The sequence below is a fragment of the Gordonia sp. NPDC062954 genome (assembly GCF_044543825.1).
GTDB lineage: Bacteria > Actinomycetota > Actinomycetes > Mycobacteriales > Mycobacteriaceae > Gordonia > Gordonia tangerina.
In genome coordinates this window covers 115,344-173,014 of record NZ_JBITWL010000008.1, presented here as the reverse complement: position 1 = coordinate 173,014, position 57,671 = coordinate 115,344, and the positions used below count along the sequence as shown (strand labels likewise).

Genomic DNA, 57,671 nt, shown 5'->3' with positions numbered 1-57,671 from the left:
GGCTGGTCTGGTCCCATCCGTCGGCGCTGATGCGTTCGTCGATCGCCCCGGCGAGCGCGAGGGCCTGTTCGGCATGGTCCCAGCCTGCCCATCCGAGCAGCTCCGTCGGGTCCGAGTCGCGCCCGGCCCCCGGGTAGGCGATGAACCGTTCCTTGGGCACGTCGAGCTTGCCGCGTCGCGACCAATACGACGTCTTGCGGAAGTCGGATGTCCTGTAATTGGGTGGCACCGGTATCGGTGTGTTCAGCTTCTCGCCGGCGTCTTCGCGGCGCTGCAGCTCCCAGGCTTGTTCCCACGCTTCGCGTTTTGTGAGTCCGCTCGGCTTGTACCGCCATGCCGCCAGATACGGCACGCCTTCGTCGGCGAGGAGCTTTTCCAGCGCGGCACCGGTCGACAGGTCCGGGCTGCCCGCCCACATCCGCAGGACCTGGCGGAAGTCCTCGTCGCGGTCGAGGCGGTCGGCCAACTGTGCGACACTGCGCGGCGTCGGATGGCCGTCCTCAAACCACAGGTCTCTGTTCTCGATTCGGTCGAGAAGCCAGTGGCGCAGGGCTTCATTGACGCGCTTGTCCCACGGATCACTCGCCCACCGACGCTTGTGTTCCGGCCTCTCCAACAGGCGGATAACCGGATTCGACGCAATGGCGACGAGGCGGCGGTGAATCAGGTCACGATAGACGGAGGGCAGGTGTTCGGGAATCTCGGTAACCGGAATGGACTGGTGCCGCTCGAACCACACGGTGGATTCGCCATCAGCGAGAGCCCGCGCAAGCGCGATCTCGAAAGCCCTTTCTCCTAGGGCGATCCCAGGCAACTCACCGCCATGAGTGAGATCTTCGTCAATCAACCCATAGAGGCGGTAGCACTCCCAGTCGAGTTCCTCCTGCTGCGCGATCATCAAGGCACGAACACGCTGCGTCCCGGAACGCGCCGTTTCGAGCGCCTCGCTGGTCGGCACGGCGGCCACGGCGATGGCAGCCGGAGCATGCGCATCCAGTTTCTGCACGAGGTTGTCGAGGATGCGGGTACGTTCCAGTGGGTAGGACGACGGAAGCGGAAAGTTCTTCAGATTTGTGCCTGTGAACTCGTAGAAGACCTCCCACTCGTCGTGCATGAAACCACCTGAACCCGACTGGCTTCCCTTGTCGTGGCAGACCTGCTTGAGCCAGAAACACGCGACCGAGCTGTTGAGCACCCCGAGCAGCCGCAGATGGTCGTCCTCGCTCGCCCCCTCCGGCAACTTGATCACCGGCGCGGAACGATTGAACACCTTGCCGCCGCGGTCCAGGACGAAGTGGTTGTGCGTGGCGACGAAGGCGAAGGTGATGGAGAGTTCCGACGTGTGCTCATCTCTTGGTAGTTGATGCCAGGCGTACCAGTCCCGTCCACTCGTGAAGTACGTCCCACCTCCGAATGTTGATCGGGAGCCCAGTGTCGTCCGGAAGCGCCAGAGGTATCGATCCACGGCACCACCCATCGCGGGCAAGCTGAGGATCGAACCGCCGTCTGAGTACGGGAGGAGTGCTACTTCCGATGATGCCGCATCCCAATCACGCACTTCGTCCCCGCGTGATGCCAAATGCAACGCCGGGGAACCCGGTAGTCGCCGCGCATACCCGTCCGGAAGAAAGAAGATTTCGTCTGCATGGCTGTCACCGAAGAAGCCAATTCGCTTCTGAAGGTGTCGCAGCGATGTGTTAGTTGCTTCCTCGATCGCTTTGAGTGTCTCGGGCGCTCCGCCCCCGGAAAGGCTCCACGGATGAGCACCAAGGCTGGCACGCGGTAGATCGGCGACGCTGATCCAGCCACTCTCGAATCCCGGCTCGTCGACGTGATCCACGATCGCTGACCACACAAGCCCCTTCGCTGGCTCATCGGGCCTGCCAGGTTCACCACGCACACCGAGAACGGCACGCACTGTTTCTCCGACAGGGGATCGGTTGCGTCCCACAATGATCACAGTGGGAGTTCCGTGTCCCGGAATGTAGGCGCCAGACGTATCGATGACACGTTTGAGATCACGCGTCACTAAGAACTCTTCGATCAGCTTCGACCCGAACTCGCGTTTCATGAACGAGTTCGAGGTGATCTGACCGACCCAACCAGGCTTCTCCACGCCACCCTTGGCGAGGTCATGAAACAGCTCCATGAACGGGACTGTCAGGGCGTACTGACGGTGACAGGTCGAATACAGTTGCCGGTAGGTCTGATTCAGAGCCGAATCCTTGACCACGATGTAGGGCGGGTTCCCCACTACGGCGTCGTGTTCTCGCTGCAGGATCGCCTTCAGCGCTTCCGCGTCTTCGGTTGAGAGCGCCAGGCGTTCTCGCCCCGTGCCCCACATGTCGTCGTCGAGAGCTTGCTGCCGAGCACCCCACAACAACGAATCACCCGCAGCGAGATTCAGTTGGATGTCGATCAGCTTCTCGATCGACTTGTCGCCGCTGGCGTGGAGTGCTTCGACGAGGAGCCGGAAGCGTGCGATTGCGATGGCGAACGGGTTGATGTCGACGCCGTACACCGATTCGAGAGCGCGCTGTACCAACACCCGCTGTCCCAGGGCAGGGGCTTCGCGCTGCCAGCGGTCGAGGAGTCGGTGGAAGGCGCCGAGCAGGAAGTGTCCGGAGCCGCAGGTGGGGTCGATGACGGTGAAGCCGTCAAGCGGCCGTTCGTCGAGTGCGGGTTCGAGGGTCTGGTCGAGGATGAACTCTTCCACGAACTCCGGTGTCTGCAGGAGCGCGTAGGTGTCCTTCGCAAACTCGGACAGATCCTGATAGACGTCGCCGAGGAATCGGGTGTCAACACCGGTGAAACTCCAGCGCGGCTCGCCTTCAGCGTCTTTGTCCCACCAGAACTCGAGCAGTTCGCGGGCGGCGTCACCCGAGGGCGCGACTTGGTGCATCGGCGAGTACAAGTCGACCAGACCGCGAGTCGCATCCAGCGTCGAAAAGTGGTCGGCGATAGTGGTCAGCCAGTCCCGGTCGGTGTGTTCGGGATTGGCGGCGAAGTAGGTGCGTCGTGCGTCCAGAGCCTCCTGGCGGGAGTCTGCGTCCGGCCCACCGATCCACGCCTTCGACACCAGCGTGTTGTCTTCGCAGTAGCGAGCGAACACGGTGAGCAGCAGCCAGGCCACCGCCGACTGGGTCACCCGCTCATCGCGCCACGCCTGCCACGATGCGGCGGTGCGCTGCGCGGACAACGCCTCAGCGTGCTCGGCGTGCCACAGCGCCGCAACCGCCTCCTGGCGAGCCGAGACGTCGTCACCGTCGACCCGGGCCCGCAGGTCATCTTCGAGCCGACCCAACTGTGTGCGCAGGGCCTTCACCAACTCGGCCGCAACAAACGCCACGGTCACACCACCTCACTCGTTTCCGTGTCGTCGTCGTGCGTCTGTGCCGTGTCGTCCGCCGGTGACCACACGACGAATTGCCCTCCTGGAGAACCTAATTGGATGGGTTTTCCGTCCACCATGGCGCCGCGCTGCCCCCGCAACTGCGGAACCACGACCCACACCGGGCGGCGGCGGGGCGCTGAGAGATCACTCAGGTGAGCCAGCACGTCGAGGTAGCCGTAGCGGGCCAGCGGCGAGAGCTCTCGCAGGATCAGCGGGCCGCTGCCGGGCGGCACGTCGTCGGAGAACACCTGCTGCTCCAGCTCGGTGCGGAACTGCGGCATCACCTGATCGAGAACCGCCCGAAGCCCGCGGGCGTCGCGGGTGCCGGATTCTGCGGCGTCGGCGCTGCGAACCAGATCCCACGGCAACCCCTTGGCCGAGGAGAACTCTCGCATCTTCGTGACGATGGCACCGGTCACGTCCAGGAGCTCGCCGTGATGGTCGCCGGCGAGGGAGTGCGCGACGGCATCGTGCTCGCCGGGTCGGTGCACCGGTACGCCGATGACGACGAACCCGTTCTCCCGCAGGGAGGTGGCCAGCATGTCACGTTGGGCTCGGACGTCGCCGCCGGTCCACTGCGGTTCGGTGGCTTCGGGGCTGGAGCCCTGGTGGGTGGCCGGTCGGGTGTGTAGGGACGTCTGGCTTGGTGGCGCCTGCGTCTCGTAGCGGTAGCGCGAACGCGTCTCGTCCCAGGAGAGTCCGAGTTCAGCGCGCGCGACGATCGGATCGAGATGGGGGCGTTGCGGTAGTCGATCCAGATCGGGGAAGCGCGCCGCCACCCGAGCTCGCACCTCCCCCGCGGTGAGTTGTTCGGTCTGCGCGAGGCCGCCGAGCGCAAGTCGCAGCGCGGCGGTCGGTTCCATGGTGCGCGAGTGCAATTCGCCGCGACCGGAGACCGCGGTGTTGCGCGAGATCGCGGCGGCCAGCCGTACCAGGCGGGCGTCACTCGGTACCGGAACCGGAGTGCCCGGGTCGGTGGCGCTGCGATACGCGCGGCTGAAGCTGCGGCCGAGTTCGCGGACGGCGGTGCCGGCGGCGACAACCCCGTCGGAGGTGCCGGTCGAGTGCGCGGCGGTGACCAGTTCGTCGGCGCGTTTGGCGGCGGCTTCGGCGGCGGCCAGCAGTTTCTCGTCGTCGGCGACTAGGGTGAGCCGGCCGCCGTGGCGGCGCCGCACCAGTTGCCGGTCACCTTCGGCGGATTCGTGCTCGGTCAGCCGGTCATAGGCGACCCGCAGCAGGCCGGCGGCCGCGCGTTCGCGGCGGGCCCGTTCGGCAACGTCCGCGGTCCCGGAGTCCGCTTGCGGCAATCGGCCGCGGATTTCGGCGGTCAGTGTGGAGATCGCCACCACGCCACCGGAGTCGCGGAGCACGGTGTCGGCGACGTCGAGCACACCGTCAAGCAGAGTGCGGGTGTCGGAGTTGCTGCCCCAATCGGCTTGCAGCTCCTTGAGGAGCTGGTGGCCGCGCGGCAGGGTTTTGTCCAGCGCCGTGGCGAGTTCGTGGCCGCTGGCAAAGGCATCGAGTCCGGAACGAGTGCCGAGCAGCATTTCCGCGGCGTGGCGTCGGGTACTGGCGCGTTGGGTGCCGACCGCGTCGAGGAGCAGGGTCACGGCGTCGTCGAGCCCAAGGAGGTTTTGCGTGCTGGTCGAGGTAAGGCGCTTCTTCTTGGGGTCGAGCTTTTTGACCCACGCCTGGTAGCGGTCCAGGATCTCGCGGCGGGTCGGTTTGGCCTCCTTGGCGACCAGCCGGTTGAGCCGGGTGGAATCCAGTGCCAGGAGTTCGCCGACGGTGGTGACCTGTGCTGCCGCGAGGGCGGATATGGCGCGGGCGGTGAGGCCTGCGGCCTGCAGGGTGGTCGACGTGGTGACGTCCGTGCTGACATCGGGTTCGGTTGTCGCCAAGTCCAGTTCGGTGAACACCTGCCGCCAGATGCGCAGCATGTCCTCGGCGGTGTCGGGGCGGTTTGCCGCGTTGCGGGAGAGGGCGGCGGTGAAGAAGGTGGTGAGCGCACTGGCCACGGCCGGTTCGAACATGTCCGGGGTGACGGTCGCATCGTCGTCGGTGGCGGCCGGGTTGACCTCAGGGTCGGTGCCGTAGCGGGGTGCCTGCCCGGTGGCCATCTCGAAGAGAACCACGGCGGCGCCGTAGCGTTCGGCGGCGGTGTCGTATTGGCGGCGGCCAGCGAGGCCGAGAAAAGGGTCCAGGTAGGGCGGGGTGCCCGCTTCGATGTTGCGCGGGTCGACGCCGGCCATGGAGAAGTCGAACAACATCAGGTGAGTGTCGGCGCGGTTGCTGGAGGCGAACACCCCCAGGTTGGACGGTTTGAGGTCGCGGTGCATCACGCCGGCGCGTTCGAGCGCGACCAGCGCCTGCAGTAGGTCGGTGCCCCACCGTTCGAGCAGGTCGATCGACAGTCGTCCGGCCTTGGCGGTGAGTTCTTCGGCAAGGGTGGTGCGGCCGGCGTATTGCACCACCAGGGCGTCGCGGCCGCCGACGGTGACCTCCGAGGACAGTTGCACGATCCGCGGGTCGTTGAGTTTGCCGAGGAGGTGGGCTTCGTCGTGCAGGCGGCCGGCGGCCTCGTCGTCGCGGGCGACTTTCAGCACGCGTTCGGCGTTGCCGGCCCGTCGGTCGATCACCAGGATGCCGACTGCGGTCGATCCGGCGCCGAGCCGGCGCTTGTACTCGAATCGTCCGTCGCCGAGGTCGTCGCCCGGGCCGGCTTCCAGGGGGTCGGAGCCGGTGTCGGGTTGGGTGAGATCGCGGCGCACCTGCTCGAGTCCGTCGAGCAGATCAGCCATCGTCGAGAACCGTTCGGCCGGAACGGGGTGGGTGGCGGTGAGCACCCAGTTGCGTAGCGCCGACGGGGCCTGCGGCATGTCGGCGGCGAGGTCGAGCCCGTGGTCGCGGCGCAGCCGATCCATCAGTTCGCCGCGTTCGGTGGCCGGTGCCCGGCCGCCGGTCAGCAGGTAGAACGCGAGTGCACCCACCCCGAACACGTCGAGGCGTGCCGGGTCGGTGGACTTCATGTCCTCGGGGGCGGCGAACAGCCGGGCCTGATCGCTGAGCGCGCCGGCCATCAGGCTCAGTGCGCCGGCGGTGAGTCGGGTGACCCCGGATTCGGCGTTGGCCGGGAGCACCCCGGCGGTGTCCCAGTCGGTGACCTGCGGTTGCACGTTGTTGCTGCGGGTGCGGATGGTGATGGCGCGCGGGTTGAGCGTGCGGTGCACCACGCGGTGGCGGTGTGCGTACTGGATGATCTCAGCAATTTCGGCGATCAGTTCGAGTTGGTCGTCGAGGGTGAGTCGGCTGCGGTTGTCGGCGAGCCACAGGTCGAGGCGGGCGTCGTCCTTTGACTGGGTGAACACCAGGCCGATGCCGAGTTCGGGTTCTTTCACCACGTCGACCGGGACTTGGAGGCCGTCGCGCCGCAGCCGAGCCAGCAGTCGGTATTCGTGTTCGACGGCGCGTGCCTGGGCGTGCTGGTCGGCGGAGGTGGCGCCGGGTCGGGGCAGGTAGAAGCGGATGCGGGCGTGGCGTTCGGTGTCGACGTGATGGAACGCCGGCCAGTCCTGCCAGCCCTCACCGTCGCCGAGGGGCTCCTCGTCGATCACCCATGACCCGACTTCACGCTGCCGGCGCGGCGCCAGCCCGATCGCCTCCATCAGATCCCGGATGAGAAGCGACTTCTCTTCGCTGACCGGTTCATGCCGCGGCGTTTGCAAGAGCCGCTGCCCGATACCGGTCAGTCCGCTGGTGCGTTCGTTCTCGTCGAACCCGTAGATGTTGATCGTCGAGCTTGCGGGCATCTCGCAGACGAGGTCGGGGTGGTGCAGGAACACCAACTCCTGCACGTACGGGATGACCTTGCCGGCGCCACGCTGCCCTGTTCTCTCCTCGATCCGATCCTTGAGCAGCGACTTGAAGTACTGCGCTTTGCGACGCGCCAGCAGTAGTGGTGAATCCTCGGACCGGTATCCGGCGCGTTGCCACACGTGGTCGTTGCCGCGTAGCACACCCTTGTAGTACTTCAGTTCGATCAGATACAGCGTGTCGGCGGCGAGGACCAGCAGGTCCACCTCGTGCCAGCGCCCGCGGTTGTCGCGGAACTCGAAGTTCGACCATGCCCGGAAGGGAGGGCTGTCGGGCAGCAGTTGCTTGATGTAGGCGAGGCCCTTCGCCTCATGCTCGAACTGCGACGGTGAGATCTCCACCCACCGTTCGTCCTGCACCGATCACACCTCCGGAACGCATCGTGATGTCTGACTCAATCTAGCGCGAGACGCCGGAGCAGACAGGGTGGGGTGAGGGTATTCGTACGGACTGACATATGGCGGGGATTGGTCGTTTCAGCTGGGTGGCGACGCGACATGACGGCCGAGCACCGCTGACAGTCGGACCGGAACCGCGCTAGGAGGCATCGCCTTGATACGCAAGGCGGCTCGGGCCGCATCACACCGCTCACCGGCCTGCACCGCGGCCGCCTCATGCAATTGCCACGGTCCGGTCCGCGGCGCCTCGGTGACCGTCGTCGCCCGTACCGGCGACGACGGTGAAATCTCGCAGGGCGATCAGGCCGGCATCGTCAGCGTTGGATGTCGACGCGATCGTCACCGCTGCGACGGGACTGGATCCAGGCACGCAATTCCTCTAAAGCGTCGTCACCAAGGTCAGGGCCGGTGGTCAGGTCCCACAGCGCCATCACCGGGTCGACGACATCGCCGATGTCAGTAAGTCCGCCGTGATGTGTGCTCCACCAGCGAGCGGTCGCCGCGACGGTGTGGTCTGCGCTCACTCGCAGCGTCACCGTCGCGTCATCGGAGCCGGCCGGCACGAGCCCGAGCGGCGTGAGATCGATGAGTTCGTCGGCGTATACGACGCCTCGTGTCGGGACTCGCCACGGCCGCATCAGATCGGCGGCGATCTCACCGCCGATCTGGGCGCGCACGTCGAGTTCCCGCGTGAAGGACATGACCTCGCGGACCTGTACCGCGGTGTCATCGAGTCCGTACCAGTAGGTTTCCTCCAGGGTCGGTCGGTATCGGGCCAACCAGCCCTCCAGCATCTGTTCCCGTTCCGTCTCAGACAGCGGCGTCGGCCCGGCCCCGGTACGTGCCAGGTGTTTCGACACGGCCTGTTGGGTGATCCCGGCGGCGTCCGCGATGTCGGTTTGCCGCATCGGCTGCGTCGCGAGCATGATGACGCGTTCGACCGCGGCGGACCCGAATGCGCGTGATCGGGGCTGCGGGTGCGTGCGGTCGACTCGCTGATAGGTGTGGCCGCTGAGGATGACCTCGCGAGGTTCGTTGATCACGAGGTCGATACACGGCTCGGCAAGCGCCGCGGCGCGCGCCCTGTCCGATGCCGAGTCGCACACCACCAGTTGTCGCCGGTGCCGGTCCCCAAATTTGAGTGTCGGCGGGAGTCGGTCGTAGCGGTCGATGTCGGCGCGGACTGCCTGGCCCTGGTGCAGGTATTCGATGTGCTTGGTGGTGCCGCTGAGAACTCTCACGCCAGCATCGAGCAGCATTGATGCGACCGAGTTCATTCCTTTAGCATATCTGCAGTCGACAATCCAACAACCGAATTCGAAATTGTCTCTATTCAGTTGTTAGAGAATTCGGCACCTCACAACGTTTCCGTGCGTCAGGGGCTCTGCCCGGGCTCCCATGACGCGCGAACACCACCAGTGATGCTCGGGCCTTCGCTGCTCGCTTGTCGGTAGCGTGTGCCAAAATCTCGCTCACTACGCGGTGCTGAGCACGGCCGCGTCAACCGCCAGCGATCAGCTCCTACCCTCGCCGGACCACCAAGATGCCGAAGGGCCACGAAATGGCTGCTGCCGAACCGAACACTCCGATCATTGCCGACGGGATCTCTTCCGAGCTCCAACTCGCCGTCCTGATCGGGGTTCCTTCCAATATGTGGATCGAGACCACGGAGGCTGGGCTCGCGGTGATGTTCTCCGACGCCGACGAGACCGGGGTTCTCTATCAGCACGACGGGACCGCTTGGCGCCTCGAGGCCGACGACGAACCACTGAGCCCAGGCACCAGCCCGGACGGTACGAGTGAGCTCAGCGCGTTTCCCGCATTCCTGAGTCCTCGACGATTTCGACAGCCCGACGCTGTGCCAACCGAGCCGTTGCCGCTCGATAAGGTCCGTGCGGACGATTACTACGACGAGACCGTGAGCGTCCACCGCCCGGTGATGCAACTCGTGCAGACCCTTACTGCCACCGGGTGGCGCGTGCGGCTCGGCTACGTCGTGCCGTCGCCGTTGGGAGATCCCGCCGGCATCCAGGTACGAGCGACCGCGCCACCCAGCGAACGCTTGCACGACAAGGTTGTTCAACGAGCGCTTGGCAAAGTTCCGGGGATCGTAAAGGTTGTCGCCGACTGGAGCGAGCACCGCGACGGTACGTGGGCGTTCGATCGCATCGGGTTCGTCGCCGGCGACGACATCTGGCCCCGCAGCGACGTCATACTCGCCGACTATGCCGTGGCAATTGCGCCGCCGTGGACATTGGCGGACGGCGTGGATGCGCCCCTCAACAACTTCCGTTCCGCTCCAACCCGACCCGCGATCTCACTGACACCACCCACTCTGCCGAGCGAGCCTGAGCTGGTCGAACGTCGGCAACGCATCGACCAGTGGGCGATCAAGAACGGCTACACCGATGAAGTCCGGCCCGCTAACCCGTCCGCGGTGAAGGCTCTCCTCGCCGAGCAGGGCAAGGGATTTGCCGGCTACTATCTGCTCGAGTTCCGGAACGGAGAATGCTATGTCGGTCAATCGGTCTCGATCGACAAACGACTCGGCCAGCACCTTCTCGTGCATCCTGACACCGTGAGCGTTCGGGTCAAGACAGACCCTGATGCGTCGCTGGCGACCAACACACTGCGCCATCTGCTGCGAGAAGAACGGGCGTTGATCCACTCGGCCCAGACGGCGGGCCTCCACGCGCGCAACAAATCCGAAATGACCGTTGTCACGGGCTCGTCGTCGCTCGACGAAATCATCCCCGCTGACGAACAGGCCGAATGGCTCTCAGCACCAGAACGTGGCAACCGGACCGACGCCCTGGAAGGAAGGCGCTTCGACCTGGCGAACCCAGCCGTGGCCGGGTCCGATAGAAACTTCCGAAACCTGACTGAATTGTGCGGTGAGAGCGCTGGATTGGTTCCTCGCGTCCTCGGTCAGTACCTCAATCGGTGCGTCGTGCACCCGCATGCGACAGAGGGCCATTACTGGAATTTAAGCGCGCCGATGAAAGCTTATCGGGGCGGATCACCAGCTCGCTGCCGCACGATATGTTGCCTCACTGTGGGAATGGTCGAAACTCTCGTGATCCTCCGGGACTTGCAGACAGGCGACATCGATGGCTTCATGCAAGTGAACGGAACTGCGCTGTTCGGTGACACCGATCCCGATACCGCGTACGTCCAATTCAAGCGGCAACATCCCGGTGTCGAGATCCGCGCCGCCGACTACCACGACTCGGGTCCCGACAACCTGAACATCGACTTTCCCAACCTCAGGGTGCTAACCCGCCTCCTCGAGGACCAGAACGTGACTCGGGCGGCCGCGACGGCGACACTTCTTCTGATGCGCGTACGGAGAGCGCCGCGCACGCGCCAGTCAACGCATTGTCCCGAACTCGTGACAGCCGCATGGAATGCCGATTGACCGGCGAACTGTCCTCTACCTGGGTATCCCACGCGGACCCACACAGCGAGATGCGTGTGGATACATCCATCGATACGCGTCGATAACGTCTTGGAGCTGGTGCTCCGGGCGATCGATTTGTCGGTCGCGGGTGTCGTTCGCAGATGCACGATAGGCTTCGGCCAATTTGCGCACCGACGCACGGTCTTCGGGATGGAGCGGTACAACGACGTCGCGCGCTTCACCCTCGGCCACCCGCGTGAGCCCGCGCCCCTCGGCGATCAAGTCATCCCAATACTTCTGATTCAAGGACTCCAACTCCTCCGTGACTGGCGAAACCCGCAGCAGACTGAAGGTAGCCGACTGCGTCAGATCGCCTGACGTGTGAGACACGACAACACGGACGGTCGGACTACCCGCGCGCCATGTCCACGAACTTGCTCAAATGCAGTTGGTGCGCAACGGTAATCGTCGCAGTGGGACCGTTGCGGTGCTTACCCAAGATGATGTCGGCCTCACCGGCGCGCGGGTCGTCGCGCTCGAAGGCGTCGGGACGGTGGAGCAGGATCACCATGTCGGCGTCCTGCTCGAGGCTGTTGTGCAATGCGATGCCGTTGGCGATAAAGTTGTGTGTTCCGGGGACGGTGCCATCGAAAACATCTTGTTCACCGATGGATTCGATCGATGCGATCTCGTCCCAGTAGACGTCGTTGCTGACCATCAGGTCGACATCGACCGAGTCGAGGATGTCGGCGACTTGAGCAAGGACCGATCTGGCGTCGCGCCTGGACCTCGACTCGGCGCCCGCTGCTAGCGACGTTGGGACCAACTCGCGTGCATCCAGCAACGTGTGCAGCTCGTCTGAGACGTGGCGATGGTTGGACACGTCCGCAGTGGCCAGGCGGGCGGGTGATCCCACGCCGAGCTGGGCGGTCAGGTGGGTGAGCTGGTCGTGGCCGGAGACGGTGACGGCGTGGGGTGCGTGGTCTCGATACGCTCGCTCGCCTAGCGGCTCGCGGGCTACTCGACCAGCAGGACGGCCTAGCGGCTCGCGGGCTACTCGACCAGCAGTAGGGCCTAGCGGCTCGCGGGCTACTCCCTGGATCGACTCGTGGCGAACGGAGTGAGTCACGTATCGAGATCGACCAGCGGCAGCGAGATCTACCGCAGCGAACACACCCAAGCGCGACAGCAAGTGGACGAATTCCCATGCCACATCCCCATCCGGCATGGCGAATGTCCACTCATCGGGCGACTTCATCGCGAAGCGCTCAGCGACCTGACCGACAACACTGAGGACGTCCGCTGTCGGCAGCTGACGGACGCTCACGCGATCTCCGGCACCGCAGAACCAGTCGACCGCCGCATCAACCGCCGCGTTGTCCGTCTCAGCGACATGGGCGGGCTCCGGGACCGATCGCGGCGCGGCCACCTTTTCGCCGACCATCAGCTCCGCCAACGGAATCCAGCCGTCCACCGTCAGAAACGGATGGTTCCCGGTCGCCTCGACGACCCGCCCGGACGCCATACGTACCCGGAAGACCTCTTTGCGGCCGCTCGGAAAGACTCTGACCATCCGACGTTTGACCAGACGCATACGCTCGTTGAGCGACCACACCAACGGCTGCTCACCCGTCGCCATCAGCTCACCGAGCGTGACCTCGGACCCATTGTCAGCGCGCAGGATTCGCGCCGAGGCGGGCAAGCATCCCGACTCGCGCAGGTCGGACACCTGCGGCTTCTTGTCTGTCCGCTGTTCCGGCCCGCGGTTGAGCTGACTGATCGCGACCACGGGAACCTCGAGTTCCTTTGCCAGCAGCTTCAATTGGCGGGAGAACTCAGAGACCTCCTGCTGGCGGGACTCGACCTTCTTACCCGAGGTCATCAGCTGCATGTAGTCGACGACGACGAGGCGAAGGTCTTGGCGCTGTTTCAAGCGTCGCGCCTTGGCGCGGATCTCCATCATCGTCAGGTTGGGCGAGTCGTCGATGAACAGTGGAGCCTCGGAGATCTCGCCCATACGGCGGGCGAGACGGGTCCAGTCGTCGTCGGTCATCGATCCGCCACGCATGTCGCCGAGTTTGACCTTCGCCTCCGCCGACAACAGACGCATCACGATCTCGGTCTTGCTCATCTCCAGCGAGAACATGGCGCTGGTCAGCCCGTGATGGATTGAGCACGACCGCAGGAAGTCCATCGCCAGGGTTGAGTTGTGGGTGGGCACCATCGCCTCGCCGGCGAGGTACATGTGGTCGTCGTTGTCCACCTCGACGCAGCGCACCGGCACCGAGTCGATGGGCCGCACGTCGACCAGCCTGCGCACCCCGGCGCGTCGGCGGAGCTCCTTGTGCCGAATTGCCTTGTGGTGCACGGTGAACACATCGTCGTCGGCGTCCACACGCAGCCAGCCGGTGGCCGAGCGCTTGTAGCTGTACCCCAAACCCGCCACCAGGTCGGCGACGACGGCAGTCATGTGCCGCGTGGCGGCCGGCACCGTGATCCAACCGTCGTCGTCGACCGTGGCACGCGCGTCGAGCAACCCCGCGAGCAGTGCCCGACGCTGCGCGATCGACCCCCGCAGATACTCGAACGGGATGCGCCCGCCGAGATCGGCCATCAATGTCATCACGTCGACGGGGCCCTCGGCGTCGATCCGCATGCTGATCTCGGGATCGTCGAAGGCCATCCCCGCCAGCGCGGCGACGGTATAGGGCCCGTAGGCGAAGCGCTTACGCGGCAGATCCAGCGGCTCGGTGTTGCGGACCACCGCGCACCCGACGTGGGCCCGTAGGGTGCCGGTGGTGACGGTCTGGCGTTTGCCGTCGATGTCGGCCACCCACTGGTGCTCTTCGTCGGCGACGAGCATGGTGCCGTCGTTGAATTCGACCTCGTAACAGGGTCGTTCGGTCATCACGTCGGTCGCGGCGACCACCCGCGTCGGGCGGCCCCGGGCGTCGAGCAGCTGATCGCCGACGCCGACGGTACCCATGGTGGTCCAGCCCGTCGGGGTGGGTAGCGGGGTGTCGAGTGCGAGCGCCTTGCCCACGCCGGGACGTGCGGCGACGATGATCATCTGCCCGGGATGCAAGCCGTTGGTGATCTTGTCCAGATCCACGAAGCCGGTCGGCACGCCGAGTGAGATCCCGCCGCGCGAGGCGATGGAGTCGATCTCGTCCATCGTCGGTTGCAGCAGTTCCTCGAGCGGCACATAGTCCTCGGCGGTGCGACGCTCGGTCACCTCGTACACCTCGGCCTGAGCGCGGTCGACGACCTCCGCGACGTCCTGTCCGTCGGCACCGGCATAGCCGAACTGCACGATGCGGGTTCCGGCCGTCACCAGACGACGCAGAATGGCCTTTTCCGCGACGATCTCGGCGTAATAGCCGGCGTTGGCTGCGGTCGGCACGGTGGAGATCAACGTGTGCAGATAGGGCGCTCCGCCGACCCGGCGCAGTTCACCGGCGCGCTCCAATTCGGCCGACACCGTGACCGCGTCGGCCGGCTCCCCCTTGCCGTACAGCTCGAGGATCGCGTCGTAGACCGCCTGATGCGCGGGTCGGTAGAAGTCCGCGGACCGAAGTTTCTCGACCACGTCGGCGATGGCGTCCTTGGATAGCAGCATGCCGCCGAGCACCGACTGCTCGGCCGCCATGTCCTGGGGCGGTTGCCGCCCGAAGTCCTCCGCGGGAACGTCGTCGTTCCGACGGCCAGCTCGTCCACCGGACACCGGCTCCAAATGGCCCGGTTCATGCCCGCGGTCATCGACTACTGCCACCCGTGTCAAACCTCTCGCAGTACTTGCACCACTCGACCTCGAGTGGGTCCGACTCTGTGGCGTCTGCGGCGTGTGCCGCCGACGTCGGTCGTGCTTGCCTCCGTGATATCCGGTGGCACCGACAGGTTTCCCCGACGGACCCCGAGCGCTCACGCAGAAGCACTGACGGAGCACATTAGATCCCCGATCCGCGCCCGCTCAAACGCACTTGTGCACAACACTGTCAGCAAACTGTGGACGGACTGTGGACGCGATCGGGAGTGTTGTTAACCCCCTGTGCACAACATGGGGAAACACTTCCTGTGGACAAATATCGTCGCAGGTCACGGGCACAATGCTTCATCCACAGTGAGCGTGGAAAATTCCCTCGGCGTGTCACGCGGAGCGAGGGAATCGGCGTGTTGCGTTCAAGGATCAACCACGCGTTGCCAACAACTCGGTAAACATCGGGTGTGACCCGGGTAACACCTGGTCAATGCGTACGCCAGGTATCAGGCCGGAGTGGGTCGACTGTCCACAGAATCGCTACGACCGGGCCCGCGCACCTCGCACGTGTGCTGGAATGGTCGGCGTGGGGAGGCAACAATTTCTGCGCCAATTGCGCACACACCGACCGCGGCGCACCGTGGCCACGATCATCGCCGCGTTCGGCGTCGCCGTGGTGACCGCGCTGACGGCTCCCGCGCCGAGTTCGTCGGCCGTCCCTCCCGGCCCGACACTGCCGGTCGAGTTCGATCTGGCCCGATATCAGCCGGTCAATCCCGAGCAGTACCGCTCCCTGGCCTACGTCGACAACGGTCGCGGATTCTTGCGGGTCGGACGCTGGATGTGTCAGATCGGTCCTGGCTACCGCTACGTGGGTTGTCAGGGGCATCCGGCGACGGCGCCGGCGGGGATCCGAGGCGCGGCGATCTCCGGTGATCAGCAGGGTCCGTGGTGGGTGCCGCCGGCCACCACGTATCGCTTCGATGCACCGTCGGGTTTCGTGCCGCCGACGTTGTCGGTGGGCAGCAGAGTCACCCTCTACGGCGTCACCTGCACCGCGCCTCGAGCCGATGTCGTGGCCTGCCGAACCGGCTCGCGGGCGCTGATCTTCACCCCGGGCTGGCACAAATTCTTCTTCCCCAGTGGCGATACCGCGCACAGCCCGAATCCGGCGCCGCGCTATCTGCCGCCGCGACTGCAGTACTGGAATCAGTTGCCGGCGTCCCCGGTCCCGCCGCGCTGACGGTTCCCGGGGTCCACGGTCAGATGAAGGACCGGAGTTGTGTGGCGAAATCGAACACCCAAGCATGCGAGCGTCGATGCGCCTGACTGCGTGACGGAGGTGCGCTCGCGCGAGCGGCAGCGGCAGCAACCCTCCGCTCGCGGCGTTCGACCCTGCGTTGGGTCCGTTCTCGGGCCGCGATGACCTGGCGTTGCTCGTGGCGTGCGAAATCGATCGACGGCTGAAAGAAGTAGACGAGCACGGCGACGATGGCGCCGACAATGATGATGGTGATGAGCATGGCGAACGTCTCCTGCATGGCTGTGATGTGTTGTCGCACGAGCCCTGTGGACGTTCGCCTCGTTGCGCCCATCCGGTCCCCCCGGATATGGCGAACTCGTGGGAATGACGCTACGGCGGGTTTGCGGGTGTGCCACGCGTACTGCGCTACGCGAGTTTGACGGGTGGGGGCGTCATCGGTCTGCCGACTACGCAGGTGGGATCTTCGTCGTGGTGGGTGGCGCTGGTCTCGATACGTCCTCGCCTAGCGGCTCGGACTACTCGACCAGCAGTTGGGACTCGACGCTCGGCCTACTCCTTGGATCGAGTAGCCGCGAACGGAGTGAGTGGCGTATCGAGATCCTTGGATCGAGTAGCCGCGAACGGAGTGAGTGGCGTATCGAGATCCTTGGATCGAGTAGCTGCGAACGGAGTGAGTGGCGTATCGAGATCGACCAGGTCCGATAACCGGGCACGGAAGAATATGGGCGACACCGAGAGCGGCAATTTTTCGGGGTGGGTAAAGTTCTTCTCACGTTGAACAAGCAGCGACCCGGCACCGCCGTGTGATCGTTGCTGGCCGGGTCTTGAGCCGGTGAGAGGTCCTCCGACTTGAAATTCGACAGAGTCGACAGCGCTCGACTCCAGCGTCAGATCGCCGATCTGATGGAACGGGTGCAACGCCATGCCGAGACCGACGTATCGCTGGCCCTCGACGACCTTGCCGTCGGTGCGGCCGGGTTGATCCCGGGCGCACAGTACGCGGCGGTCACCGTGACCACCGAGAAGAACATCGTGGACACGCCTGCATCCACCCACTGCAATCCGGCGATCCTCGACGACATCCAGCACAGCGTGCACGAAGGCCCCTACCTACAGCTCGTCGCGGACAAGGAGCCGATCCGGATAGACGATCTGGCGCAGGAGACGCGCTGGCCCACCTACTGCCGGCTGGCCCTCGAGCGCACCCCGATCCGATCGCTGCTGAAGTTCCCGCTCGCCGGTTCGACGCACACGCTTGGCGCGCTGACGGTGTGCGCCGACAACCCACACGCCTTCGACGAGGACGCCTTCGACGTCGGCCACGCCTACGCCACGCATGCGTCGCTGGCGTGGGATGCGCTGCGCCGCAAAGAACAATTCGCCATTGCCCTGGCGACCCGCGACATCATCGGCCAGGCGAAGGGCATCATCATGGAGCGTTATCGCTGCAGCGCCGACCACGCCTTCGGGCTGCTCAAAAAGCTGTCACAGGAGTCGAATCGGCCACTGCGCGATGTGGCGCGCCAACTCGTGGATGTCGATGCCCCGGTGGCCGAAGCGGGCGACGCCGGCGTGTGACGCCGCGCCCGTGCAGCGCCCCGACGCAACGATGCCGGCCGGCCCCCAGAGGGACCGGCCGGCATCGTTGAACGACCAGAGGTCGGGTCAGCCTGCGACGACCGCGAGCTCGACGGTCGCCCGCACGTCCGGGTGCAGGTTCACCACGACCGGGTAGTTGCCGGTGGCCTTGATATGGCCCTTCGGCAGCTCCACGTTGCGCTTGTCGACGGCCGGCCCACCGGCCGAGCGGATCGCACTGGCGACGTCAGCGGCGGTCACCGAACCGAACAGCTTGCCCGAGTCGTGGGTCTTGACACCCAGCGAGACCTCGGCGAGGCCCTCGATGGCCTGCTTCAGCTCGTTGGCGTGCTCGAGTCCACGGACCTCGCGGGCAGCCTGCACGCGACGGATGTCCTCGACCTGCTTCTCCGCACCACGGGTGGCCTTGATGGCCAGCCCGCGGGGCAGCAGGTAGTTGCGGCCGTAGCCGTCCTTGACCTCGACGGAGTCGCCGGCCTCGCCGAGGTTCTCCACGGCGGCGGTCAGGATGAGTTTCATATCAGTCCCCTTCCCGCTCAGCGTCCGGTCGAGGTGAACGGCAGCAGCGCCACCTCACGCGAGTTCTTCACGGCCACAGCGACATCGCGCTGGTGCTGCACGCAGTTGCCGGTCACACGACGCGACCGGATCTTGCCGCGATCGGACAGGAAACGGCGCAGCAGCGCAGTGTCCTTGTAGTCGATGACGGCCTTCTTGTCTTTGCAGAAGCTGCACGCCTTGGTCTTGGTGACCTTCTCGACGCGAGGCTTCCGGCTGCTCTTTGCCTTTGCCATTGGTACTCCAGTGTGTTTCTAGAAAGGTGGTTCGTCGTCCCCGCCACCGAACGATCCGCTGCTCGCGGGCGCGCTGCCCCAAGGATCGTCGGCAACCTGCTGACCTCCTCCGCCGCCGCGGCTACCGCCGCCGCCGGAGGAGAATCCGCCGCCTCCGCCGCCACGCGAGGCCTTGTTGACCTTCGCGGTGGCGTATTTCAGCGAGGGACCGATCTCGTCGACCTCGAGTTCCACCACAGTGCGCTTCTCACCCTCACGGGTTTCGAACGACCGCTGCTTGAGGCGGCCCTGCACAACGACCCGGGTTCCCTTGGACAGGCTTTCCGTCACGTTCTCCGCGGCGTCACGCCAGATGTTGCAGCGGAGGAACAGCGCTTCGCCGTCCTTCCACTCATTGGTCTGACGATCGAAGGTCCGCGGCGTGGAGGCCACCGTGAAATTGGCCACCGCGGCGCCCGACGGCGTGAACCGCAGTTCCGGATCGGCGGTCAGGTTACCTACGACGGTGATGACGGTGTCGCCTGCCATGTGTCTCCCCTTGGGTCGTGGTTGGGCACTCGTTGATCGACGCGTACCGGGATGTTGGGTTCAACCCTAGAGCCCGGCACCGACTGCATTGGTGTCGATCGAGGAACTGTGGATTACTTCCGCAGGACCTTGGTGCGCAGCACCGACTCGTTCAGCTTGAGCTGGCGGTCGAGCTCGGTGACCGTCTTGGGCTCCGCGTTGAGGTCGATGACCGCGTAGATGCCCTCGTTGTGCTTGGCGATCTCGTAGGCGAGACGGCGCTTGCCCCAGATGTCGACACCATCCACCTTGCCGCCATCCGTGCGGACAACGTTGAGGAAAGTATCCAGTGAGGGTGCGACGGTGCGCTCGTCCAGATTCGGATCGAGAATGACCATCAATTCGTAGTGACGCATAAGACCACATCACCTCCTATGGGCTAGGTCGGCCACGGACTGTCCGTGGCAGGAGGGTCGCCTGCGTCGGCAACCGCTCCAAGATACACGACACACCCCTGACCAGCGAAATCGATGCGCGATGGACGACAACGCGCGGCAGCGGTCGTTTTGTGCGTTTGTGACAACCGTTGTCGCAGACTTCGTCCCGCCGGGACGTGGTGTGGATCACAATCGGGCCATTAGCGTCAAGCAGCACACAGTCCACGACGCGTGAAGGTGCGTGATGACAGTTTTCGACTATCTGCCATGGCGGCTCGCCGCCCGATCGACTACGGCGCCGGCGGTGTCCGATGACCGGATCACCCTGACGCACAGCGAGTTCGATGAGCGCACGACTGCGGTCGCGGAGCAACTGCGCGATGCAGGGGTAGGTGTCGGCGACGTCGTGGCGGTCATGCTGCCCAACCGTGCCGAGCTGGTGATCGTGGTCGGCGCCGCCTGGCGGGTCGGCGCCGCGGCCACCCCGATCAATCCGGCGTTCACCGCCGAGGAGGCGTCGCGGCAGATAGGCGATTCGGGTGCCCGCGTCGTCGTCACCGTCGACGGGCACTCTCCGCACCCCGATGCGACCGCGATAGGCGTCGACGACCTCGCCACCGAGATCACCGTCGACGTCCCGCCGCGCGAACCCGGACCCGACGACCTGGCGCTGGTGATCTACACCAGCGGGTCGACCGGCCGGCCGAAGGGTGCGATGCTCACCCACGCCAACGTAGACGCGATGACGTCGATGATGGTCGACCATTTCGGCCTCACCCCGGCCGACCACTGCATGCTGATCCTGCCGCTGTTCCACGTGAACGCGCTGATGGTCTCCACGTTCGCGCCACTGCGCGCCGGCGGGCACGTCACCATCGTCGGCTCGTTCTCGGCAAGCCGGTTCTTCGACGACCTGGCACGGTTGCGGCCCACCTACTTTTCCGCGGTACCAACCATCTTCGCGTTGCTCGCCGCAACACCGGCCGACGTCGAGCCGGACACGTCGTCGGTACGTTTCGCGGTCTGCGGTGCCGCGCCGGTGTCCGAGGAGCTGCTGGCTGCGGTGTCGGATCGGTTCGGCTTCACCATGGTCGAGGGGTACGGCCTCACCGAGGGCACCTGCGCGTCGGCGTGCAACCCGGTCGACGGGATCCGCAAACTCGGCACCGTCGGCCCGGCCATCGCCGGTCAGCAGATCCGCATCGTCGACCCCGACGGCAACGACGTACCAGCGGGTGAACGCGGTGAGGTGCTGATCGGCGGGCCTACGGTGATGGCCGGCTACCTCAATAACCCGGAGGCCACCGCCGCCACGATCGTCGACGGATGGCTGCACACCGGCGACGTCGGCATCCTCGACGCCGACGGCTACCTACAGGTCGTGGACCGCATCAAGGACATGATCATCCGGGGCGGGGAGAACCTCTATCCCAAAGAGATCGAGTCGGCCCTCGCCAGCGCACCAGGCGTACTCGAGGTGGCCGTCGTCGGCCGACCCGACACCCTGCTCGGCGAGGTTCCGGTCGCCTACGTGGTGGGCTATCCGGACGCCGACGTCTCGGCCGACGAGCTGCGCGCGCACTGCGCCGATCATCTGACGCGCGTGAAAGTGCCCGCCGAGATCACCGTGCTGCCGGCCTTGCCCAAGAACCCGGTGGGCAAGATCGACAAACCCACGCTGCGAGCACGACTCATGGCCGTCTGAGCCCGGTCGACGGTCGTCACCCACGGCCGCCGGCCTCAACCACCGAAGACCGCACACACGAACACCTCGTCGTGCGGCGATACCCCCTACCCGAAAACACCTGACAGGAAAGGACTCCCCATGGGATTCAAGACAGCCGAGATGCCGCCGGTGGACCCGGCCGAGTTCGGCTCGATGCCGTTCATGGCGCGGATGAAGCTGTTAGCCGTGCACTGGGCCGAACACGGCTTCGGCGGCCCGAAACAGCTCAACATGCTCTACATCTACAAGATGGCCTTCTACGCCATCGTCGGCGTCGCGCTGGTGGGCCTGACGACACCCGGGTTGGGCGGGTTCGCCGAGTTCACGTCCTGGTGGACCGAGCCGATCGTCTACATCAAGCTGATGGCCTGGACGGTGCTGTTCGAGGTACTCGGTCTGGCCTCTTCGTCGGGTCCGCTGGCGTTCAAGTTCTCCCCGTTCATCGGCGGTTGCCTGTACTGGCTCAAACCGGGCACGATCCGGGTGCCGGCCTGGCCGGGCAAGGTGCCCTTCACACGCGGCGACACCCGGCAGTACTGGGATATCGCGATCTACGCGCTGATCCTGGCGAACCTGGTGTTCCTGGTGGTCTTCCCCGGCACCCAAACCGCGCGGGTCCCGGGCAGTGAGGCCGGCCTGCCACCGCAGTGGGCGATGTTCAGCTACATCGGCCTCATCGTCGCGATGGGCTTGCGCGACAAGACCGTCTTCCTCGCCGCCCGTTCCGAGCAGTATCTGGCGGCACTGTTCGTCTTCGCCGCGGCCGGCTCGGTGGTCGACATGATCGTCGCAGCCAAGATCTTCATGTTCGCCAGCTGGTTCGGCGCCGGCATCTCGAAACTGGGCCGCCACTTCAGCCCCGTCATCGCCGCGATGGTGTCCAACACGCCGTGGATCACCTCGACCCGCCTCAAGCGCAAGCTCTACCGCGACTTCCCGCGCGATCTACGACCCTCACACCTGAGCAGCTCGATCGGGCACGGCTTGGGCACCGTCGTCGAACTGGCGCTGCCGTTGATCCTGCTGTTCTCGACCAACAAGTGGCTGACCCTGGCCGCGCTGATCGGCATGCTCGGTTTCCACTTCTTCATCATCTCGACGTTCCCGCTCGCGGTGCCGCTGGAATGGAATGTGTTCTTCATGTTCTCGGCCTGGTTCCTGTTCTGGCTGCACCCGGCCGGTGAGGGCTGGGCGGTGACCGACATGAGCACCGGCTGGTTGATCTTCGCCATCGTCGCGGCGGCGACGTTCCCGGTCCTGGGCAACCTCCGACCCGACCTGGTGTCGTTCCTGCCGTCGATGCGGCAGTACGCCGGCAACTGGGCCTCGGCGGTCTGGGCGTTCCGCGGCCGCCACGCAGAGGAGAAGCTGAACACCTATCTGACCAAGTCCAACGCCAACCAGATCGATCAACTCACCGCGGCCTACGGCTCGGAGGTCGGCGAGATCTTCATGCAGAAGGCCGTCGCGTGGCGGACGATGCACTCGATGGGTCGTGCATTGATCTCGCTGCTGATGCGCCACACCGACGACCTCGACAATTACGTCGTCCGCGAGGGTGAGTTCGTGTGCACCACGCTGATCGGCTGGCAGTTCGGCGACGCCCATCTGCACAATGAGCGCACCATCGCCGCGGTCCAGCGCCGCTGCAACTTCGCTCCCGGCGAGCTGATCGTCACCTGGACCGAATCGCAGCCGATCCACAAGAACTACGTGGCATACAAGGTCATCGACGCAGCGCTCGGCGTGGTGGAACGCGGCACGTATGTGGTCAAGGACGCCACCGAGGAACTGCCGTGGCTGCCGAACGGTCCGATCAAGCACACGATCACCTGGACCCGGCCCGGCTATGTGGCACCGTCGGACGGCTCCGCATATGTGACCGCCGGGGCTGCCACGACCGCCGACATCGAGGTCACCGCCGAGCCTAAGGTGGGTGCATGACACAGGGCGTCGTGGTCGGTAGCGGGCCGAACGGGCTCGCTGCCGCCATCACGCTGGCCGCCGCCGGCGTCTCGGTCACCGTCCTCGAGGCGGCGCAGACGCCCGGCGGTGGCACCCGATCCGGTCAGGTCACGGTGCCTGGACTGCTGCACGACGAGTGTTCGGGCTTTCATCCGCTGGCCACCGACAACCCGTTCACCCGGCGATTCGATCTCGCTGCTCACGGATTACGTTGGGCACTACCGCCGGTGCAGTACGCGCATCCGCTCGATGGCGGGCGCGGGGCTGCCGTCCACCGATCGGTGACGACGACGGCGCAGGGCCTCGGCGTCGACGGCGACCGATACGCGCGCGTGTTCGGCCCGCTCACCGATCGGTTCGACGCGATCGCCACCGAATTCCTGCAGCCGATGCTGCATCTGCCGCGCCATCCCATCGCGCTGGGTCGGTTCGGTGTCCTCGCCGCTCCCCCAGCGACCTGGGTGGGCCGCCTGTTCTCCACCGATGAAGCGGCCGCATTGTGGGCGGGGGTGGCAGCGCACGCATTTCATCCCTTGTCGACGCCGCTGTCGTCGGCGATCGGGGCCGCGTTGGGCACCGCCGCGCATCGCTTCGGCTGGCCCGTCGCGGTGGGTGGGTCACAGGCCATCGGGGCTTCGATGATGTCGCTGTTGACATCGCTGGGCGGGCGGGTCGAGACCGGGGTGACGGTCTCGAGCCTCGACGACCTCGGCGATCCCGACATCGTCCTGCTCGACACCGCTCCCCGTGCCGCCGCGGCGATCCTCGGGGCGCGGCAACCGCCGCGCATCGCCCGGGCCTACCGCCGGTATCGGCATGGCCCGGCGGCCTTCCAGGTGGCATTCGCGGTGCGCGACGGCGTGCCGTGGTCGTTCGCGCCGGCGCGGCAGGCCGGCACCGTACATGCGGTCGGCGACGCCGCCGCCGTGGTGACCGCCGAACGCGAGGTGTGGCATGGGCGCATGCCGGACGAGCCGTTCCTCCTCGTCGGCCAGCAGTATCTCGCCGATCGCGACCGGTCGGTGGGCGACATCCATCCGGTCGACGTATACGCCCATGTACCCGCCGGGTTCCGCGGTGATGCGCGGCATCAGATCATGGACCAGATCGAACGGTTCGCACCTGGCTTTCGCGAGCGGATCGTGGCCACCCATATCCGCGCGACCGCCGACATCACCGCCGACAACGCGAACTACGTCGCCGGCGACATCATCACCGGCGCGAACACCCCCACACAGCTGATCTTCCGGCCGCGGGTCGCGGCGAACCCGTACGCGACGGGCGTGGAAGGCGTATATCTGTGCTCGGCCGCCACCCCGCCCGGTGCGGGCGCCCATGGGATGTGCGGATGGCATGCGGCCCGATCCGCGCTGCGACATCGAGGTTTGCTCGACGCACTGGACCGGCCGAGCGAGCCGATGGCCGCCGACCTGAAGCGGCCGCGATGAGCAGCGGGTCGCTTCAGCGTCGTCTTGTCTCGCCGAATGCACCGGAGGCGGCCGAAGTGCATCGTCTGGTCGCCGTGGTGGGCGACCGTTTGCAGGCGCGCTTCGCCGAGATCAACGCGTCGATGAATGCGGCCATCGAGGCCGGCATGGACGAACTCACCGAACCGGATCTGCTCGACATGCTGCACGCCAGCGTAGAAGGCAACATCACCACGATCCTGCAGATGATCCGCAACGACATCCCGCTCGACCACGTGCAGCCTATCACCGCGGCCACCGAGTACGCCGACCGGCTGGGGCAGCGCGGCATCCCGGCGTCGTCGTTGCGGCGCGCCTACCACTTCGGGTCCGACGATCTGCTCGCGTTCATGTTCGAGGAGATCCGCGGACTCGACTGTCCGCCGGAGATGCAACTGCATGTGTTGCATCACCTGTCGGGGTGGATGCACAAGTACGTGGACTGGATCACCGGGGTGGTGCTGGAGATCCACGAAGAGGGCCGACGGTTCTCGGTCGAGCAGAACGCCACCGTGGTGTCGGCGATGGTGGGCAAGGTGCTGCGCGGCGAGGACCTGACGGCCGGCGAGTTCGCACTGCGAACGGGTTACTCGCTGCAACCACTTCATCTTGCGGCGACATTGTGGATCGATCGCGCCAACCCGGGTAGCGACGACACCGGATTGCTGGAGACGACGGCACGAGAGATGGCCGGCCGTCTGGGGTGTGTGCGACCGCCGTTGTTCACCGTCGTGGACCGCAGCACGGCGTGGGTCTGGTTCGGTTCCCCCGCAGATGTGGACCCGACGAATGACGCGGTGCTGCGCTCCGTCACCGCCGCAGTGCCCGGTCTGCGGGTGGCTTTCGGCGCCCCCGCGTCGGGCACCGACGGGTTCCGTAGCAGCCACGATCAGGCCGAGGCCATCAAACATGTGGCCATCGTGTCCACCAACCCGGCGATGAGCGTCGTCGGGCACAACGTGGAAGGGATGGCGGTGGTGGCGGTTCTGGCCCGAGACCTCGACGCCACCCGACGGTGGGTGCACGACGTCCTCGGCCCGCTGTCGCTCGATACCGACGCGGCCGCGCGTCTGCGGGAGACCGTGCGCACGTTCCTGAGTTCCGGCAACAGCTATGTGACCACCGCCGAGAAACTGAACATGCACCGCAACACGGTGAAGTACCGCCTCGGGCGTGCCACCGACGAATTGGGCCGGCCGCTGTCCGAACGCCGCCTGGACACCGAGCTGGCGCTGCACGTCGCCGAAATCCTGGGTTCCGTGGTGCTCACCGGGTCGTCATGAGCACGGGGTCGTCATGAGCACGGGAAACCCCAACGGACGCCAAGGCCTCCTGAAATCAGCTCCGTGAGCGTCGTCCGAGGGGATATCCCCTCGGACGAGGCTCAGGGAGCTGATTTCAGTCACCGTCATGCGGCACCGCCGGCCGCCGGATGCCGACGAGCGCCACGTGTGTCCAGGCCCGACCGGTGTCGGGCGCCGGGCGCCACTTAGCCTGTAGGCCATGTCCGCATCCCCCGCCGCGCCGGCGCGCTTCGGTCACGCGTTGCTGGCCGGGCGCGGCCGGATGGCGCTCATCCTCGTCGTCTCCCTGTTGGCCACCTGCCTGACGATGTGGTGGAGCTATCAGGTCAAGATCAAATGCGGCGGCGCCCCGTTCCTCGACGAGGGCCGCAGCTCGCACTGGCCGGTCGGTGACCCGGATGCGGTGATCCCCTGCTACTCCGACCTGATGTACCTGTGGATCGGCCGAGACATCAACAATCATGTGTTCCCGTTCATCCACGGTGGCATCACCCCGGACGGCAAGCTGTTCGGCGGCGTCGTCGAATACCCGGTGCTGTCGGGGATGCTGATGTGGCTGGGCGCGATCGGCGCGCACACCGACACCGAGTTCTTCCAGCATTCGGTGTGGCTACTGGTGCCGTTCGGGCTGGCGATCACCGTGATGTTGGCGTTGATGACCCGCTGGTGGGTGCTGCTGTGGGCGGCCACCCCACCCCTGGTGCTCTACGCCTTCCACAACTGGGAGCTGCCGGTGGTCGCGACCGCGGTCGGCGCGGTGGCGGTGATGGCGTGGGGCTCGACGATCAGTCCGCGAACCGGGGAACGTCGCCTGTCGGTGCGGACCGCGGCGATCCTGGCGGCGATCCTGCTGGGCATCGGCTTCTGTCTGAAGCTCTATCCCGGCTTCTTCGTACTGCCGCTGGCCATCTACGTCCTCACCTACGGCGCGGGGGCCGGCCCCGGCGGCGCGGCCCCGCTGCGCCGGAAGCTCGATTGGGTGGGAGCGGCCTGGGTGGCGGTGGCCGCGACCCTGACCGTGATCGCGATCCAGTTGCCGTTCATGGTCCTCGGTTTCGAGGGCTGGCGGGCGGCCCTGTCGTTCCAGGGCCAACGCAAGGCCGACGTCGACACCAACTCCATCTGGTACTGGGGTCTGCGTCACTTCACCGGCGGCCAGAACGACACCTACAACACACTGGTCGGACTCTTGTCGCCGATGCTGATCGTCGCCGCCTTCGCGCTGGCGGTGTTCCTGGGCTGGCGGGTGTATCAGCGCGACGGCGTCTACCCCTGGATCGGGGTGTCGGCATCGATGCTGGCCGGATTCATGCTGTTCCACAAGGTGCACTCGCCCCAGTACACGTTGTGGATTCTGCCGTTCTTCGTGTTGCTTCAGGTGCGGTGGCCGGTGATCGCCGCGTATCTGATCGCCGACTTCATCCTCGACACCACCATCTTCCGGCTGTTCGGGATCTACACGTCCGGTTCGCCGATGAAGTGGTGGGTGATCACCGGCGTCAACGTGGGAGTGTGGGTGCACGCGGTGGTGCTGGCCTACCTGATCGTCGCGTTCGTCCGGGCGCCGCTACGTGAACCGCTGGCGTCCTTCGGTCGCCGGGTCCGGCCGACCGAACCCGACCTGGTCACGACATCGTGAGCACCTGGCTGGGCACGGAACCGCTGTCCATGGGCCGGGTGACGCTGCGGCCGTTGGTGTCCGACGATGCCGAAGCGCTGGCACAGATCGTCGACGACCCCGATCGGTTCCGCTGGGTACCGGGCGTGCCGACGGACCCGGAGTCGAGTCGGCGGTGGCTGGAGAGCGCGCGCGCCGACCCGTCGTATCGGGTGGCCTACGCAGTCATCGACAACACCGACGGGCGTCTGGTCGGTTCGACGAGCTACTACGAGATCGACCCGTACAACCTGGCGGCCACGATCGGCTACACCTTCTATTCCGAAGATGTACAGGGCACGACGATCAACCCGACGGCCAAGTTCCTGCTGATGCGGCACGCTTTCGAGGACTGCGGCGCGGTGCGGCTGGTGTGGCACACACATGAGCACAACGCCCAGTCGCGGGCCGCGATCGCCAAGCTGGGTGCGACGTTCGAAGGGCTGCTCCGCAAACACCGACGCTTCGGGGACGGGTGGCGCACGACCGCGCAGTACGCGATGACCGACGACGATTGGCCGGCGGCGAGGGCTCGGCTGGTGGAGCGGATGTCGGTGTAGCGAACCTCTACGGATTCTCGGTGTGATCGGGGTGGCCGTGAGTGCGGCGTTGTTCTTTCATCCGCGCTTCGTGCAGGTGCCGCACACCGTCCATCAACTCATCGCGCACGCGCTGGTCGGCCGCTCGGAACGGCAACCAGTAGGTGTCGTCGAACTCTTCGACGACCTGAAAGGTCCACCGTCCGTTGAGCACGTTGCGCCCGACCATCTCGGTCTCGAGCGCGTCCGCGAGGTCGGTGTGGCCGTCGGCACGCAGGGCATCCACCGCCTCGCCCAGCACCAGATCGGCGTGTCCGATCAGCTGATGGAAGCTGTACAGGTGACCACGGGCCCGTTCGACGTACTCCAGGGCTTCGGAGACCTTCCCGGCCGCTTCGGCGGTGGTATCGGAGACTTGTTCGGCACGATCTGGCATGCCTTCAGTGATACCCGAGCGGGTTCATCGCCAACCCGTGATCAGAATTCGCCGGCGACGAGGACCCGGGTACGGCCCGTGACACCACCGGCGAGGATGGTCTTGATCGACTTGGGTAGGTCGGTGACCGCGACGTCGGTGGTCACGTCGTCGAGGTGACGCGGCCGCAGTTCGCCCTCGAGTTTGGCCCACAACGCGCGGCGGTTGACGATCGGCAGCTGTACCGAGTCGATGCCGGCGAGGGTGACGCCACGCAGGATGAACGGGTGGACCGTCGTCGGGAGGTCGGCGCTGCCCGCCAGACCGGAGGCGGCCACCACACCGCCGTACTTCAGCGTGCTCAGGGCGTAGGCGAGGGTGGCGCCGCCAACACAGTCGACGACGGCCGCCCACCGCGTCTTGCCCAGCGCACGGACCTTCTCGCCCTCCTCGGGAAGTCGGCCGATGATCTCGGTGGCACCGAGGGTGTGCAGCAGGTCGGCGGCATCGGCCTTGCCGGTGGAGGCGATCACCTCGAACCCGGCCGCGGCCAACAGGTCGACACTGACACTGCCGACCCCGCCGGTCGCCCCGGTGACCAGGACCGGACCGTCGGACGGGGTGATGCCGTGCGCGGTCAACACCTCCACGCTCATCGCGGCGGTGAAGCCCGCGGTGCCGATGGCCGCAGCATCCTTCGCCGACAACCCGGACAGTTTGACCACCATGTCAGCGGGCAGTCGTGCGGTGTCGGCGTAGCCGCCGTGGCGGCCGGTACCGATGTCGTAGCCGTGGGCCACCACCACATCACCCTGGGAGAACTGCGGCGAGCTGCTCGAGCGGACGGTGCCGGCGAGGTCGATGCCGGGAATCAACGGGTATGACCGGGCCACACCGCCTTTCGGGGACACCGCGAGCGCATCCTTGAAGTTCACGCCCGAGTACTCGACGGCGATCTCGACGTCGCCGTCGGGCAGGAAGCGCTCCTCGACGGTTTCATGAACGAGGTCGATGTTGCCGTCGTCGTCCTGATGTGCCACCAGCGCTTGTACGTCACCCATGTATCGCACCCTACTGAAGCGCATCGGCCGGTGGGTCCGGCACGACGACCCGGGAGGCGCGGATGCTCACCAGCCGCCGCAGGAAGAGCTCTTCGTCGAGCCCTTTGCGACGCATCCAGGACGTCACCTCGGTGTTGCACTTGCTGGCATTGCAGGAGCGGCAGGCAGGCACCACATTGAGTTCGGTGTAACGGCCGCCCACCGACAGCGGCTGGATGCAGTCACGCTGGAGGACGGTGTCGGTGCGGCCACAGTAGGCGCATCCGCCCCAGGCCGTCTTGATCTCCTGCCACTGCAACGGGCTCAGGTCGTTGTCGGCGAGGCGCATTCGGCGCTGCCGTTTACGTCCCGCTCGCGCTCGCCGGGAGCCGCCACGTGCCATACCGCCGAGCCTAATGTCGGCCGGACCGACGACGACGCAGGCACGCGGGGATGCTGTCGACGCGACACCGGGTTCTGTCGGCGGGATTGCGGGTTCTGTCGGCGGGATTGCGGGTTCCGTCGGCGGGATTGCGGGTTCCGTCGGCAGAGATCAGGGCGCCGTCGGCGTGAGGTCGGGCGCCGGGCCCGGCGGGGCCGGGGGGCCGGGGCTGGGCGTTGACTCGACGGCGGCGCGGCGACGTCCGCCGCGCACAGTGAATCGATCCGGGGCACCGTCGAGGACACCGCCGGCGGGGTCATCCAGCAGATGCTCGGGCCCGGGGTCGCGGTCGTCGCGACGCGGATTGCGCACAAGATCGTCGGCCGGGTGCCAGATCTGCCACAAGACCACCGCGCACAGCCCGATCACCATCAGCGCGCGCAACACGATCACCGCGGTGAACCACTCGTCGGGTAGCCAGCGGCGGTCGGCGTCGAGATACAACGACATCCGCGGCACCCACACCAGTGCGTCCACGAACATCCAGGCGAACAACAAGCGAGTGTGCGGAATCGCGAGCACCGCCAACGGCACCAACCACAGCGAGTACTGCGGACTCCACACCTTGTTCACGAGCAGGAATCCGGCCACCAACAGGAACGCCAACTGCGCCAACCGAGGTCGTTGTGGCGCACCGAGCGCCACGGCCCCGACGCCGAGCGCGACGAGCACGAGCAGGCCCAGCGAGACCACGTTGAGCACCGTGACGTTCCACTGGAATCCGACTGCGGAGCTGATCACGCGATAGAGACTGTCGCTCTCGGCAGCGCGATCGGAGTTGTAGCGGAAGAACTCCCACCAGCCCTGCGGGTAGAGGATCAGGATCGGCAGATTGACGCCCACCCACACCAGCACGGCGGTGGCCGCAGCTTGCGCGAACTCCCGTAACCGCCCCGAGCGCAGACACAATACGAGCAGCACACCCAGCAACAGCACTGGATACAGTTTCGCGGCCGTGCCCAACCCTATGAAAAGACCGGCCAGCCAAGGCTTTCGTCGAGCCCAACACAGAACCGCGAGCGCAACCATGGCGGTGGCGATGGCGTCGAAGTTGGTGAATGCGTGCACCACCACCAGGGGTGAGAGTGCCGCGATCCAGGCCGCCCAGATACGGCGGCGCGCGGTGAGCGCGGTGGCCCAGATGGTGACCAGCCAGAACAGGGCGAGTCCGAGTGCCGCGAGGTCGAAGAACAGCACGACGTCGAGAGCGGCAGGCACACCCCATTTCTCGTGCGCCGACAGCCAGGCGCGCGCGACCGTCGCCATGCCGTACATGTACATGCCGGTGATGACCGGGTACTCCATGTACCGCTTGATCTGCTGGCCGTCGGGGCCTTGCTCGTACCAGAAGGTGCGGTACGGGAAGGCGCCCTCATTGAGGCGTTCGGCCCCGAACAGCCCGATCACATCCGAGTAGCAGAGGTTGGTGTATTGGCGCTGATCGTCCCAGTCGAGCCGCAGTTCGGTGCCGGCCGGAGAGTTCTCGTCGGCCGGTGCCTGCTGGAGGCAACTGGCCTTGCCGAACCAGCTCACCGCCAACGCGCACAGCGCCAGCAGGAACAGCACACGGATCGGTGTCCACGCCCGACTGCGACCGACCGCCGCGTGTCGACCGACCGGACCGCCCACCACGTTCGACGCCTCATGCACGACGACGTCGGTGCGACTCGGCAGCACCCGCGTGCGATCGACGCGTGTGTCGGCGGCAAGTGCCGCCGCGGACTCCCAGTCCGAGCCCGGCCCGCGATCGTCGGTCATCGCCGACAGATCACCGGGGGAGCCCGGTTCGGTCGAGTTCTCCTCTGCCACGGTCAGTGTCGACTCAGTTCAGCGGCGGGGGTTCCGGGATGTCACCGCCGAAGCCGTCCTCGTAGCCTCCTCCGGTGGTACCCCCACCACCGTTTCCACCACCGGTGTAGTCGTCACCGCCGCCCGAGTTGCCGCCTGAGTTGCCACCCGAGTCACCGCCGGAGTTGCCACCCGAATTGCCGCCACCCGAGTTGCCCCCTCCGCGTTCCGCGTTGCCCGGCAACGGGATCGTGACACCGGGCGCCAGCGTCAGGTTGCCGTCGCCGTTGCCGGGGAACCGGCGGGACGGACCCTGGTCGCCGGGCGACTGGGTTTGCGGCGCATCCTGGTCGTAGGTCACCGGCGGCGGCTCGTAGGGCACACCTGCCTGACCGCCGACCGCCTCGGGCTCCGGGAAATCCTGGATGGGTTTGCCCTCCAGGGCGCCGTTCATCGCGGCCTGCCAGATGTCCGAGGGCAGCATGCTGCCGTAGATCGACGAGCCGGCGTAGTTGGTGATCGCGGTGCCCTCGTCGGTACCGACCCACACCGCGGTGGACAGCTGCGGCGTGTAGCCGACCATCCAGGCGTCCTTGTTCTGTCCGGTGTCGCCGAGCTGCGCAGTACCGGTCTTGGCTGCCGACGGCCGCGACCCCAGGCTCGGGTCCGACAACGCGTGGCCGTTGGAGTAGGAGGCGATCGGCTCGAGTGCCGCGCTCACATTGTCGGCCACCTTCGCATCGAAGACGCGCTCACCCTTGTTGGGCTGGCGATCGAAGAGCACCTCCCCATCGGAGGTCTCCACCTTCTGCACGAAGTACGGCTCGCGGTACACACCCGACGCGGCGAGCGTGGCGTACGCCGAGGCCATGTCGAGCACACGCGACGGGTACTGACCCAACACCACGCCACCCTCGACGCCACCGTTGGCTTCCTGCAGCGTGTGTTCGATGGTGCCGAAGCTCTCGGCAACGCCTGCCTTGTGCGCGGCGTCGGCGACCGCCCGGGCCTGACCGTCGAGATCCATCATCAGTCGGTAGTAGACCGTGTTCAGCGACATCTTCATCGCGGTCGCGAGGTTGCAGGATCCGCAGCTCTCCCCGTCGGAGTTCTCCACGGTCAACCCACCCGGCGCAGAGTAGGGCGCCGAACTGTACGTCTTGGACAGCGGGATGTCCTGTTCGAGGGCAGCCACCAGGGCGAACACCTTGAACGACGACCCGGTCTGCAGTCCCGCCTGTGCGTAATCCCAGCCGGTGGCGTCGTTGCCGCCGAAGTAGCCCTTGACGCCGCCGGTGCGCGGATCGATCGACACCACCGAGGTACGCAACTTGTTCGGCTCGCCCTCGAGTTTGCCGTTGGCCGCCGACACCACCGAACGCTGCACCTGCGGGTCGATGGTGGTGGTGATCTTGAGGCCTTCGGTGCGGACCTGCTGCTCAGAGATGTTGAGTTCACCGAGTTCGGCAAGCACCCGGCGCTTGATCAGCCCGTTGGCGCCCGGGGTGTCGTCACTCTGGGCGCGTGCTGCCGGCACCTTCGGGTACTGCATTCCCGCGCGATCGGTGGGCGTGAGTGCGCCGGTGCTGACCATGCCGTCGAGCACGTAGTTCCACCGCGCTTGCGCGGCCTCCGGGTTGATCTCCGGATCGTAGTAGGAGGGCGACCGGATCGCGGCCGCGAGCACCGCGGCCTCTTCGGTCGTGATCTTGCTCAGGTCCTTGTGGAAGTAGGCCTGCGAAGCGGCGGCCACACCGTAGGCGCCCCGGCCGAAATAGATGGTGTTGAGGTAGGCGGCCATGATGTCGTCCTTGGACCACTCGTTCGACATCTTGGTGGCGATCGCGAGTTCCTTGAACTTGCGCTCATAGCTGTGTTCGTCGCCGACGAGCGCGTTCTTGACGTACTGCTGGGTGATCGTCGACCCGCCGCCGGCCTGTCCGCCGTTCCCGGTGACCTGGCCGATCGCGGCTCGCGACAGACCCCGGATGGAGAAGCCGGAGTTGCTCGCGAATTCGCGGTCCTCGGCGGCGATCACGGCGTCCTGCACCGATTTGGGGATGTCCTCGATCTTGACGTCGGTACGGTTGCCCTCCTCCGGGACGACGCGCGCAATGGTCTTGCCGTTGGAGGTGAGGATGGTGGCGACCTGGTTCTGCTTGATGTCGCCAGGTGCCGGCACCGACGCGCCGACGTAGGTGAGCATGAACGCCACGATGCCGATCAGGGCGACCGCCGGCACGAGTGCGCCGAACGCCCCGAGGCCGATGGCCAGCCATTTCTGCCGTTTGCGGCGTGTGTCGTCGGCTGAGGGACGAGACGTACGTCCACCGCCGGCGGGCGATGTACCGCGAGTACTCATTGTCCAACCATCCGATCCGCGCGCACGACCGTGTCAGCGCTACTCACTATCTGTCTCCGTCATTCAACTGGTCACCCAGTCCGTCATCCCAGCCCCGATGTCCACCGGCCCGATGCCCCCGCTCGTTATCCCACTGTGACCTACGATCGGCGTTCGGGCAAAGTTCCATCTCCCGCGGCTGGGCTGCGAGACCGGCGCCGACAGCTGCGCACACCTGCAGCGCGCTGCGCCCGAGCTACTTGGCGACCCGACGCGAACGCGACGAACGCGGCGGCAAGCCTGCAACGTAGGACTGCACCAAATGGTTCCAGCTACAGGTGCGGCACACCTCGACCACATGCACCGAGAACTCCTCGGCGGTGGTGTCGAGTCGGGCGATCTCGTCGTTGGTGCGCGCCGACCCCGATACCTGCCCCAACTTCTCACCGAACACCCAGGACACCAGGGTGACTTGCTCTTTTCGGCAGATCGGGCACAGCGTCGACGACGGGCGGCCGTGGAATTTGGCGGCCCGGAGCAGATACGGACTCGCATCGCAGACATCGGCCACGGCGGTCCGTCCGGAATGGACGTCGGACAGCCGCGACCTGCGCTGCAGGGCGTAGTCGACGATCTGGCGTTGCACGGGTTCAAGGGTACGTGGTCGCTCCGACGGCTGTCGGTGTGACCGTCATCCCGATCCGACCGTGTCGTGGTGTCGGCGGTGGTTGGGCGCCCTTCGTGACATCCCTCCGCAAGCTCCGGGATTCCTCAGGAAACAGAGCAACAACCCGCCGCACGCCTGCCCCGATCCTTCAGGAGCCCGCGAGGAACGAGCGGGCGTCACGAAGGACCCGCTGTAGACGACGAATATATCGGTGCGATACATTGTCAATCACATCGCGGCGAGGTGTTGTGGCGTCAGAGTTGTCGAACACATCGCCTCGCCGGTCGGTGCACCGTGATCAGACGGTCGGCCAGGGCAGACGATCAAACGAGGAGGGAGTGGGCACCGATGTTGGAGCTCGCAGTTCTCGGATTGCTGCTCGAAGCCCCGATGCATGGCTATGAGCTGCGCAAACGACTGACCGGGCTGCTCGGCGCCTTTCGGGCGTTCTCCTACGGTTCGCTGTATCCGACGCTGCGTCGGATGCAGGCCGATGGGCTGATCGACGAGGCCACCGCGCCGACGGCCGTCAAGGTGCGACGCGGTCGGCGGGTGTACCAGCTCACCGACAAGGGCCGCGAACGCTTCAGCGAACTCGTCGCCGACACCGGTCCACAGAACTACACCGACGACGGGTTCGGGGTGCACCTCGCGTTCTTCAGCCGGACACCGGCGGTCGCGAGAATGCGCATCCTGGAGGGCCGTCGCCGTCAGGTGGAGGAACGCCGTGAAGGTTTGCGCGAGATCGTCGGGCGATCCAATCGCGCCGTCGACCGCTATACCCGTCAGCTGCATCAACTCAGCCTCGAATCCAGCGAACGCGAGGTGCGCTGGCTCAACGAACTGATCGCCGCCGAGGCCTCCGGCGATCACGACGGCGACGATCTGACCGATCCCGGCCGGGATCCGATGGTCGACACCGCCGATACCGACTTCCATGTCGCGGGCTCAGAGCCGTCCCGCGGCAGGGGGCGAAGAGAAACCCACGAAGAGAAAACACCGGTGACGCAGCGAGCTGCGACGCCGCGATCAGAAGGAGAACCCGACCATGGGTGAGCCCAATAAGGTGCGCGTGGCCATTGTGGGCGTAGGAAACTGCGCTTCATCCTTGGTTCAAGGCGTCCAGTACTACAAGGACGCCGACGAGAACTCCACCGTCCCCGGCCTGATGCACGTGAAGTTCGGTGGCTACCACGTGCGCGACGTCGAGTTCGTCGCCGCGTTCGATGTCGACGCCAAGAAGGTCGGCTTCGACCTGTCCGATGCGATCTTCGCGAGCGAGAACAACACCATCAAGATCGCCGACGTGCCGCCGACCGGTGTCACCGTGCAGCGCGGCCAGACCCTCGACGGTCTGGGCAAGTACTACCGCGAGACCATCACCGAGGCCGACGGCGACGGTGTCGACGTGGTGGCTGCCCTGAAGGACGCCGAGGTCGACGTCCTGGTGTCCTATCTGCCGGTGGGCTCGGATCAGGCCGACAAGTTTTACGCCCAGTGCGCCATCGACGCGAACGTCGCATTCGTCAACGCCCTGCCGGTGTTCATCGCGTCGGACCCCGAGTGGGCGCAGAAGTTCACCGACGCCGGTGTCCCGATCGTCGGCGACGACATCAAGAGCCAGGTCGGCGCCACCATCACCCACCGCGTGATGGCCAAGCTGTTCGAGGATCGCGGTGTCACGCTCGACCGCACCTATCAGCTCAATGTCGGCGGCAACATGGACTTCAAGAACATGCTCGAGCGCGAGCGTCTGGAGTCCAAGAAGGTGTCGAAGACGCAGGCCGTGACCTCCAACCTGACCGGCGCGCTGGCCGGCAAGGTCGAGGACAAGAACGTCCACATCGGCCCGTCCGACCACGTCGAGTGGCTCGACGACCGCAAGTGGGCCTACGTCCGCCTCGAAGGCCGCGCCTTCGGTGACGTGCCGCTGAACCTGGAGTACAAGCTCGAGGTGTGGGACTCCCCCAACTCGGCCGGCATCATCATCGACGCCGTTCGCGCCGCCAAGATCGCCAAGGACCGCGGTATCGGCGGCCCGATCCTGCCCGCCTCGTCCTACCTGATGAAGTCCCCGCCGCAGCAGCTCGCCGACGACGTCGCGCGCGCACAGCTCGAGGAGTTCATCCAGGGCTGACCGGCACTCGCCCGGTTCACCGACCGAGACGTCCCCGGCAGCGGGTTCGACGGCTACATCCCGTCGAACACTGCTGCCGGGGACGTTCTGCGTCATCGTCCCGTGCGAAACTGAAGACCGCACCCTGGGAGGCACGGACTTGCTGGACGGCTCGACTGATGACTCGGCGGATAACTCGGCGGAGGACTCAACGGACGAAATCGCCATCGCCACCGACGTGGCCCCGACACGGCCTCCGCACACGGTTCTTCGCTGGGTCGCGGTCGGTGTCCTCGCCATCGCGGCCGGCATCGCGACGTATGTACTCGCCGTACGGACGGTGACCGGCCAGACCATCGAGAACGCCGCCCTGCGCGGCGCGGATCAGGCCGGGCGGGCCATGACGGTGCAGGCCGACTCGGTACTGGGCACCATCACCATCACCTCGATGGTGATCGCCATGCTCGCGCTGCTGGTGTTCGCCGTGATCCGCCGCCGGTCCTGGGTCGGTCTGGCCGCACTGGTGATCATCGTCGCCGGGCAGGTCGTGACGCAGATCCTCAAGAGTTATGTCCTGTCACGGCCCGAACTCATCGACGCCTACCCGCAGTACCTGCAGAACAGCCTGCCCAGTGGGCACACCACCGCGGCGATGACCATCCTCTTCGGCGTGCTGTTGGTGACGCCGTTCCGGCTACGGGCACTTGTGGCGTTGGTGGTGATGCCGTGGGCGATCGGCGTCGGCGCCTACACGATCACCGCGAAATGGCATCGCTTCTCCGACACCCTCGCCGCCGACGCGGTGGCCCTCGCGATCGCCTGCCTCGTGTGTGTGATCGGTGTGCGGCTGGGATATCTGCGGATCACCCCCGCCGACTCACCTGGACGTCCGATCGGCCAGCGCGCGGTCGTTGTCTTCTGGTCGGTGCTGTTCGTGGTGGCCACGGCCACCGGCGCCGGGCTCTGGGTGGTCACCTGGCTCGCCGGATCGATCGATGCCGCGGCTGAGTACCGGTATTTCCTCGACGCGCTCATCGGTTCCGCGGCCGGATCGATCGCAACCGCACTGATCTTCTGGTGGACGCTGCAGCGGGTGACGATCGGCGACGGACCCGTGGCCCGCGACGACGCCGGCAGCTGATCAGCGCCGGAGCTCGCCGAGAACGTCCGAATGCCCGTGCCGGCGGCACCAACTCACGATGTAGCGGGCGTGTAGTCCGCACCAGCGATACACCGCCGCCTGCGACAGCGGCAGGCGCTCGTCGTGTTCGCCACGCTGGGTGATGATCGGGCCGAGATAGTGACTGGTCAGCTTGTTGGCCGTGTTGGGCGACACCTTGGCCGCGGCCGCGAGGCTCGCCGTGTCGGTGGCGCTGCCGGAAGCGATGGCGCCCGCGAGTCTGCCGGCGGTGTGCCCACGGCGCCCGACGAACAACTCGTACAGCGGCGGCATGCGACGGCCCATCGGCTGTGCCGTGGGCAACCGCTGCCCGAGGGCGACGGTGCGGATCGCGTTCATCAACGGCATCAGCCCGTCGGACTTGGCGATCACCCCGGACACCTCCGGACGCAGCCGCGCCTCTTCGAGGTGATCGCGTTCCATACTGTGCCCCTGGGTGGCCAGCAGCACCGGCGCCAGGCGATCGGCGTGACGTAGTGCGTCGATGGCGTCGAGCCCGTCGAACATCCATTCCATCGTCGGCCGATTCCAGATGAGGTCGGCGGCCACCACGTCGAACCGGACTCGCCCGGCGACGCCGTGCACGAACTCGTCCTGGTCGGCGGCCACCGTCACCGCCACGTCTTCGAACGACGATTCCAGCGGCTTGGCGACGACATGCCCCAGCGGCGACGCGATGAGAATGCGCATTTGACTACCCACGTGCGCAATTTAGCCTTCGATCAGCAAGTCATGCGCGATCTGGCATCAAGAGCAACCGTTTGGGTGACAAGAGCACCCGAACTGCGCGGAACTGGTCACAACAACAGCTGATTCTGTCGGTGTGGTCGGTGACAGTGGATTCATCTGATCCACCTCCACCGCAGGGGAACACATGACCGCACAGATGGACCGCGACCTACGCGTGCCGCTCTACCCGTTGCCCAGTCCGGCCACCGTCGCGATCGTCGCCGAGCGTGACCTCACCGATGCGGCGCTCGCCGCGCTCGTGGAAGGCCTCGGCTACCACGCGGTCATCATCGACGTCGACGTCGCCGCCGATCTGCTGCCGCCGACGATCGCCATTGTCCGGTCCGCCGACAAGCTGGCCCGATTCCGCGCGCGACGCGGGATGCGCAACTGCCTGATCGCCGCGATCGGCACCGACATCCGAGATGCGCCCGGGATCACCATCGCCAACACGCCGTTGGCGGCCCGTCAGCTCGAAAACCTCCTCGAGCAGACCGCGCGCCGCACACCGAGCCTTCGCAGTCGCGTCAACGTCACCGACCGCGAGTTGGAGATCCTCACCACCTACGCCCTGGGTGCGACGTTGCGCGAGACGTCGCATACCCACTATGTCGCCGAGAGCACGGTACGCGCGCACTATCGCCGCGTCTCGCAGCGCTACACCGAGGCCGGCCGTCCGGTCGGCAACAAGGCGCAGCTCCTGCTGCAGTTCATGGCTGACGGCTGGGTCCAACCTGCCCAACTCGCCGTCTGAAACGCGCGCCGGGCGGTTCTGGCCGCGCCGGACGGTTCTGGCCGCAGCTGCAGGTTCTGGCCGCAGTTTCGCCTCCAAGCCGGAACCCGCGGGTGCGGCCGGAACAGCCACTAGCCTGACGACATGCGCACACATCGATGGGTGGCGAATGGCTTCGGTGGGCTCGACGACTTCGAGTTCATCGCCGACGAACTTGCGCCACCGAGCGTCGGTGAGGTCACCATCGAGGTGCGGGCGGCCGGGGTGAACCCGGCCGACCTGAAGCACGCGCAGCGGGTCGTAGATCCGGCGGATCTACCGCTGCCGATCGGTTACGAGGTCGCCGGCACCATCGCCGCGATCGGCCCGGACACCGAGATCGCCTCCGGCGGTGGCGCCGTCGGCGACGAAGTGCTCGCCTTCCGGGTGCGCGGTGGCTACGCGACGGCACTGACCGTGCCCGCGTCGACGGTGTTCGCGAAACCGGAGACCCTCGACTTCCCGGAGGCCGCCAACCTGTTGCTCGCCGGGTGCACCGCCGCAGACATGCTTCGCGCGGCGCGCATCGAGCGCGACGACACCGTCTTGCTGCACGCGGCGTCGGGCGCCGTCGGCGTCACCGTCCTCCAATTCGCCCGACTCCGCGGAGTCACGGTGATCGGCACTGTCTCCCCAGCGAGCGCCGAGCGCGTACGGGCGTTCGGCGGGATACCGGTCCGCTACGGCCCCGGGTTGGCCGATCGCATACGCGCCATCACCCCACAGCCCGTGGTCGCCGCCCTCGACGCGGCGGGTACCGACGAGGCCGTCGATTCCTCACTGGAGCTCGTCGACGACAGATCGCGAGTGATCACCATCGCGGCACCACAACGCGCCCGGGCCGACGGATTCATCGCCCTGGGTGGGACGCAGCCGGAGAGCCTCGCGTTTCGGAACACGGTGCGGCCCCAGCTGATCCGCCTCGCGGCTCACGGCGAACTGGTGGTGCCGATGGCACGAACCTATCCACTCGCCGACGCCCCGACCGCGCTCGAAGTGGTCGCGGGTGGCCATCCCGGCGGCAAGATCGCCCTGCTTCCCTGACGAAGCATGGCGCTCAGCTGATCTCGCCACTGTCCTGCAGGACGGTCTCTTCGGCCCGATGGTCGTCGGGATGCTCTTCGGCCGCCAGCCGCGGGATCAGTCCACCCGCAAGGACATCGGACACCTGGCGACGCGAGAGACGATGCCGGACAGTGAACGTCTGATCCTTGGTGGAGTTGCGTACGGTGAGCGTGTCGGCGGAATCGATCGCTTCGCGCAGGCCGTCCAGACGCAGCACATCGCCCCGGTCGATGTCGTCGTAGTCGGCCGGGTTGTCGAACTCCAAGGCCAAGACCCCGAAGTTCGCCAGGTTCTGCCAGTGGATGCGTGCGAACGACTTGGCGATCACCACGCGCAGACCGAGATGTCGCGGCGCGATGGCCGCATGTTCCCGCGAGGATCCCTGACCGTAGTTCTCCCCACCGATGATGACGTGACCGCCATCGGCCTGACGGGCACGCTCGGGATAGGTCTCATCGACCTGGGTGAAGCTGAACTCGGCGAGCTTGGGGATGTTGGACCGCAACGGCAATGCACGCGCGCCAGCCGGGGAGATCTCGTCGGTGGAGATGTTGTCACCCACCTTGAGCAGTACCGGTGCCTCGACGTCGTCGGGCAGGGGGTCCAGTTCGGGCAGGCTGGAGATGTTGGGGCCCTTGACCGGTTGGATCTTCTCCGCTTCGTCGGGCGACGGGGGCGCCACCAGCATTGCCGTGTTGATCGAATGCTGCTTCGGCAGATCGAGCTTCGGATAGGCCATCTTCACGTCGGCCGCCCAGTCCCGTGGGTCGGTGATCGCCCCGGTCAGCGCGGAGGCCGCCGCCGTCTCGGGGGAACACAGCCACACCGCGTCCTCCTTGGTACCCGAACGCCCCGGGAAGTTGCGTGGCATGGTGCGCAACGAGTTCCGTCCCGTCGCGGGGGCCTGCCCCATCCCGATACAGCCCATACAGCCGGCCTGATGGATGCGGGCACCACCGATGACGAGTTCGGCGGTGGCGCCCATCTGTGTGAGGTCGGTGAGGATCTCCCGCGACGTGGGGTTGACGTCGAAACTGACCTCGGGCGCAGTCTGCCGCCCGGCCACCATCGCGGCGGCGATCGCAAAGTCCCGCAGCCCGGGGTTGGCGCTGGACCCGATGACGACCTGAGAGATATCCTCGCCGGCCACCTCGCGGACCTGCACCACGTTGCCCGGCGACGACGGCTTGGCGATCAGCGGTTCGATGTCGCCGAGGTCGATGGTCTCCTCGATGTCGTAGGTCGAGCCCGGATCGGCGACGAGTTCGGACCAGTCGTCTTCGCGGCCCTCGGCCGCCAGGAACTCCCGCACTGCGGCGTCACTCGGGAACACCGTTGTGGTGGCGCCCAATTCGGCGCCCATGTTCGCGATGACGTGCCGATCCATCGCGGTGAGCCCGTCGAGGCCCGGTCCGTGGTACTCGATGATCCGGTTCACGCCACCTTTGACGTCGTAGCGTCGCAGCATCTCCAGGATGACGTCCTTGGCCGAACACCACTCGGGTAGTTCACCTTCCAGGCGGATACCCCAGATCTCCGGCATCCGGATGTTAAGCGGGCGACCGGCGATCGCGAGGGCAACCTCCAACCCACCGACGCCGATCGCGAGCATCCCCAGCGATCCGGCAGCGGGGGTATGCGAGTCGGAGCCGACCATGGTCTTCCCGGGTATCCCGAAGCGCTGCATGTGGGTGGGGTGGGAGACACCGTTGCCGGGTTTGGAGAACCAGAGCCCGAAGCGGGCGCATGCCGTCCGCAGATACTCGTGGTCTTCGGCGTTCTTCTCGTCGGTCTGCAACAGGTTGTGATCGACATACTGGACGCTTGCCTCGGTCCGGGCCCGGTCCAGCCCGAGCGCCTCGAGTTCCTGCATCACCAGCGTGCCGGTGGCGTCCTGGGTCAGCGTCTGGTCGATGCGCAGCGCGATCTCCTCGCCGGGAGTCATCTCGCCGGCTTCCAGATGTGCTGCGATGAGCTTACGGGCGACGTTCTCGGGCATGATGTGCTCCTCCGACACGACTGGGCGGTCTTGTTCGGCCGTCTCATTGGGGTATGACTCCATGGCACGCTTACCCAGAACACGCCGATTCGACACCCGGGAAGTGGTGCCTTTTGGCCCACGACACCGCCCTGGTCGTCGGCGCATGCTGAAGATATGAACACCGCATGGATGTTCGCCGCTGGTGCGCTGGCTGCCGCGGCGGTGGGCTATCAACGTGTGCTGAGGCAGCCGATCCTGAACTGGGGCGCCACCGACGACGAGGTCAACGCCGCGTTGCCCGGCGATGAGCTACTGCCCGACCCCGACGGGGTGTCGACCAGGGCCATCACCATCCTGGCCCGTCCCGAGTACGTGTACCCGTGGCTGGCGCAGATGGGCCCGGACCCCCGAGGTGGCGCCTACACCTACGACTGGATCGAGAACCTTCTCGGCCTGCACATGCACAGCGCCGACAACGTGCTCGACGACTTCCAGCACCCGCAGATCGGCGACGAGATCGGACTGGGCCCCAACACGATGCGCATCGAGATCGCCGAGCCAGATCACGCGTTCGCGACGCGCTCGGCCGACGGCAACTGGGTGTGGGCGTTCACCCTGGTCGATCGGCACGACGGCACCACCCGGCTGATCAGCCGCAATCGCTTCCGGCTGCCTCGGCTGGTCGACCGTCTCGGCATGCTGCCGATGGAACCGGGTTCGCTGATCATGGAACGCAAGATGCTGCACGGGATCAGGGATCGGGCGGAGAATTTGGCGGGCACCGGGGTGCACGTCACCTGACGGAGGTCTCGACGTGGCGGTCCAGCGGAACAATCAACAACCAGCCACCGCTGGTCGAGTAGCAGCGAACGGAGTGAGTTGCGTATCGAGACAACTTGTGCTGCAGGCGGTCTCGATACGGCGCTCGCCTAGCGGCTCGCACCTACTCGACCAGCGGAAAGGGCTCACTCGGGCAGCCGACCTACTCGGGCAGCGGAAAGGGCTCACTCGGGCAGCCGACCTACTCGGGCAGCGGGAAGATCAGTCCTCAACCCGGTTGCCTTTCTCGTCCCAGTGCGCGGCGACCTTCTTGCTCGGCTGCACCCGCGGCGGTTCCCCCGGCATCTTCGGATAGCTTGGCGGATACGGCATGTCGCCCAGACCGTTGGCGTCGTCGCGCTGCACCATCTCCAGCAGCGGCTCGATGCCCCGGCGGTGCGCGGCGATGTCGGCCATCGGGTCTCCACGGCGCGCAACCAGATCCGGGACGGTGGCGATAGTGCAGTCGTCCGGGTTCACATCGGCGAGTTCGTCCCAGGTCACTGGCGTGGAGACCCGGGCGTTGTGGCTGCGCCGCGCCGAATAGGGTGAGGCCATCGTGCGATCGCGGGCATTCTGGTTGAAGTCGATGAAGATGCGTTCCCCGCGTTCCTCTTTCCACCACGACGTGGTCACCGCGTCGGGGTCGCGCCGCTCGAGCTCGCGGGCCAGCGCGATCACTGCGCGCCGGGTGGCGATGAAATCCCACTTGGGTTCGATGGGAACGAACACGTGGATACCGCGGCCGCCAGAGGTCTTCGGAAATCCCGTGTAGCCCATATCTTCCAGGAGCGGTTTCAGACCTTCGATCGCGACGCGGCGCACGTCGTCGAAGTCGGTGCCCGGCTGTGGGTCGAGGTCGATCCGGAGCTGGTCGGGATGATCGTTGTCCGGGTCGACGGTCGGCCAGGTGTGGAAGGTGACCGTGCCGAGATTGGCGCCCCACACGATGTCGGCCGGGATGGTCGGCTTGATTGCGTCACCGGTTCGGCCGGAGGGGAACACGATTCGGGTCGACTGGACGTGTTCGGGCCTCTTCTTGGCGATGTGCTTCTGGTAGATCTCGTCGCCGTCGACACCGTCGGGAAATCGCTGCAGGAAGGTCGGACGGTCGTGCACGGCAGTCATGATGGCACCTTGCAGAGCGATGTCGCGATAGTAGCCCACCAGATCCCGTTTGCGGCCGCCGTTCTCGCCGAGTTCAGGGAAATAGATCTTGTCCGGGTTGCTCATCCGGACGGCCACACCGTCGACGTCGAGTTCCTCGGCAGGAGAACGAGAAGGCATGTCTAGGACGTTCCTTCCAGCACGTCGTGCAGGTCGTAGGTCAGCGGCACGTCGAGCTGGTCGTAGGTGCAGCTCTCCGGATCTCTATCCGGCCGCCAGCGCAGGAATTTCACGGTGTGCCGGAACCGATGATTCTCCATCTGGTCGTAGGCCACCTCGACCACCAGCTCGGGCCGGATGGGAATCCACTCGCCTGATTTCTCCGAACGCCAGCGGGTCGGTTCACCGGCCGACGGCTTGTCGGGGTCCAGACGCATCGGTTCGAACATCTGTTGTAGCTCGATGCGTTTGGCATCGGAGAAGGCGCCGGCCCCACCGACCATCCGCAGCTCGCCGCCGGCGTAGAGCCCCAACAACATGGACCCCAGACCGGTACCGCTCTTGTGCACGCGGTAGCCGAACACGACACAGTCGGCGGTGCGCTTGTGCTTGACCTTCACCATCTCGCGCTTGTTCTCGACGTAGGCGCCGGCGAGTCGTTTGGCGACGACACCGTCGAGTCCGGCGCCCTCGAATGCGGTGAACCAGTTGGTCGCGACGGCAGGATCGCCGGTCACCCGGCTGACGTGGAGTCGACGGTCGGCGCCACCAGATGGGGCGATGGCCCGCAACAATGCTTCGCGCCGCACTCCGAAGGGCTCACCCATCACGTCCGCCGGCCCCAACGCCAACGCATCGAAGCCGATGAAGATCGCGGGCGTTTTCTCGGCGAGCATGGTGACCCGCGACTCGGCGGGATGAATACGTTGGGCCAGGGAGTCCCAGTCCAGGCGATGGGTGTCGCCGATCAGCGCCGGGACGCCGATCTCTCCGTCCACCACGGCTTTCTCGGGCAGTTCGGCCTTGGCCGCACTGACGAGCTCGGGAAAGTAGCGCGCCAGATCCTTACCGCCACGCGATCCGATCGACACTTCGTCGCCGTCGCGAAAGATCAACGCCCGAAAGCCATCCCACTTGGGTTCATACGACCACACAGGGTCGTCGCCGGGCTGGTCGGGCACCGCGGTGACGGCCTTGGCGAGCATCGGCGCGATAGGTGGCATAACCGGGAGGTCCACGGGTCACATGGTACGGGCCGGGAAGGTGTGGGAAGACGGTGTTGGTTGCGTGGTTTCGATACGGTCTCGGCTAGCGCCTCGACCTACTCAACCACCGACACACACCACCACCTCGGCCAGCGCCGGTTCGGAGGACGGACTCACGCCAACAAACGCTCGCTGGACAACTCGCGGATTGAGTAGCCGCGAACAGAGTGAGTGGCGTATCGAAATCCGGCGTCGCCGGCCGGTCGGTAGGGTGATCGGCGATGGACCTGGGAGGAACCGCGATGCCGGCGGGGCGGTATGCGCCGTCCCCGTCGGGTGATCTGCACGTGGGTAATCTGCGCACCGCAGTGCTGGCCTGGCTGTTCGCCCGCACCACCGACCGGGCGTTCTTCATCCGGATGGAAGATCTCGACCGCACCGCGGTGGGCTCCGATCGCGGGCAACTGGCCGACCTCGCAGCGCTGGGCCTGGATTGGGATCCGCCGGTGATCTACCAGTCGCATCGACTGGCGTCATACCGTTCGGTCATCGACGGGCTGCGCGACCAGGGCCGCACCTTCGAGTGCTTCTGCACGCGGCGCGAGATCCTGGAGGCACCGTCGGCGCCGCATGCCCCACAAGGCGCCTACCCGGGCACCTGCCGCGACCTCACCGACGCCGAACGCGCCGATCGGCGCCGTTCACGTCCGCCGGCCATCCGAATCCGCGCCGACGTCGACCATTTCACCGTCGACGACATCCTGCACGGGCCCTACACGGCGATGGTCGACGACTTCGTGATCCAACGTAACGACGGCACCCCCGCCTACAATCTCGCGGTGGTGGTCGACGACGCTGCGCAGGGCGTCGACCAGGTGGTACGCGGTGGCGACCTGCTGTCGTCGGCACCGCGTCAGGCTTACCTGGCCGCGCTGCTGGGGCATCGGCAACCCACCTACGCCCACGTTCCGATGGTGCTCAACGACAACCGCATTCGCCTCAGCAAACGCGACGGCGCGGTGACCCTGACCGATCTGGCCGAAAACGGCGTGTCCGCCGCGCAGGTGCTCTCACACATCGCGCAGTCACTGTGGCTCGCCGAGGACGGCGAGTCGGTGGACCTGGCCGCGCTGGCCGAGCGTTTCCAGCCCGACGCCCTGCCGAAAGAGCCGTGGATCCTGACCGACGCCGACTGGCGCTGACACCGCCGACTCCCCACCGGTCAGGCGGTCGCGAGCAGCCGATCCAGCACGTCGTGCAACGTGAGCACACCGGCCACGTCGTCGTCGGCCACCACGATGGCCAGATGCTGCCGCGTTTCACGCATCGTGGCCAGTGCCCGGTGCACGGGCTCGGTCGCCGCGAACGTCTGGACCGGTCGCATCAGATCTACCGCGGTGGCCTCGGGGGCTGCGGACAGGCAGTCCCGGACGTGGACGACGCCCACATACCGGTCGGCGCCGGTGGCGTCGCCCTGCACGAGTAGTCGTCGATGTCCCGTCGACATCGACGTCGCGCGGATCGCCGCGGGCGACGCGGTCGGCTCGACTGAGCTCACCACTCCGTCGGCCAGCACGTCGGCGACGGTGAGCCGCTGCAGTTCCAGAGCGCCGGACAGGTGCGCGTGATAGCGCTCGTCGAGGGTGCCGACGGTGGCGGAGTGTTCGACGAGATGACGCAGGGCATCAGCGTCCTGCCCGGCGGCGACCTCGTCGACGGCCTCCACACCCACCCGGTGCAGACACCAGTTGGCCAGCACATTCAGCCGCACGATGAGCGGTCGGGTGACCCACATGAAAGCCCGCATCGGCAGAGCCAGCAACGTCGCCGACCGTTCCGGGTGCGCGATCGCCCATGACTTCGGCGCCATCTCGCCGACGACGAGGTGCAGGAACGTGACCGCGATCAACGCGAGGACGAACCCGGCGACGTCGGCGGACCACGTCGGCATACCCCATGTCTCGAACAGTGGCGTGAGCCAATGGTGCACGGCCGGCTTGGTCACGGCGCCGAGCGCTAGCGTGCACACGGTGATACCCAATTGCGAACCCGCCAGCAGCACCGACAGTTCCGAGGCGCTGCGCAGCGCGGCGCGGGCCGAGCGGCTGTCGGCGGCCGCGTCTTCCAACCGGTGCCGGCGGGCGGCGATGAGCGCGAACTCGACGGCGACGAAGAAGGCGCTCGCCGCGATCAACGCGATGGTGACCAGTAGAACAACCCACGGATTGCTCATCGTGCACCCTCCTCGGCGGTGGCGTCGGGAATGGTGAGCAGCACCGACGACGGCACATGCCGTCCCACCGACAGCACGGTCATCGTGGCGGTGGCGGGCCGCAGATCGTCCTCGTCGAGCGGCACCGGGTCACCGACCAGGTCCACCTCGACAAAGTCGCCGATGGCGGGCAGGCCGCCGAACTCGGCGATGACCAGTCCGGCGACGGTTTCATGGTCACCTTCGGGCAGGTCACGGCCGATCACGCGGGACACCTCGTCGAGGTGCGCGTCGCCGCGAACCCGCCAGCCCTCGTCGACACGTGCGATCGGTCGCGCTACATCGGAGTCGTGTTCGTCGTCGATCTCGCCGACCAGTTCCTCGGCGATGTCCTCGACGGTCACCACACCGGCGAATCCGCCGTACTCGTCGATGACCACCGCCAACTCGTCGTGAGCGGCGTCGATTTGGGCTAGCACCTCGGGCAGCGGCAGCGATACCGGCACGATCACTGCGGGCCGAGCGAGATCGGCCGCGGTGGAGTCCGCAGCATCGACCTCAGGGGTCGCGTCACCATCCGACCAGACGAGCAGGTCGTGGAGGTGGACGACCCCGGTCACGTCGGCACGATCGTCGACGACGGGGTAACGCGTGTGCCCGGCGCTCATCGCGGCGAGCACCTCGGCGGCCGGATCGGTCGCGCGCACCACATCCACGCGCGTCCGCGGGATCATCGCGTGCTCAGCGGTTCGGGTGGGAAAGTCGAGCACTCGATCGAGCAGCGCCGACAGTTCCGCGGGCAGCTCGCCCGCGTCGCGGGATTCGGCGACGATGTGTTCGAGGTCGCGCGGGGTGGCCGAATGCTCGACGTCGTGCACCGGTTCGATCCGCAGTGCCCGCAGCAGCAGGTTCGACGCGGTGTCGAATAGGCTGATCAGCCAGCCGAAAACGGCCAGGTAGATGGTGGTGGACCGAGCCAACCACCGCGCGACGGGCTCGGGCCGCGCGATCGCGAGGTTCTTCGGGAACAGCTCACCGAACACCATCTGCACCACGGTGGAGAAGCCGATCGCGATGACCGTGCCGAGGGTGACCCCGACCGCAACCGGGACCCCGACGTCGCCGAGTAGTTCCCCGACGCCGCTACCGATGAGCGGTTCGGCCACGTAGCCGACGAGCAGTCCGGTGACGGTGATGCCGAGTTGGGCTCCGGAGAGCATGAACGAGGTGCGCCGGGTGACGGTCAATGCACGGGCCGCGGCTGCGTCGCCGGCCTCGGCGCGAGCCTGCAACCGCGACCGGTCGACGGCCATGAAGCCGAACTCCTGCGCGACGAAGTAGCCGGTCAGGGCGGTGATGAGGACGACGACCAGGATTCCGACGATGATTCCGAGGACGGTCAACATGTGGCCACCGCCGTCGGTTCAGGCTTCGGCGAGCCGGGTCTTCGAGGTTTCTTGCGTTTCGGACGGGGGCGCTTGGCGCGTCTCATCGGGTCTTTCTGACTGGCGGTCGGGGCGGGGAGGGTGCGGTGTACGCACTGTCCTCACAAGTGCGCAACGAATGGTACGGCAGTCGGGTTCCCGCTAGTCCGGTGTGGCTTCGGTCACCTGTCGCGCGACCTCGACGAGCGGTGTGTTCGTATCCTGCGACAGACGCCGCAGCAACTCGAAGGCAGCCACCGCGTCGATGGTGAAGCGCTCCATCAACATCCCCTTGGCCTGACCGATCAGATCACGGCTGGCCAACGCGCTGCGGAAGTCGCCCTGCTGACGGGCCCGATACAGCGCCAGCGACGCATGGGTGGCGTAGACCAGACCCACCTCGACGGAGTCGTCGTCGAAAGCGTTGACCCGGTCGGAGAACAGGTTCAGTGCACCGATGGTGGCGTGATGGGTGAACAGCTGGAACGACAGGCTGGATCGGGCCGGCGTCTCGGCCACGGTGCGCGCCGACAACTCGGGCCAGCGCGGATCGGCGGCGATGTCGTCGACCCGGACCATGTGGTGCTGCCATGCGGCTTCCACACAGGGGCCCTGTCCGGTCTCTTTCTGCAGAAGATCGAGGTGGACCATGATCTCGTCGGTCGGGGCGATGGTCTCGTACTCGCGGGCCTTCGGGTCGACGAGCAGGACGCCTGCGTGATCGGTGCCCGCCACGTGCTCGACAGCACCGGCGGTGATGGCCTCGATCACCTCGTCACTTGCCGCGCGGTCGGTCTCGGGGATTGCGTGCATCGTGCGTGATAGGTCGGCGATCGCCTGATGGACACTCATCTGTCATCTCCTCCGGTCCCACGACGCCCCGGGCTCCCGGGCGACACGATCGTCGACGGCGGCCCGGTGTCCACAGTAGTAGGCCGCAGGAGCCGGCGGGCGCCCACCATGAGAGCGGTCCCCGGGGCTACAGATTCCGAACCCCGGGGACCTGGCCCTCGGCGAACTCCGCGGCGCCCGCCCGGGCTTGGTTGGCGGCTACCCGCTGCTGCGAACGGTCAAACGCGCGGCTGCGGTCAGCTGCGGGTACCCGCGTAGTAGCGCGCCAGGAACTCGTCCCGGTACTCCGGGTAGGTGCCGTCCTCGATGGCCTGGCGCGCGCGGTCGACCATCGTCACGATGAAGGACACGTTGTGCAGCGTGGCCAGCGTCGCGGCCAGCCCCTCCTTCGCCTTGAACAGATGGTGCAGATAAGCCCGGCTGTACTGGCTGGTGTAGTTGTCGATCTCGGGATCGAGGGATCGGAAATCCCTGCGGTACTTGGCATTGGTGATGTTGTAGCGCCCGTCGAGGGAGTAGATGGCGCCGTTGCGCGCCACCCGGGTGGGTGAGACACAGTCGAAGGTGTCGGCACCGTTCTCGATGGCGGTGAAGATGTCGTCGGGTTCGCTGATGCCGAGCAGGTGCTTCGCGGTGTCCTCCGGCAGTTCCTGGTTGACCCAGCCGACGATGGTGCCCAGATTGTCCTTCTCCAGCGCCCCGCCGATGCCGTAGCCGCCGAAGCCGCGTCCACCGTCGGCCTGATCCATCGCACTCATGGTGACCAGGTCGCGGGCGGCCTTGCGGCGCAGGTCCTCATACTGCGCACCCTGAATGACCCCCCACAGCGACTGCGCCGGACGGTGGGTGCGTTCCCGGGACAGCCGGTTGTGTTCGGCCAGGCATCGGATCGCCCACAGCCGGGTACGCTCCAACGAGTTCTCCTGGTAAACGCGCGTATTCATCAGAGTGGTCAGTTCGTCGAAGGCGAAGATGATGTCGGCGCCCAGCTGATGCTGGATCTGCATCGAGACCTCCGGGGTGAACCGGTGCGCGGACCCGTCCAGGTGCGATTTGAAGGTGACGCCGTCGTCGTCGACCAGCGACAGACGTTCGCGACCCTCGGCGGTGATCTCGTCGTTCTGCTCCCCGGTGACATCCATCGAGATGACCTTCTTGAATCCGGCGCCCAGCGACATCACCTGGAATCCACCGCTGTCGGTGTAGGTGGGGCCGGGCCAGTTCATGAATGCACCGAGCCCGCCGGCCTCGTCGATGATGTCCGGCCCGGGCTGTAGATAAAGGTGATAGGCGTTGGCGAGCACCGCCTGCGCGCCGAGTTCGCCCACCGCCTCGGGCAGCACCGTCTTGACGGTGGCCTTGGTGCCGACCGGCACGAAGGCCGGCGTGCGGATGCGGCCGTGCGGGGTGTCGATGACGCCGGTGCGGCCCATCGTCCCGGGCAGAGAGGTCCCGACGGAGAACGAGTGGTCGGGGGACAGAGACATGGAGCTCACCGGCGAATTCTCGCAGTTGGACACCACCACACAAAACCCGACGTTCGACGGGGGACACGTGTTGGGTCCGGTTGCGCCGACGCGTGGGCCGTCGCTCGGCCGGATACGCGGCATGCGATTCGTTACGGTGAATCCATGTCGCGAATCGTCACAAGGTTGTCTCTCGGTTTCTGCGCTCTGGCCCTCTGTGCGTTCGCCACCGCTTGCGGAACCGAGGAGCAGGCGGTCGAGACGACCACCGCCACCCTCAGCGAGAACCCGTCGGCGCCGGTGGTGGCAGGTCCGAGTCCGCGGCCTACCAGCGACACCACGCAGGCGCAGCCGACCGACGATCGCGAATGCGGCACCACGTCCGGCCCCGATGGCGCACTGCGCGTACTGATCACCGACGGGACCGTCTCCTGTGAGGAGGCCATGGCCCTGGCGGCGCAGTACGGACCGATGATCGCGACGGGACGCGACCAGATGGTCGACGGGTGGGAATGCGGCCCGTCGGACGACGCCGGAGTCCTCGCGAAGTGTGAACGCGACAACGACGCCACCACCGATGACGACGACGAGATCGACTTCGCGCCCTGATCCAACGGGGCCGGCCGCCCTGGATTGTGGCGCTCATGACCTGACGCCCTTGACCCTGACGCCCTTGACCCTGACGCACCGTAAGGCGCGACAGTGTCCGGTGTGAGCGATGCGGAACACGAGTACACGGTCGGCGCGGTGGCACGGCTCGTCGGGATCAGCGTGCGCACTTTGCATCACTACGACCACATCGGTCTGGTGGTGCCATCGGGACGCACCCGTGCCGGATATCGGGTCTACGACGATGCCGATGTCGAACGACTGCACCGGGTACTGACCTACCGTCAGCTCGGGTTCTCGCTGGAGCAGATCGCGACCCTGCTCGACGATCCGTCGGTCGATGCGCTGGCGCATCTGCGTGATCAGCACGAATTGCTGACCGACCGGATCGATCGGTTACGTCGGATGGTCGCCGGTGTGGAGGACATGATGAATGCGAAGCGCGACGGCATCCAATTGACGGCTGCCGAACAAGCCGAGATCTTCGGCGACGACTGGCCGGGCGAGGACTACGCCGCCGAAGCAGAAGAACGCTGGGGTGACTCCGACGCGTGGCGGCAGAGCCAGGAGCGCACCGCCGGGTTCTCGAAAGGCGACTGGCAGGCGGTGAAGGCGCAGACCGACGCCCTCGAGGAGCGGTTGGCCGAGGCGATGCGTGCCGGCGTGATGCCGGGGACACCGGAGGCCAACGCACTCGCCGAGGCCCACCGGGCGTCGATCAACCGGTTCTACGACTGCGGACATGAGATGCAGGTGAACCTGGCGCAGATGTACCTCGCCGACCCCCGGTTCACGGCGCACTACGACGAGCGCGCCGAGGGTTTGGCGCAGTACGTGCACGATGTCATCGTCGCCAACGCCGACGGGCAGTGATCTCGATACGCGTGCTCGCCTGGCGGCTCGCAGGCTACTCGATCACCAGTTTGGCTCCCCCGGAGCGAGGGAGCGCGACCTCCACGAGCCTCGCCACCCCTCGGCGATCGAGTAGGGCACACCCCTCCGCGCGCCGCCCCATGCTGGGGATCGAGTAGGGCACACCCCTCCGCGCGCCGCCTCACGCTGGGGATCGAGTAGGGCGCACCCCTCCGCGCGCCGCCTCATGCTGGTGATTGAGTAGGCCGAGCCCCTGGGCGAGGCCGTATCGAAATCACCCGACCGCGGCTTCCTCAGCCCAGTAACGCCTGCGCGACCCGCTCGAGCGCCGCGGCACGGCTGGCCTTCACCAGCACCGCGTCCCCGGCCTCGAGGTCGGCGAGGGCGGCGACGGCACTGTCGACGTCGGGGACGTGGCGAGCGGACTCACCGTAATCGGGGGCGTCGACGGCGATCACCTCGACGCCGAGGTCACGCGCCTGCTCGGCGACCGACAGATGCGCTGCCGCCGAACCGGCACCGAGCTCCCCCATCGTGCCGAGCACGGCCACCCGGCGGCCGGCATCGAGCACCGCCAGCGACCGCAGGGCCGCGGCCATCGAGGTGGGGTTGGCGTTGTAGGCATCGTTGAGCACCAGCACCCCGGCGGGCGAGGTGACGAGGTCCATGCGGAGTCCGGACAGACTCGCACCGCGCAGGCCGTCGGCCATCCGATCCACCGGCACACCGAGCCAGCCGGCGGCGGCAACCGCGGCCAGCGCATTGGGCACCTGATGCTCGCCACGAGCACCGAGCGCGATGTCGGCATCACCCCACGGGGTGTGCAGCCGGAAGGACGCGCGCAGCTCGTCGTCGAGGACCACGTCCGAGGCGCGGACATCGGCTGTCGAACCGAGTCCGAAGGTCAGCACGCCCGCGTCGGTGCGCTCGGCCATGGCGGCCACCCGCTCGTCGTCGGCGTTGAGGACAGCGAGGCCATCGACCGGCAACGACTCGACGAGCTCACCTTTGGCGCGCGCGACCGCATCGATGTCGCCGAACAGTTCCAGGTGCACACCCTCGACGCGGGTGACAACACCGACGGTGGGCCGCGCGATCGAACACAGCAGGTCGATGTGGCCGATGCCGCGGGCGCCCATCTCGACCACGACAGCCTCGGTGTCGGCCGGGGCGTTGGCCAGGGTCAGCGGCAGCCCTAGCTCATTGTTGAACGATTTCTCGCTCGCGGTGGCACGGAACGTGGTGGCCAGCGCCCCCGCCAGCAGATCCTTGGTGGAGGTCTTGCCGACCGACCCGGTCACCCCGACGACCCGGTCGGGCAGGCGATCGCGGGCCGCGGCACCGAGATCGGCCAACGCCGCGGCGGTGTCGGTGACGGTGATCGCCGGCAACGCGACGTGCGGCAGGCTGCCCTCGGAGCTCAGGTACGCCGCGGCACCCGCCGACTGCGCCGACGACACGAACTCGTGCCCGTCGCGGGCGGCCACGATCGGCACGAACAGCTGCCCGGCCTGCACGCTGCGGGAGTCGATGCCGACCCCGGAGATCTCCACGTCATCGCCGACCAGCCGCCCATTGACCGCAGCCGCGATCTCGCTCGCCCTGAATTGCACACCGCAACGCTACAAGGCTCGCCGCCGACCGCCACATACCCGAGGAGGACAAACCCAGACGACTCGCACGACATCGTCGACGTATGGTGTGGGCCATGGCCTCACCCCTGCTGCGTCTGGTCGTCCTCTATGGCGGCGTGTCCGCGGAACACGACGTCTCCTGTGTGACCGCCGCCCACGTCTTGGCCGCCGCCGACCGCAGCAAGTACGACCTGGTGCCGATCGGCATCACCAAATCGGGGACGTGGCTGCGCAACGACAAGGCGATAGCGGCACTCGCCGAGGGCAGCGACCTACCCGAACGACTCGAACCGGCCGGTACCGAGGTGGAGCCCGTCGCTGCGATCCGCGGCGAGGGCACCGATCAGGCGATCACCGTGGTACTCCCGCTGCTGCACGGACCGCACGGCGAGGACGGCACCATCCAGGGCATGTTGGAGCTGTTCAAGGTCCCTTACGTGGGTGCGGGCGTGCTCTCGTCGGCGCTGTGCATGGACAAGGCGATGGCCAAGATCGTCGCCGAGCAGGCCGGAATCCCACAGTGCCGCTGGGTCGAGTTCCGCGACGGGATCGACGACCCGAACGAGATCGTCACCCGCGCGGTGGCCGAGCTCGGGCTGCCGGTGTTCGTCAAACCCGCCAACCTCGGCTCGTCGGTGGGCATCACCAAGGCCCACGACGCGGCCGAACTCGACAAGGCCGTCGACCTCGCGCTGCGCTACGACGATGTGGTGATCATCGAGGAGGCGGTCACCGCCCGCGAGGTGGAGGTGGCGGTTCTCGGCAACGCCGCCCCGGAGGCGTCGGTGCCCGGAGAGATCGTGCCGGGCAGTGAGTTCTACGACTACGAGGACAAGTACGTCACAGGTGCCGCGCAGCTGGTGATCCCCGCCGACCTGCCCGACGACGTCACCCGCGAGGTCCGTGAACTGGCGGCCAAGGCGTTCACCGCCTTGCGCTGCGCGGGGATGGCACGTGTCGACTTCTTCTATGAGGCCGAGAGCCGCGGCTGGCTCCTCAACGAGGTCAACACCATCCCGGGCTTCACGCCGGCCTCGATGTATCCGAAGCTGTGGGAGGCCACCGGGATCAGCTACCCCGACCTCATCGATCAGCTCGTCGCGCTCGCGCTGGACAGCCATCGGCGCCGGGTCGGGTTCTCCACCGAGCACTGACGAGGGTCTCGATACGCGGCGGGCTCGCAAGCTCGCACGCCGCTACTCGACCAGCGGGCGAGACCCACCCCGCAAGCTCGCCCACACCCCTCAACCGGCGGGCGCGCCACCACACGCCCACTCACACACCCCCCAACCGGCGGGCGCGCCACCACACGCCCACTCACACACCCCCCAACCGGCGGGCGAGCCACCACACGCCCACTCACACACCCCCCAACCGGCGGGTGGCCACCACACGCCCACTCACACACCCCCCAACCGGCGGGTGGCCACCACACGCTCACTCGCACATCCCCCAACCGGCGGGTGGCCACCACACGCTGATCGAGTAGCCACCGAGCCGCCAGGCGAGGTCGCGTATCGAGATCACCCCCGAATCAATGGTCGGGGTGCCTACGGGGTTTCGGACGCCTCCGAGGCTGCCTGAGCGGTAATGTGCTCGACGTGACAGACCCCGGCCGCGACGAGAAGCACTCGCTGCGCCGTCCGGATGGCGATCCCGCGGTGGTGCTGCGAGTTCTGGTGTATTCGGACCATTCCGACACCCGCGCGGCGGTCCTCGGTGCGCTCGGGGGCAACCCCGATCCCGCGCTCCCCGAGCTCAGCTTCGTGGAGGTGGCCACCGCCCCGATGGTGTTCGCGCAGCTCGATGCCGGCGCGATCGACGTCGCCATCCTCGACGGTGAGGCCGCGCCCGCCGGCGGCATGGGCATCGCCAAACAGATGCGTGACGAGATCGACCCGTGTCCGCCGATCCTGCTGTTGCTCGGTCGCGCCGATGACCGCTGGCTGGCCGACTGGTCGCGGGCCGACGCCACCGCGACCCTCCCGGTGGACCCGATCGCGTTGTCCACCACCCTCGTCGACCTGCTCCGAAACGCCGAACTCCAGAAACCCTGACAAGGGCGGCTCCCCCGCTAGTAGGCTTTGTGTCACAGCTCACATGTGACTCCGACTGTGGGGAGGCCGTCACGATATGAACGCCTACGTCCCGATCATGGTCCTCGGGGCAATTGCTGTGGCGTTCGCGGTCTTTTCAGTTGGCGTTGCGATGTTGATCGGACCGAAACGGTACAACCGCGCCAAACTCGAGCCCTACGAGTGCGGCATCGAACCGCACACCGAATCACACGCTCTGACGCCCGCCGGCGACGACTCGACCGGCGGCGTGCTCACCGCATCACGGATCACCGAGCGGGCCGTCCAACGTATCCCGGTGAAGTACTACCTCACCGCGATGCTGTTCATCATCTTCGACATCGAGATCGTCTTCCTCTACCCGTGGGCGGTCGCCTTCGACCTCCTCGGCTGGTTCGGTCTCGCGGCCATGGCGCTGTTCATCGTCAACGTTTCGGTGGCCTACGCCTACGAATGGCGACGCGGAGGGCTCGCCTGGGAATGACCACGATCTCGGTGCGCGCCCGACGCCGGGCGGTACCGGGAACGTCGCTACACGTGAGGAGGTGTCGCCGATGGGACTCGAGGAGAAACTGCCGAGCGGGTTCCTGTTGAGCACCGTCGAGGATCTGGCCGGGTTCATGCGCAAGGGTTCCCTGTGGCCGGCCACCTTCGGCCTGGCCTGTTGCGCCATCGAGATGATGGCCACCACATCGGGTCGCTACGATCTCGCCCGTTTCGGGATGGAGGCGTTCCGGGCCTCGCCCCGACAAGCCGACCTGATGATCGTCGCCGGTCGG

46 protein-coding genes (2 of these 46 cut by a window edge) are annotated in these 57,671 nt (G+C 66.6%); 22 read left to right on the top strand and 24 right to left on the bottom strand.

Translation table 11 applies throughout. The annotated features are described in order from the left end of the window. The 3 genes from pglX to ACIGKQ_RS10830 all read right to left on the bottom strand — a co-directional run. Positions 1–3,355: the 5' portion of a BREX-2 system adenine-specific DNA-methyltransferase PglX gene (gene pglX, locus ACIGKQ_RS10840; protein WP_396573575.1), read on the bottom strand. It extends 239 nt beyond the left edge of the window; only the first 3,355 of its 3,594 coding nucleotides appear in the window; the start codon lies at positions 3,353–3,355; its stop codon lies off the left edge, out of view. Continuing rightward, positions 3,352–7,626 carry a BREX system serine/threonine kinase PglW gene (pglW, locus tag ACIGKQ_RS10835; protein WP_396573573.1) on the bottom strand — a complete coding sequence of 1,425 codons (4,275 nt, stop codon included), beginning with the start codon at positions 7,624–7,626 and terminating at the stop codon, positions 3,352–3,354. The genes pglX and pglW overlap by 4 nt, the downstream gene beginning before the upstream one ends. A gap of 353 nt (positions 7,627–7,979) precedes the next feature. Continuing rightward, positions 7,980–8,942, bottom strand: a complete 963-nt coding sequence (locus ACIGKQ_RS10830; RefSeq protein WP_396573571.1) for a hypothetical protein — start codon at positions 8,940–8,942, stop codon at positions 7,980–7,982. A 284-nt stretch (positions 8,943–9,226) separates the two neighbouring features. Here ACIGKQ_RS10830 and ACIGKQ_RS10825 point away from each other — a divergent pair, with 284 nt between their 5' ends. Then, positions 9,227–11,083 carry a GIY-YIG nuclease family protein gene (locus tag ACIGKQ_RS10825; protein WP_396573569.1) on the top strand — a complete coding sequence of 619 codons (1,857 nt, stop codon included), beginning with the start codon at positions 9,227–9,229 and terminating at the stop codon, positions 11,081–11,083. 391 nt (positions 11,084–11,474) lie between these two features. Here the strand turns inward: ACIGKQ_RS10825 and dnaB are convergent, their stop codons facing one another. Next, the gene (gene dnaB / locus ACIGKQ_RS10820; protein WP_396573568.1) at positions 11,475–14,837 is read right to left on the bottom strand and encodes a replicative DNA helicase; all 3,363 of its coding nucleotides are present in this window, start codon (positions 14,835–14,837) and stop codon (positions 11,475–11,477) included. Positions 14,838–15,399: 562 nt separating this feature from the next. On the opposite strand from dnaB, the gene ACIGKQ_RS10815 reads away from it, so the two are divergent. Then, positions 15,400–16,065, top strand: a complete 666-nt coding sequence (locus tag ACIGKQ_RS10815) for a hypothetical protein (RefSeq protein WP_396573566.1) — start codon at positions 15,400–15,402, stop codon at positions 16,063–16,065. A gap of 19 nt (positions 16,066–16,084) precedes the next feature. Here ACIGKQ_RS10815 and ACIGKQ_RS10810 read toward each other — a convergent pair whose 3' ends face one another. Next, a complete protein-coding gene (locus tag ACIGKQ_RS10810) occupies positions 16,085–16,363 on the bottom strand; it encodes a hypothetical protein (protein ID WP_266063681.1) in 279 nt (92 codons plus the stop codon). A gap of 572 nt (positions 16,364–16,935) precedes the next feature. On the opposite strand from ACIGKQ_RS10810, the gene ACIGKQ_RS10805 reads away from it, so the two are divergent. Beyond that, entirely contained in the window at positions 16,936–17,664 is a 729-nt protein-coding gene (locus ACIGKQ_RS10805; RefSeq protein ID WP_266063682.1) for a GAF and ANTAR domain-containing protein, read from the top strand. 87 nt (positions 17,665–17,751) lie between these two features. Here the strand turns inward: ACIGKQ_RS10805 and rplI are convergent, their stop codons facing one another. The 4 genes from rplI to rpsF all read right to left on the bottom strand — a co-directional run bounded on the left by rplI (position 17,752) and on the right by rpsF (position 19,402). Further along, on the bottom strand, positions 17,752–18,204 hold the full coding sequence (rplI, locus tag ACIGKQ_RS10800) for a 50S ribosomal protein L9 (protein WP_235723418.1): 453 nt from the start codon (positions 18,202–18,204) through the stop codon (positions 17,752–17,754). A 17-nt stretch (positions 18,205–18,221) separates the two neighbouring features. Then, positions 18,222–18,479: a 30S ribosomal protein S18 gene (gene rpsR / locus ACIGKQ_RS10795; protein ID WP_160901853.1), complete on the bottom strand. Its 258-nt coding sequence runs from the start codon at positions 18,477–18,479 to the stop codon at positions 18,222–18,224. An 18-nt stretch (positions 18,480–18,497) separates the two neighbouring features. Further along, positions 18,498–19,007 (bottom strand): single-stranded DNA-binding protein, encoded by a 510-nt coding sequence (locus ACIGKQ_RS10790; RefSeq protein WP_266063684.1) that lies wholly within the window; start codon positions 19,005–19,007, stop codon positions 18,498–18,500. A 113-nt stretch (positions 19,008–19,120) separates the two neighbouring features. Next, positions 19,121–19,402 carry a 30S ribosomal protein S6 gene (rpsF, locus tag ACIGKQ_RS10785; RefSeq protein WP_235723416.1) on the bottom strand — a complete coding sequence of 94 codons (282 nt, stop codon included), beginning with the start codon at positions 19,400–19,402 and terminating at the stop codon, positions 19,121–19,123. Between the two features lie 265 nt (positions 19,403–19,667). Here rpsF and ACIGKQ_RS10780 point away from each other — a divergent pair, with 265 nt between their 5' ends. The 6 genes from ACIGKQ_RS10780 (at position 19,668) to ACIGKQ_RS10755 (ending at position 28,101) form a co-directional block, all read left to right on the top strand. Then, positions 19,668–21,128: a class I adenylate-forming enzyme family protein gene (locus ACIGKQ_RS10780; RefSeq protein WP_396573563.1), complete on the top strand. Its 1,461-nt coding sequence runs from the start codon at positions 19,668–19,670 to the stop codon at positions 21,126–21,128. A gap of 120 nt (positions 21,129–21,248) precedes the next feature. Further along, positions 21,249–23,093, top strand: coding sequence for a DUF3556 domain-containing protein (locus tag ACIGKQ_RS10775; protein WP_396573561.1), 1,845 nt, complete (start codon positions 21,249–21,251; stop codon positions 23,091–23,093). Further along, complete coding sequence (locus ACIGKQ_RS10770; RefSeq protein WP_396573560.1) at positions 23,090–24,562, top strand: phytoene desaturase family protein; 1,473 nt, start codon at positions 23,090–23,092, stop codon at positions 24,560–24,562. The genes ACIGKQ_RS10775 and ACIGKQ_RS10770 overlap by 4 nt, the downstream gene beginning before the upstream one ends. Continuing rightward, the gene (locus ACIGKQ_RS10765; protein ID WP_287016355.1) at positions 24,559–25,863 is read left to right on the top strand and encodes a CdaR family transcriptional regulator; all 1,305 of its coding nucleotides are present in this window, start codon (positions 24,559–24,561) and stop codon (positions 25,861–25,863) included. Before ACIGKQ_RS10770 ends, ACIGKQ_RS10765 begins: the two co-directional genes overlap by 4 nt. A 220-nt stretch (positions 25,864–26,083) precedes the next feature. Then, positions 26,084–27,523, top strand: a complete 1,440-nt coding sequence (locus tag ACIGKQ_RS10760; RefSeq protein WP_235723411.1) for a hypothetical protein — start codon at positions 26,084–26,086, stop codon at positions 27,521–27,523. Beyond that, on the top strand, positions 27,520–28,101 hold the full coding sequence (locus tag ACIGKQ_RS10755; protein ID WP_396573558.1) for a GNAT family N-acetyltransferase: 582 nt from the start codon (positions 27,520–27,522) through the stop codon (positions 28,099–28,101). Before ACIGKQ_RS10760 ends, ACIGKQ_RS10755 begins: the two co-directional genes overlap by 4 nt. A gap of 7 nt (positions 28,102–28,108) precedes the next feature. Here ACIGKQ_RS10755 and ACIGKQ_RS10750 read toward each other — a convergent pair whose 3' ends face one another. From ACIGKQ_RS10750 to ACIGKQ_RS10725, 6 genes are all read right to left on the bottom strand, one after another. Beyond that, on the bottom strand, positions 28,109–28,516 hold the full coding sequence (locus ACIGKQ_RS10750) for a hypothetical protein (RefSeq protein ID WP_235723409.1): 408 nt from the start codon (positions 28,514–28,516) through the stop codon (positions 28,109–28,111). 41 nt (positions 28,517–28,557) lie between these two features. Next, the gene (locus ACIGKQ_RS10745) at positions 28,558–29,556 is read right to left on the bottom strand and encodes an acryloyl-CoA reductase (protein ID WP_396573556.1); all 999 of its coding nucleotides are present in this window, start codon (positions 29,554–29,556) and stop codon (positions 28,558–28,560) included. A 10-nt stretch (positions 29,557–29,566) separates the two neighbouring features. Next, on the bottom strand, positions 29,567–29,938 hold the full coding sequence (locus ACIGKQ_RS10740; protein WP_287016358.1) for an HNH endonuclease: 372 nt from the start codon (positions 29,936–29,938) through the stop codon (positions 29,567–29,569). Between the two features lie 150 nt (positions 29,939–30,088). Continuing rightward, positions 30,089–31,735 (bottom strand): glycosyltransferase family 87 protein, encoded by a 1,647-nt coding sequence (locus ACIGKQ_RS10735; RefSeq protein WP_396573609.1) that lies wholly within the window; start codon positions 31,733–31,735, stop codon positions 30,089–30,091. A 64-nt stretch (positions 31,736–31,799) separates the two neighbouring features. After that, positions 31,800–34,127 (bottom strand): transglycosylase domain-containing protein, encoded by a 2,328-nt coding sequence (locus ACIGKQ_RS10730; RefSeq protein WP_287016359.1) that lies wholly within the window; start codon positions 34,125–34,127, stop codon positions 31,800–31,802. A gap of 235 nt (positions 34,128–34,362) precedes the next feature. Continuing rightward, the gene (locus ACIGKQ_RS10725; RefSeq protein WP_235723405.1) at positions 34,363–34,752 is read right to left on the bottom strand and encodes a DUF5318 family protein; all 390 of its coding nucleotides are present in this window, start codon (positions 34,750–34,752) and stop codon (positions 34,363–34,365) included. Positions 34,753–35,121: 369 nt separating this feature from the next. On the opposite strand from ACIGKQ_RS10725, the gene ACIGKQ_RS10720 reads away from it, so the two are divergent. The 3 genes from ACIGKQ_RS10720 to ACIGKQ_RS10710 all read left to right on the top strand — a co-directional run bounded on the left by ACIGKQ_RS10720 (position 35,122) and on the right by ACIGKQ_RS10710 (position 38,030). Beyond that, positions 35,122–35,829 carry a PadR family transcriptional regulator gene (locus tag ACIGKQ_RS10720; RefSeq protein ID WP_396573553.1) on the top strand — a complete coding sequence of 236 codons (708 nt, stop codon included), beginning with the start codon at positions 35,122–35,124 and terminating at the stop codon, positions 35,827–35,829. After that, entirely contained in the window at positions 35,822–36,910 is a 1,089-nt protein-coding gene (locus tag ACIGKQ_RS10715) for an inositol-3-phosphate synthase (RefSeq protein WP_396573552.1), read from the top strand. The genes ACIGKQ_RS10720 and ACIGKQ_RS10715 overlap by 8 nt, the downstream gene beginning before the upstream one ends. A gap of 139 nt (positions 36,911–37,049) precedes the next feature. Next, positions 37,050–38,030 carry a phosphatase PAP2 family protein gene (locus ACIGKQ_RS10710; RefSeq protein WP_396573550.1) on the top strand — a complete coding sequence of 327 codons (981 nt, stop codon included), beginning with the start codon at positions 37,050–37,052 and terminating at the stop codon, positions 38,028–38,030. On the opposite strand, the gene ACIGKQ_RS10705 is transcribed toward ACIGKQ_RS10710, so the two are convergent. Further along, complete coding sequence (locus tag ACIGKQ_RS10705) at positions 38,031–38,759, bottom strand: response regulator (protein ID WP_396573607.1); 729 nt, start codon at positions 38,757–38,759, stop codon at positions 38,031–38,033. Between the two features lie 184 nt (positions 38,760–38,943). Here ACIGKQ_RS10705 and ACIGKQ_RS10700 point away from each other — a divergent pair, with 184 nt between their 5' ends. Both ACIGKQ_RS10700 and ACIGKQ_RS10695 read left to right on the top strand, forming a co-directional pair. Further along, the gene (locus tag ACIGKQ_RS10700) at positions 38,944–39,552 is read left to right on the top strand and encodes a hypothetical protein (protein ID WP_266063696.1); all 609 of its coding nucleotides are present in this window, start codon (positions 38,944–38,946) and stop codon (positions 39,550–39,552) included. Positions 39,553–39,675: 123 nt separating this feature from the next. After that, the gene (locus ACIGKQ_RS10695) at positions 39,676–40,614 is read left to right on the top strand and encodes an NADP-dependent oxidoreductase (RefSeq protein WP_235723399.1); all 939 of its coding nucleotides are present in this window, start codon (positions 39,676–39,678) and stop codon (positions 40,612–40,614) included. A gap of 13 nt (positions 40,615–40,627) precedes the next feature. Here the strand turns inward: ACIGKQ_RS10695 and ACIGKQ_RS10690 are convergent, their stop codons facing one another. Further along, positions 40,628–42,634 carry an aconitate hydratase gene (locus ACIGKQ_RS10690; protein ID WP_396573549.1) on the bottom strand — a complete coding sequence of 669 codons (2,007 nt, stop codon included), beginning with the start codon at positions 42,632–42,634 and terminating at the stop codon, positions 40,628–40,630. Positions 42,635–42,790: 156 nt separating this feature from the next. On the opposite strand from ACIGKQ_RS10690, the gene ACIGKQ_RS10685 reads away from it, so the two are divergent. Next, positions 42,791–43,417, top strand: a complete 627-nt coding sequence (locus ACIGKQ_RS10685) for an SRPBCC family protein (protein ID WP_396573547.1) — start codon at positions 42,791–42,793, stop codon at positions 43,415–43,417. Between the two features lie 240 nt (positions 43,418–43,657). Here ACIGKQ_RS10685 and ACIGKQ_RS10680 read toward each other — a convergent pair whose 3' ends face one another. Both ACIGKQ_RS10680 and ACIGKQ_RS10675 read right to left on the bottom strand, forming a co-directional pair. Next, positions 43,658–44,722, bottom strand: a complete 1,065-nt coding sequence (locus ACIGKQ_RS10680; protein WP_396573545.1) for a DNA polymerase domain-containing protein — start codon at positions 44,720–44,722, stop codon at positions 43,658–43,660. Positions 44,723–44,724: 2 nt separating this feature from the next. Further along, complete coding sequence (locus ACIGKQ_RS10675; protein ID WP_266063701.1) at positions 44,725–45,780, bottom strand: ATP-dependent DNA ligase; 1,056 nt, start codon at positions 45,778–45,780, stop codon at positions 44,725–44,727. A gap of 248 nt (positions 45,781–46,028) precedes the next feature. On the opposite strand from ACIGKQ_RS10675, the gene gluQRS reads away from it, so the two are divergent. Then, positions 46,029–46,949 (top strand): tRNA glutamyl-Q(34) synthetase GluQRS, encoded by a 921-nt coding sequence (gene gluQRS / locus ACIGKQ_RS10670; protein ID WP_235723394.1) that lies wholly within the window; start codon positions 46,029–46,031, stop codon positions 46,947–46,949. Between the two features lie 20 nt (positions 46,950–46,969). Here the strand turns inward: gluQRS and ACIGKQ_RS10665 are convergent, their stop codons facing one another. From ACIGKQ_RS10665 to tgt, 4 genes are all read right to left on the bottom strand, one after another. Continuing rightward, positions 46,970–47,980: a hemolysin family protein gene (locus tag ACIGKQ_RS10665; RefSeq protein WP_396573543.1), complete on the bottom strand. Its 1,011-nt coding sequence runs from the start codon at positions 47,978–47,980 to the stop codon at positions 46,970–46,972. Next, entirely contained in the window at positions 47,977–49,365 is a 1,389-nt protein-coding gene (locus ACIGKQ_RS10660) for a hemolysin family protein (protein ID WP_396573541.1), read from the bottom strand. The genes ACIGKQ_RS10665 and ACIGKQ_RS10660 overlap by 4 nt, the downstream gene beginning before the upstream one ends. Positions 49,366–49,545: 180 nt before the next feature. Further along, entirely contained in the window at positions 49,546–50,235 is a 690-nt protein-coding gene (locus ACIGKQ_RS10655) for a GAF and ANTAR domain-containing protein (RefSeq protein ID WP_235723391.1), read from the bottom strand. A gap of 236 nt (positions 50,236–50,471) precedes the next feature. Next, complete coding sequence (gene tgt / locus ACIGKQ_RS10650; RefSeq protein WP_396573605.1) at positions 50,472–51,722, bottom strand: tRNA guanosine(34) transglycosylase Tgt; 1,251 nt, start codon at positions 51,720–51,722, stop codon at positions 50,472–50,474. Between the two features lie 144 nt (positions 51,723–51,866). On the opposite strand from tgt, the gene ACIGKQ_RS10645 reads away from it, so the two are divergent. Together ACIGKQ_RS10645 and ACIGKQ_RS10640 are read left to right on the top strand one after the other, a co-directional pair. Beyond that, positions 51,867–52,310: a hypothetical protein gene (locus tag ACIGKQ_RS10645; protein WP_266063706.1), complete on the top strand. Its 444-nt coding sequence runs from the start codon at positions 51,867–51,869 to the stop codon at positions 52,308–52,310. A gap of 102 nt (positions 52,311–52,412) precedes the next feature. Continuing rightward, a complete protein-coding gene (locus ACIGKQ_RS10640) occupies positions 52,413–53,183 on the top strand; it encodes a MerR family transcriptional regulator (RefSeq protein WP_396573539.1) in 771 nt (256 codons plus the stop codon). Positions 53,184–53,476: 293 nt separating this feature from the next. Here the strand turns inward: ACIGKQ_RS10640 and murF are convergent, their stop codons facing one another. Beyond that, a complete protein-coding gene (gene murF, locus ACIGKQ_RS10635; protein ID WP_396573537.1) occupies positions 53,477–54,796 on the bottom strand; it encodes a UDP-N-acetylmuramoyl-tripeptide--D-alanyl-D-alanine ligase in 1,320 nt (439 codons plus the stop codon). 95 nt (positions 54,797–54,891) lie between these two features. Here murF and ACIGKQ_RS10630 point away from each other — a divergent pair, with 95 nt between their 5' ends. The 4 genes from ACIGKQ_RS10630 to ACIGKQ_RS10615 form a co-directional block, all read left to right on the top strand. Continuing rightward, positions 54,892–55,971, top strand: a complete 1,080-nt coding sequence (locus ACIGKQ_RS10630; RefSeq protein ID WP_396573535.1) for a D-alanine--D-alanine ligase family protein — start codon at positions 54,892–54,894, stop codon at positions 55,969–55,971. 480 nt (positions 55,972–56,451) lie between these two features. Then, on the top strand, positions 56,452–56,874 hold the full coding sequence (locus ACIGKQ_RS10625; protein ID WP_268900174.1) for a hypothetical protein: 423 nt from the start codon (positions 56,452–56,454) through the stop codon (positions 56,872–56,874). A 76-nt stretch (positions 56,875–56,950) separates the two neighbouring features. Beyond that, positions 56,951–57,376, top strand: coding sequence for an NADH-quinone oxidoreductase subunit A (locus ACIGKQ_RS10620; protein WP_235723386.1), 426 nt, complete (start codon positions 56,951–56,953; stop codon positions 57,374–57,376). Between the two features lie 70 nt (positions 57,377–57,446). Continuing rightward, a protein-coding gene (locus ACIGKQ_RS10615) for an NADH-quinone oxidoreductase subunit B family protein (protein ID WP_235723385.1) crosses the window boundary here: on the top strand, positions 57,447–57,671 show its start. It continues 330 nt past the right edge of the window; the window shows 225 of its 555 coding nt (coding positions 1–225); its start codon is at positions 57,447–57,449; the stop codon falls past the right edge of the window.

Coding starts and splice junctions, on each gene's coding strand:
- ACIGKQ_RS10830 (WP_396573571.1), bottom strand. CDS start 8,942: ATGAACTCGGTCGCATCAATGCTGCTCGATGCTGGCGTGAGAGTTCTC.
- ACIGKQ_RS10825 (WP_396573569.1), top strand. CDS start 9,227: ATGGCTGCTGCCGAACCGAACACTCCGATCATTGCCGACGGGATCTCT.
- ACIGKQ_RS10815 (WP_396573566.1), top strand. CDS start 15,400: ATGGTCGGCGTGGGGAGGCAACAATTTCTGCGCCAATTGCGCACACAC.
- ACIGKQ_RS10810 (WP_266063681.1), bottom strand. CDS start 16,363: ATGCAGGAGACGTTCGCCATGCTCATCACCATCATCATTGTCGGCGCC.
- rplI (WP_235723418.1), bottom strand. CDS start 18,204: ATGAAACTCATCCTGACCGCCGCCGTGGAGAACCTCGGCGAGGCCGGC.
- rpsR (WP_160901853.1), bottom strand. CDS start 18,479: ATGGCAAAGGCAAAGAGCAGCCGGAAGCCTCGCGTCGAGAAGGTCACC.
- ACIGKQ_RS10790 (WP_266063684.1), bottom strand. CDS start 19,007: ATGGCAGGCGACACCGTCATCACCGTCGTAGGTAACCTGACCGCCGAT.
- rpsF (WP_235723416.1), bottom strand. CDS start 19,402: ATGCGTCACTACGAATTGATGGTCATTCTCGATCCGAATCTGGACGAG.
- ACIGKQ_RS10780 (WP_396573563.1), top strand. CDS start 19,668: ATGACAGTTTTCGACTATCTGCCATGGCGGCTCGCCGCCCGATCGACT.
- ACIGKQ_RS10775 (WP_396573561.1), top strand. CDS start 21,249: ATGGGATTCAAGACAGCCGAGATGCCGCCGGTGGACCCGGCCGAGTTC.
- ACIGKQ_RS10770 (WP_396573560.1), top strand. CDS start 23,090: ATGACACAGGGCGTCGTGGTCGGTAGCGGGCCGAACGGGCTCGCTGCC.
- ACIGKQ_RS10765 (WP_287016355.1), top strand. CDS start 24,559: ATGAGCAGCGGGTCGCTTCAGCGTCGTCTTGTCTCGCCGAATGCACCG.
- ACIGKQ_RS10760 (WP_235723411.1), top strand. CDS start 26,084: ATGTCCGCATCCCCCGCCGCGCCGGCGCGCTTCGGTCACGCGTTGCTG.
- ACIGKQ_RS10750 (WP_235723409.1), bottom strand. CDS start 28,516: ATGCCAGATCGTGCCGAACAAGTCTCCGATACCACCGCCGAAGCGGCC.
- ACIGKQ_RS10745 (WP_396573556.1), bottom strand. CDS start 29,556: ATGGGTGACGTACAAGCGCTGGTGGCACATCAGGACGACGACGGCAAC.
- ACIGKQ_RS10740 (WP_287016358.1), bottom strand. CDS start 29,938: ATGGCACGTGGCGGCTCCCGGCGAGCGCGAGCGGGACGTAAACGGCAG.
- ACIGKQ_RS10735 (WP_396573609.1), bottom strand. CDS start 31,735: ATGACCGACGATCGCGGGCCGGGCTCGGACTGGGAGTCCGCGGCGGCA.
- ACIGKQ_RS10730 (WP_287016359.1), bottom strand. CDS start 34,127: ATGAGTACTCGCGGTACATCGCCCGCCGGCGGTGGACGTACGTCTCGT.
- ACIGKQ_RS10720 (WP_396573553.1), top strand. CDS start 35,122: ATGTTGGAGCTCGCAGTTCTCGGATTGCTGCTCGAAGCCCCGATGCAT.
- ACIGKQ_RS10715 (WP_396573552.1), top strand. CDS start 35,822: ATGGGTGAGCCCAATAAGGTGCGCGTGGCCATTGTGGGCGTAGGAAAC.
- ACIGKQ_RS10705 (WP_396573607.1), bottom strand. CDS start 38,759: ATGCGCATTCTCATCGCGTCGCCGCTGGGGCATGTCGTCGCCAAGCCG.
- ACIGKQ_RS10700 (WP_266063696.1), top strand. CDS start 38,944: ATGACCGCACAGATGGACCGCGACCTACGCGTGCCGCTCTACCCGTTG.
- ACIGKQ_RS10695 (WP_235723399.1), top strand. CDS start 39,676: ATGCGCACACATCGATGGGTGGCGAATGGCTTCGGTGGGCTCGACGAC.
- ACIGKQ_RS10690 (WP_396573549.1), bottom strand. CDS start 42,634: ATGCCCGAGAACGTCGCCCGTAAGCTCATCGCAGCACATCTGGAAGCC.
- ACIGKQ_RS10685 (WP_396573547.1), top strand. CDS start 42,791: ATGAACACCGCATGGATGTTCGCCGCTGGTGCGCTGGCTGCCGCGGCG.
- ACIGKQ_RS10680 (WP_396573545.1), bottom strand. CDS start 44,722: ATGCCTTCTCGTTCTCCTGCCGAGGAACTCGACGTCGACGGTGTGGCC.
- gluQRS (WP_235723394.1), top strand. CDS start 46,029: ATGGACCTGGGAGGAACCGCGATGCCGGCGGGGCGGTATGCGCCGTCC.
- ACIGKQ_RS10665 (WP_396573543.1), bottom strand. CDS start 47,980: ATGAGCAATCCGTGGGTTGTTCTACTGGTCACCATCGCGTTGATCGCG.
- ACIGKQ_RS10660 (WP_396573541.1), bottom strand. CDS start 49,365: ATGTTGACCGTCCTCGGAATCATCGTCGGAATCCTGGTCGTCGTCCTC.
- ACIGKQ_RS10655 (WP_235723391.1), bottom strand. CDS start 50,235: ATGAGTGTCCATCAGGCGATCGCCGACCTATCACGCACGATGCACGCA.
- tgt (WP_396573605.1), bottom strand. CDS start 51,722: ATGTCTCTGTCCCCCGACCACTCGTTCTCCGTCGGGACCTCTCTGCCC.
- ACIGKQ_RS10645 (WP_266063706.1), top strand. CDS start 51,867: ATGTCGCGAATCGTCACAAGGTTGTCTCTCGGTTTCTGCGCTCTGGCC.
- ACIGKQ_RS10630 (WP_396573535.1), top strand. CDS start 54,892: ATGGCCTCACCCCTGCTGCGTCTGGTCGTCCTCTATGGCGGCGTGTCC.
- ACIGKQ_RS10620 (WP_235723386.1), top strand. CDS start 56,951: ATGAACGCCTACGTCCCGATCATGGTCCTCGGGGCAATTGCTGTGGCG.